This is a genomic window from Vulcanococcus sp. CPBay_Sum15L08_68, assembly GCF_017855895.1.
Taxonomy (GTDB): domain Bacteria; phylum Cyanobacteriota; class Cyanobacteriia; order PCC-6307; family Cyanobiaceae; genus Vulcanococcus.
Genome location: NZ_JAFMFX010000002.1, coordinates 1 through 52,667, shown reverse-complemented (window position 1 = coordinate 52,667; position 52,667 = coordinate 1). Strand labels below are relative to the sequence as shown.

Below are 52,667 nucleotides of genomic sequence, written 5' to 3'. Positions count from 1 at the left end.
CCTCGAGCTCCAGGCTGTGGCCTTCGGCGACGGTGGCAATCGGGCGGGCGGGGTCGATCACCGACACCTGTGAGGAGAACTGCAGGTCACCGGCGGTGACGGTCGCAGGACCATTCACGACCAGGCGGCCGATCTCCAGCTCGCGGCTGCGGCTGTTGACGGCAACGTCCTTGCAGTTGAGAAGGATGTCGAGGACGTCTTCGCGGACGCCAGGAACGGTGGCGTACTCGTGGTTCACGCCAGCGATGCGCACGGCGGTGATGGCGCTGCCCTCCAGGGCACCCATCAGCATGCGGCGCAGGGAATTACCGAGGGTCGTCGCCTGGCCACGCTCAAGGGGGCCAATGACGAAGACGCCGGTTTGGGAACGATCGTCAGCGATCTGGTGTTCAACCCGATCGATCTGGTACTGCAACACGGTCTGAAGCTCAGATAGGTGGATGGACCCCCTCTGGGGCTAGTCGATGCGTCGAATCAGACCCGGCGACGCTTGGAACGGCGGCAACCGTTGTGGGGCAGCGGGGTGACGTCACGGATCAGGGTGATCTCCAGACCGGCAACCTGCAGGGCACGGATGGCGGTTTCACGACCGGAACCAGGACCGCGAACCAGCACCTCGATTTGGCGCATCCCCTGCTCAAGGGCGCGACGGGCTGCTGCTTCTGCGGCGGTCTGGGCGGCGAAGGGGGTGCCTTTACGGGCGCCCTTGAAACCGCTGGCACCAGCGGAGCTCCAGGAGATCACTTCACCAGCGGTGTCAGTGATGGAGACGATGGTGTTGTTGAACGTGCTCTGGATGTGGGCAACGCCGTTAGGGACGTTGCGCTTCGTCTTCTTGGAACCAGATTTCTTGGCGGGCTTGGCCATGGATAAAGCCCTGCGGTCGCAGGGAGGTGATCGGGGGTCTTAGGGGGGCAACCTGGTGACGACGGCACGCAATCGGCCGAACGGCAGGTGCTAGGGGGCCAAAGGGCTAGAGCAAGCCGCGGCTTACTTCTTCTTACCGGCCACGGTCTTGCGGCTACCGCGGCGGGTCCGGGCATTGGTGCGGGTGCGCTGACCGCGAACGGGCAGACCGACGCGGTGACGACGGCCACGGACGCAGCCGATGTCCTGCAGGCGCTTCATGGCCATGCCCTCCTGACGGCGAAGATCGCCTTCGAGGGTGTAGCTCTCGGTTGCACCGCGCAGCTTTTGGACGTCGGAATCATCCAGGTCCTTGACGCGGGTGTCGGGGTTGACACCGGTCTTGGCCAGAATCTTTTGGGCCGTGGTCAGGCCGATTCCGTAGACGTAGGTCAGGGCGATTTCGATCCTCTTGTCGCGAGGAATATCAACGCCGGCGATACGAGCCACTGAAAAAACGTTGGGGGTGAGCAGGGGAAGGACTTGAGCGGTTGCCCTCAGAACAAACCGAGAGACACTCAAGCCAGTTGTTTTGGTCCCTAGGGACCGGGGGCAAGGTCAGCGCAGGATCAACCCTGGCGCTGCTTGTGCTTCGGGTTGGTGCAGATGACCATCACCCGACCGTGCCGGCGAATCACGCGGCACTTGTCGCACATTTTCTTGACCGAGGCACGCACCTTCATGGGAGCGGTCTCTCCAAATTTCCAAACAGCGACCTTACCACAGGGGTCAACCCAACAGGGCTGCGATCCGATCGGCAATGGCGTCGACTGTGCCGGCCGCTTCGACCGGGGCAATCAGCCCACGTTCGCGGTAATAGGCAATCAGGGGCTCGGTTTGCTCGCGGTAGACCTCCAGGCGGTGGCGGATGACCTCCTCGTTGTCGTCGGCCCGGCCGCGGGAGAGCAATCGCTGCACCAGAACACCGTCATCGAGTTCCATCAGAACGACGAGCTCGATCTGCTGGCCCAGCTCCTCGAGCAGGCTGGCCAGGGCATCGGCCTGGGCGACGTTGCGGGGGAAGCCATCCAGCAACCAGCCGCCACTGTGGTTTTGCAGGCGGCTGCGGACGATCGCCAGCACCAGGGCATCGCTCACCAGCTCACCGCGGGCCATCACGGCCTCCGCCTCTTTGCCCAGGTCGCTGCCGGCGGCGACTTCAGCCCGCAGCAGATCACCGGTGGAGAGGTGGAGCAGGCCTTGGCTCTCGGCAAGCTTCTGGGCTTGGGTGCCCTTACCGGCGCCGGGGGGACCGAGGAACAGCAGACGTTGCTTCATGGCAAGGAAGGAAGAGAAGGAGCAAGGAGGGGGGAGTTACTGGCGAACCATGCCTTCGTACCGCTGGGAGATCACGGCGGTTTGCAGTTGCTTGGCGGTCTGAATCGCGACGCCAACCAAGATCAACAGGCTCGTGGCACCCAAGCCTTGGAAGGTCTGCACGCGCGTGGCCGACTCCACGGCCGAGGGCACGATCGCCACAGCCCCGAGGAAGAGGGCGCCCAGCAGGGTCAGACGGTTCTGGATACCCGTCAGGTAAGCCGTGGTCGCTGAGCCAGGGCGAACCCCAGGGATGGCGACACCACCGCGCTTGAGGTTGGAGGCCACGTCCACCGGACGCACCGTGAGGGTGGCGTAGAAGAAGGAGAAGCCAATGATCAGCCCGAAGAAAAGCAGCGCATAGACCCAGGGGGTGCTGCTGTTGGGGCTCAGGAAACTGGCGACCTGAATCAGCGTGGGGTTCTTGCTGAAGTTGGCGATCTGCAGCGGCAGGAAGACCACGGCCGAGGCAAAGATGATCGGCATCACGCCACCGGCATTGAGCTTCAGGGGCAGGTAGCTCTGGCGGGCGGAGATCCCGGCCCCGCCCACCTGGCGCTTGGCGCTGACGATCGGGATGCGGCGGCTGCCCTCCTCGACGCAGACGATGCCAACGATGGTGATCAGGAAGACCGCCACCAGGACGACGATGCCGCCAACGGCCTCACGGCCGCCGGTTTGGGCCAACTCGATGGTCGAGCCCAAGGCCCTGGGGAGGGTGGCCACGATGTTCAGGTAGATGACCAGAGACGCGCCCTGGCCAATGCCCCGCTCGGTGATCACCTCACTGAGCCACATCACCACCATCGAACCGGTCACCAGGGCGATCGCCGTCTGCACCACGAAGACCAGATCCGGTGTGCCGGGAAGGGCGTAGGGCCGGAGGATCAGGGCAAAGACGATGCTTTGGAACAGTCCCCAGCCCAGGGCGACATAGCGGGTGTACTGGGCGATCTTGCGGCGTCCCGCCTCGCCTTCGTTCTTCTGCAGATCCTCCAGCTGCGGCAGGGCGGAGGTCAGCAGCTGAATGATGATCGAGGCGTTGATGAAGGGAAGGATCCCCAGGGCGAAAACGCCCAACGCGGAGATGCCACCACCGGTGAAGATGTCCAGGAAGCCCAGCAGGGAGCCCCCCTGGGCAGCGAAGGCCTGGAAGGCCTGGCGGTCGATCCCGGGAACAGGGATATAGATGCCCAGACGCACCAGGAGCAGCAGCCCCAAGGTGATGAGAACCCTGTCGCGCAGATCCTTGGCTTGGACCAGCTGCGTGAGGATTTCACCGGCACTGGGGTTACGCCCCCGGCTGACGACCATGGCAGGTGCAGACGAACAAGAAAAAACCGCCTAGCGATCGATCCGATCACCAGACGGCATTGACCTTAATGGGCCGTGGACAAGCGGAGATCAGATCTCTTCGCAGGTGCCACCAGCGGCTTCGATCTTCTGGCGGGCCGAGGCGGTGAAAGCGGCCGCCTGGACGGTCAGCTTCACGCTCAGTTCGCCATTACCCAGGACCTTCAGGGGGGCCTTGGGGTTGGTCACCAGACCGTCCTTCACCAGGGTGTCGATGTTGACGGTGCTGCCGGCCTTGAGCTCGGACAGCTTGGCAACGTTGATCACCGTGTAGTTCTTGGGGTTGATCACGGTGAAGTGCTTCAGCTTCGGCACCCGGCGGTACAGAGGCATCTGGCCACCCTCGAAGCCAGGACGGGTCGGACGACCCGAACGGGACTTCTGACCGCGCATGCCGAAACCGCAGCTGGCGCCTTGGCCGGCGGCGATGCCGCGTCCCTTACGCAGCTTGCGGCGACGGGCCCCCTTCTGGGGGGCGAGGGACTGGAGATTGAGCGACGTCATGGCGGTCCTCAGGAGTAGATCTGCTCGAGGGAGATGCCACGCTCCTTGGCGGTCTCCTTGTGGGTACGCAGGCCGGCCAGGGCATCCATGGCGGCGCGGGCGTTGTTCAGGGGGGTCTTGGAGCCTAGGCGCTTGGCGAGCACGTTCTTAATGCCGGCAAGCTCAAGCACCGTACGGATGGAACCACCCGCGATCACACCGGTACCAGGGGCAGCGGGACGGATCAGAACGCTGGCAGCGCCGTCACGGCCGTTGCTCAGGGTGGGGATCGAGGAGTGACGGGTCAGAGGCACCTTGACCAGGTGCTTCTTGCCATCGGCGACGCCCTTGCGGACAGCACCGATCACGTCGCCAGCCTTGCCGACGCCGACGCCGACCTGGCCCTTCTCGTTGCCGACGACAACGATGGCCCGGAAGCTCATCTTCTTACCGCCCTTGACGGTCTTGGAGACGCGGCGGATTTGCACCACGCGCTCCTGCCATTCGGAGTCACGCTCCTGGCCACGACGGCCACGGCGGTCGCCACCGCGACGGTCGCCACGGCCTTCGCCGCGACCACCACGGCGCTGGTCCTGCTGCTGACCTTCGGCCGCTGCGGGCACGTCAGCTGCCGCTGGCACGGCGTTGGACTGGGTGTTGTTGGTTTCGGTCATGGTGAGAGCAGGGATCAGAACTGAAGGCCCGCTTCCCGGGCGGCGTCAGCCAGGGCCTTGACACGGCCGTGGTAGAGGTTGCCGCCACGATCGAAGACCACCGATTGAATGCCCTTGGCGAGGGCACGCTTGGCGACCAGCTGACCGACTGCGACAGAAGCATCGCAGCTGGCGCCGATGGTGACGTTGCTGCGGAGCTCTTTATCGACGGTTGATGCAGAGCAGAGGGTGCTCTGCGCAACGTCGTCGATGACTTGTGCGTAGATGTGGTTGTTGGAGCGGAACACAGCCAGGCGAGGACGCGCGGCGGTGCCGGAGAGATTGCGGCGCAGACGGCGGTGACGCTTTTGTGTCTGCTGCTTGCGGGAAAGGGTGGACATGGAAGTACTGGGTAAAAACGCTTAAGCAGACCTCACTTCTTACCGGTCTTACCGGCCTTGCGGAGGATGCGTTCGCCCGCGTACTTGATGCCCTTGCCCTTGTAAGGCTCGGGGGGACGGATGGCGCGAACTTTGGCCGCTTCGTTGCCCACCAGCTCCTTGTCGGGGCCGGAGACAATCACGGTGGTGTTGCCGTCGACGGCGAAGGTCACGCCCTCGGGGGCGATCATTTCGACCTGGTGGCTGTAACCAGCGCTGACGACGAGCTTCTTGCCCTGAACGGCGGCGCGGTAACCCACACCGACGATCTCGAGCTTGCGGGTGAAGCCCTGGCTGACACCCTCGACCATGTTGGCCACGAGGGTCCGGCACAGACCGTGGCGCTCACGGGAGCGACGGCTGGTGCTGGAGGGGGAGACCACAAGGGTGCTGCCGTCCTGAGCAATGGCCACGCCCTCAGGCAGGGTGCGGCTCAGTTCGCCCTTAGGGCCTTTGACTTTGACGTCAAGGCCGTTGAGGCTGACGGTGACGCCGCCCGGAACGGGAATCGGCGATTTACCAATACGAGACATGAATCAATCCCCCTAATCAGTAGACGTAAGCGAGCACTTCGCCACCGACGCCCTGCTTGCGGGCGTCGCGGTCGCTCATCACACCCTTGGAGGTGGAGATGATGGCCACGCCGAGACCGCCCAGGACTTTGGGGAGCTGACGAGTGTTCTTGTAGACGCGCAGGCCAGGCTTGCTGACTCGCTGCACGGTGCGGATGATCGGCTGGCGATGCTTGCCGCTGTACTTGAGTTCCAGCACCAGGTGCTTCATCACGCCTTCACCTTCTTCGGTGATCTCGGCGATGAAACCTTCCTGTTGCAGCACCTTGGCGATGCTCTGGGCCATGCGCGAGGCAGGCACCTTGGTGGATTGATGACGTTTCTCACTCGCATTGCGAATGCGGGTGAGCATGTCGGAAATCGGGTCGTGATTAGCCATAGGTCGGGTCCGAAGAGGGCTCAGTTGCTGCGGAACGGCATTCCCATCTCGCGGAGGAGGGCCCGGCCCTCTTCGTCGTTACGGGCAGTGGTCACGATGGTGATGTCCATGCCCCGGATGGCATCGATCTTGTCGAAAGAGATCTCGGGAAAAATGATCTGCTCCTTCACCCCGAGGGTGTAGTTGCCACGACCGTCGAAGCTCTTCTCGCTCACACCGCGGAAGTCGCGGATGCGGGGGAGAGCCAGGTTGATGAGACGCTCGAGGAACGCATACATGCGGTCACCGCGGAGGGTGACGGCCACGCCAATCGGCATGCCCTGACGGATTTTGAAGCCAGCGATGGCCTTCTTGGCGCGGGTCACAACCACCTTTTGACCGGTGATGGTGGCCAGCTCCTCGATCGAGGCCTCAAGGGCCTTGGCGTTGGCTGCGGCTTCGCCGAGACCCCGGTTGACGGTGACTTTCACCACCTTGGGGACTTCGTGAATGTTCGAGAGACTGAGATCCTTAAGCAACTTGGGCTGGATCTTCTCCCGATAGTTCTGTTTAAGGGACATGACGGGGAAAGGAGATGCGCTTCTGGGCTTGGTCAGAAGGCGGACAAGGTCGATGTAAGAGAGATCAGTCGAGGATCTCGCCGGTTTTCTTGAGGCGGCGCTTCTTGGTGCCGTCCTTCTCCACCACGATTTCCACGCGGCTGGCCACCTTCTTATCGGTGGAATACAGCATCACGTTGGAAGCGTGCAGGGAGGCCTCTTCGGTCACGATGCGACCGGTTTCGCCTTCCTGGGTGGGCTTCATGTGACGGGTGCGCAGGTTGATGCCCTGCACAACCACGCGGTTCTCATAGGGAAGGGTGCGCAGGACCTCACCGGTCTTGCCCTTGTCCTTACCGCTGATCACCTGGACGGTGTCGCCCTTCTTGATGCGCATTTTGGCGCGCACCTGAACTTTGGCTTTAGGGGTGGCAGTCGCCATCTCAGATCACCTCCGGAGCGAGGGACACGATCTTGGTGAAGTTGCGGTCACGCAGTTCGCGAGCCACAGGACCGAAGACGCGGGTGCCCTTGGGGTTGTTGTCGTTGCCGAGGATCACGGCAGCGTTGTCGTCAAAACGGATTGAGTTGCCGTTGACGCGACGCATGGTGGCTTTGGTGCGAACCACCACAGCCTTGACCACGTCGGACTTTTTCACGCCCATGTTGGGCATGGCGTCCTTGACGGCGGCCACGATCACATCGCCCACGTGGGCGTAGCGACGGTTGGTGCCCAGCACGCGGATGCACTGGATGCGCTTGGCGCCGCTGTTGTCAGCGACGTTGAGGAACGTTTCCTGTTGAATCATCGGGAGGTCTCCTCAGCTGGCGCTGCTGTTGTTCAGCACCTCGGCCACGGACCAACGCTTGGTGCGGCTGAGGGGACGGGTTTCGGTGATGCGGACGCGGTCACCCACCTTGCAGGTGTTGGCCTCATCGTGCGCCTTGTAGCGCTTGGTGCGGCTCACCGTCTTTTGATAGATGGGGTGGGGGAAGCGGTTTTCCACCGCCACCACCACGGTTTTATCCATCTTGTCGCTGACGACGGTGCCGACCCTTTCCTTGGTTGCCATAACGGTTACTTAGGGGATCAGGAAGCGGCGGAGCTCTTGCGCTCCGTTTGCACCGTCAGCAGCTGGGCCAGCTTGATGCGGGCGGCCTTGAAGCGGTGCGGGTTCTCGAGACGGCGGGTGGCCTGCTCGAAACGAAGGGTGAACAGTTCGCGACGGGTGTCGTCGATCTGCGTGGTGATGTCGCCGTCGGAAAGCTTGCGCACCTCGGCGATGTCGGGACGGGCCATGGTCAGGACTCCACGGTGGTGGCGGCCGCGGCGGCAGCCTGGTCAGCTTCCTGATCCGCCAGGGTCAGGAACTTGGTCTTCACGGGCAGCTTGTACTGCGCCAGGCGCATGGCCTCTTTGGCGATCTCGGGGGTGATTTCGGCACCGCCCATCTCGAAGAGAATGCGGCCGGGCTTGATCACAGCCACCCAGAACTCCGGGTTGCCCTTACCGGAACCCATCCGGGTCTCGGCGGGGCGCATGGTCACCGGCTTGTCGGGGAAGATCCGGATCCAGATCTTTCCGCCCCGCTTGACGTAGCGGGTCATGGCACGGCGGCTGGCCTCAATCTGGCGGGAGGTGATCCACCCGCACTCTTGGGCCTGCAGAGCGAACTGACCGAAGGCGATGGTGTTGCCACGGGTGGCGACACCGCGCATGCGGCCGCGCTGCTGCTTACGGAATTTGACGCGTCTTGGACTCAGCATGGTTCAGGCCTCCTGATCACTCTTCGTTCGAACGGTCTTCGAACTGTTGGGGCCGGCGGCTAGCGCGGCGCTTGGGCGCAGCACCCACGGGCACCTTGTCCTGAGTGCCGGGAAGCACTTCCCCTTTGAAGACCCAAACCTTGATGCCCAGCACCCCGTAGGTGGTGGTGGCCACTTTGGTTGCGTAGTCGATGTCGGCGCGGAGGGTGTGCAGGGGCACCCGACCTTCACGGCTCCACTCGGTACGGGCAATTTCTGCACCGTTGAGGCGGCCGCTGACCTGAAGCTTCATGCCCAGGACACCAGCGCGCTGAGCACGCTGGATGGCCATACGCATGACGCGACGGAAGGCAACACGCTTCTCGAGCTGTTGAGCGATGTACTCAGCCAGCAGGAAGGCGTCAGCGTCAACGCGCTCCACTTCCACCACGTTGATCCGCACCTGACGGGCGGAGTCACCAATGGTTTTTTGGATGCCGCTGCGCAGCTCTTCAATGCCGCTGCCCTGGCGGCCGACGAGAACGCCGGGGCGGGCAGTTTTGAGCTCAACCTCAAGCTGATCGGCCTTGCGGGCGATCACAACGTCGCTGATGCCAGCGGCGCCGTACTTCTTGTGGATGAACTTACGGATCTGATCGTCTTCCTTCAGGAGAGACGGATAGGTCTTGCTGGGGGCGTACCAGCGGGACCGGTGTTCCTGGGTGATCCCCAGGCGCAAGCCGGTTGGATGGATCTTGTGTCCCATCGATCGGTGTCCTCGGGGGTCAGGCGGCAGGAGCCACAGCAATGCTGATGTGGCAAGTCTTTTTCTGGATCGCGTAGGCGCGACCCTGGGCACGGGGGCGATAACGCTTCATCACCGGACCCATGTCAGCCGTAGCGACAGAGATCACGAGAGAGGCGGGATCGAGACCCAGGTTGTGCTCGGCGTTGGCCACAGCGCTGCGCAGGACCTTGGTGATCGGTCCGGTGGAGCGGTAGGGCATGAACTCGAGCATGATCAGCGCGTCGCGATAGCTGCGACCGCGGATCTGGTCGAGAACCCGGCGAACCTTGGACACGGAACCGCGGATATAGCGGCCGTGTGCCTGGGCAGTCGTGGATGAGGTGTTTGCCATGTCCTCAGCGGCCTCCTTTCTTGTCCTTGATGTGGCCGCGGAAGTTGCGCGTTGGCGCAAATTCCCCCAGCTTGTGGCCCACCATCTGCTCCGTCACGTAGACGGGCACATGGGCCTTGCCGTTGTGCACGGCAATGGTGTGGCCGATCATCATCGGCAGGATCGTGGAAGCACGTGACCAGGTCTTGATCACGGACTTGTCATCGGCGGCGTTCTGCTTTTCAACCTTCCGCAGAAGGCTGTCGGCAATGAACGGACCTTTTTTGAGTGAACGTCCCATAGCGGTTTAAACGAACAGCAAAGCGGTGAGGTTGATCAGGAATCGCGTCCGCCACGGCTCCGCTTGGAGGTGCGGCGACGTTTCCGGAGCACAAACCGATTGCTGGGTTTGTTCCGCTTGCGGGTCTTGAGGCCGAGGGCCGGCTTACCCCAGGGGGTAACAGGACCAGAACGACCGATCGGAGCGCGGCCCTCGCCACCACCGTGGGGGTGATCGCAGGGGTTCATCACGCTGCCTCGGACCTGGGGGCGACGACCCAGCCAGCGGCGACGGCCGGCCTTGCCCAGGCTGGTGTTCCGAACCTCAGCGTTACCCACTTCGCCGAGGGTGGCGTAGCACTCACGGCGGACCAGGCGCACCTCGGTGGAGGGCAGCTTGAGGGCGACGTAGTCACCTTCCTTGGCCATCACTTGAGCGCTGGCACCAGCGGTACGAACCATCTGGCCACCGCGACCGGCGTAGAGCTCAACGCAGTGAACGCTGGAGCCCAGGGGGATCGCCGAGAGGGGCAGGGCATTGCCGGTCTCGATCGGAGCATCGGGGCCGGAGACCACGGTGGAGCCCACGGTCACGCCAGCCGGAGCCAGGATGTAGCGCTTCTCGCCATCGGCGTAGAAGAGCAAAGCCAGGCGGGCGTTGCGGTGGGGGTCGTAGTGGATCGCTGCCACCTTGGCGACCACACCGTGCTTATTGCGGCGGAAGTCGACCAGGCGATAGAGGCGCTTGTGGCCACCACCGCGATGGCGGCAGGTGATCACACCGCGGTTGTTGCGACCTTTGCGTTGGTGCTTGGCCACCACCAGGCCCCGTTCGCGACCACGACCGGTGACTTCAGCGAAATCGCTGGCGACACGGGTACGGGTGCCGGGGGTGATGGGGCGGTACTTACGGATTCCCATAGTTCTTCAGACCCCTCAGGCTTCAGGGAACAGCTGGATGGCATTGCCATCGGCAAGGCGAACCACAGCCTTCTTCACCTGGGCACGCTTGCCGGCGAATCGGCCCACGCGGCGGGAGCGGCGAGGGGGGTTCATGGTGCTCACACCAACGACTTTGACGTCGAACAGTTGTTCAACGGCAGCCTTGATGTCGGGCTTGGCAGCCCGATGGTCCACCTCAAAGGTGTACTGATTGAGCTCGATGGCGCGGGTGGCCTTCTCAGTAATCAGGGGCCGACGGATCACATCCGCCAGGCGACCTTGAAAGCGTTCAGTCATCGCCGTAGACCTCCTGAATCTTCGCGAGTGCTTCCTCGCTCACCACCAAGGAATTGGCGTGGAGCAGGTCGAACACGTTGAGCTGATCTGCGGCGATCAGCTTCACCTTTTCGAGGTTGCGCACCGAGCGGCGCACCACCTCGCTGGGGGCATCCAGCACCACCAGCACCTTGGAGCCAGCGGCGATGCCGAAGCGGCTCAGGGCAGCGGTGATTTCTTTGGTCTTCGGGGTTTCAAGACCCGAAGCAAAGCCCTTCACCACAGTGATGTCAGCGGCGCGGCTCATCAGCGCAGTGCGCAGAGCCAGGCGACGCTCCTTGCGGTTCATCGCAAGGTTGTAGGTGCGGGGCTTCGGCCCGAACACCACACCACCGCCGGGACGCAGGGGGGTCCGGATCGAACCCTGACGGGCGCGACCGGTGCCCTTCTGCTTGTAGGGCTTGCGGCCACCGCCGGCCACCTCAGCGCGGGTGAGGGTGCTGGCCGTGCCCTGACGGGCATGGGCGAGCTGACGCACCACAGCGCGGTGCACCAGATCGTTAGCGGAGCTTTCCTTAGCGACTTTCAGGTCAAGGCTGGCCTTGCCGGCCTCTTTGCCTTGCCAGTCGCGAACAACACAGTTAGCCATCTCTGTCCTCCTCAGTTCGCGGCTTTGGCGCCCACCCGCTTAGCGGGGAGGATGTTCAGCAGGGCTCCGGGCTTACCGGGAACCGAGCCTTTCACCACGAGCAGGTTGCGCTCAGCATCCACCTTGAGGATGGTGAGGCCGCGGGTGGTGATTTGCTTGCCGCCGTAGCGACCAGCCATGCGCTTGCCGGGGTACACGCGGCCGGGGGTCGTACCCGCACCGGTGGAGCCAGGCTCGCGGTGGTTCTTCGAACCGTGGGTCATGGGACCGCGGCTGAAGCCGTGGCGCTTCTGGTAACCAGCGAAACCACGACCGATGGTGTCGCCGCTCACATCGACCTTCTGGCCCGCCTCAAAGGCGGCCACGGTGACGTCACCACCGAGTTCCAGACCGTCGACGGAGTCAACGCGGTATTCCTTCAGGTGGCGCAGCAGCTCGTCGCCCGACTTAGCCAGGTGGCCCTTAGCGGGCTTGCTGACGAGCTTTTCGCGGATATCACCGAAGCCCAGCTGAACGGCGGTGTAGCCGTCGGTGCTGTCGGTTTTGAGTTGGGTAATGCGGCAAGGACCTGCCTCGATCACGGTGACCGGGATGGCCCTGCCTTCGTCGTCGAAGAACTGGGACATGCCCAGTTTCTTCCCAAGAATGCCGATGGACATAAGGAGGGAGATACGCCAGCTGGACCACCACTCACAGGGAGTGGCGTGACTGAATCGAGTGGCGCAAGAAACCGATGGAGCTGAAATTTCCGGTTAACCCGGAACTGCAGTGGACCAATGCGGCGGAGCTAGCGACTCGAATCAGTGGGGGCTGGGACTTGCTCAGAAGAAGAAGCCAAAGGCGTCTTCAAGGTTGAGCAGTATCCCGGCGACTCAGAAGAGCCACACGGGCCCGGGAAGGCCGCCACCACTGGCGACCTTGTGCATTGCCCTGGAGGCCCGGCTAGCGGACGGGCACAGTTGCAATTGCACAAGCGAACACCATACCCCAGCGCATAACACCCTTCCCCTGCGATCAGCTGCCAGACTTCCGCAAGCGCTGATCCGCCCCCATGCCCCTGCTGCTCACCGGCCGCGGTTTCCGCCAGGAGCTGGAGCGGGCGGGCGCCTTGGCCCTCTACGCACCATTAGAAGGTGGCGCCGAGACCAGGCTGCTGCGCCGGATGCGCGCCGCTGGCTACCGGGCCCAGCTCACCTCAGCACGCGGCCTGGGGGATCCAGAAGCCTTCCTTCTGCAGTCCCACGGCGTGCGTCCTCCCCACCTCGGGCACCAAAGCGTTGGCCGCGGCGCGGCCGTTGGCGAGGTGCAAATGGCCACCCCACAACTGGGACACCTCTTTGAGGGCGACGCCCCTGTGCTGCTTTGGCTGCTGGAGGGGCAGGTCCTCTCCACCGCTGAGCTCGAGTCGCTGATCAACCTGACCCAACGGGAGCCCCGCCTGAAGATCGTCGTGGAGATGGGCGGCGCCCGTGCCCTGCGATGGCAGCCCCTGAGCTCCGTTCTGACCGCAGCCGTTTGACCCCAGAGGCGGCCCTTCAAAACGGCCGCTGGGTCAAATTGATCTGCGGCGCCGGGAATCAAGACCTGGCGGCCATCGAAGACCTCTGCGCGCTCTACACCGCAGCGGGCATCCACTGCATCGACATTGCCGCCGATACGGGCGTTGCGGAGGCCGCCAGGCGCGGCATGGACTGGGCTGTGGCCCGGGGTGCCCAGCGCCCCTGGCTGATGGTCAGCCTCAGCGACGGCGCCGACCCCCACTTCCGCAAGGCCAGCTTTGACCCCAGCCGCTGTCCCAGCGACTGTCCCAGGCCCTGCCAAAAGGTCTGCCCGGCCTTGGCCATTGGCGATCACGGCGGCGTCCAGGCGGAGCGCTGCTACGGCTGTGGGCGCTGCCTGCCCGCCTGCCCCCTGGGCCTGATCGATGAACAGCAGCAGTGGCTCAGCGCCGAAGCGGTCCCCGAACTCCTCCGGAGCATCAACCCGGATGCGGTTGAACTGCACACCCAGGCGGGACGGCAGAGCGCCTTCGAAGCCCGCCTGAGCCAGCTCAAGGCCAGCGGTGTTCCCCTTCAGCGCCTGGCGATCAGCTGCGGACTCGAGCGGGGCGCCGGCAGCCAGGAGACCACACCCCTCAGTAGCCGGGAGCTCGCCAGGGAGCTCTGGCAGCGCTTTGGCGCCCTGCGCCAGGCGGGCTACCGGCCGCTCTGGCAGCTCGATGGTCGTCCCATGAGCGGGGATGTCGGAGTGGGGACCGCCCGCTCCGCCGTGAAATTGCTGGAGGCGATCGCCCCCTGGGCACCGCCAGGCCCGCTGCAACTGGCCGGGGGAACCAACGGCAAAACAATTGAGCTCCTGGGCCCCAGCCACCGGGCAGCCGGTGTTGCCTTTGGCGGGATGGCCCGCAGCCTGCTGCAACCCTGGCTGCAGGAAGCCGATGAGCGCGGGCAGCCCCTGAGGGACATTCCCGAGCTCGAAGCGATCGCCAGCACCAGCGTGATGGCCCTCATCCAACCCTGGCTGGAGCGCTAATCGCTAGAACGCCCCCATGGCTTCAGCACCGATCAGCCCGCAACGCATCACGGACGACCTCGATCGCCTGCTCGAGGTCTTGCCCGAGGCCGTGCGCAGTGCCCTGGGCTCAGCTGAAGCCCGTGAGCAATTGCTTGAGGTCGTCCTCGATCTCGGCCGGATCCCTGAGGCCCGTTACCCGGGACGTGCCGTCCCCCTTGGGGCGAACCCGATTGAGCGCAGCGACCTGGCGGCGGTGGTCGAACAACTCGGAACCTTTGGAGGCGACAACCGAGCGGGCATCGAGCGGACCCTGCACCGCATCAGCGCCATTCGCAACCGCAGCGGCGACGTCGTCGGCCTGACCTGCCGGGTCGGCCGAGCGGTCTTCGGCACCGTGGCCATGGTCCGGGACCTGATGGATTCCGGTCAGTCGCTCCTGCTGATGGGGCGCCCAGGCGTCGGCAAAACAACCGCCCTTCGAGAGATTGCGCGAGTTCTGGCCGATGAGCTGGACAAGCGGGTGGTCGTGATCGACACCAGCAACGAAATTGCAGGCGACGGGGACATCCCTCACCCCGCCATCGGCCGGGCCCGGCGCATGCAAGTCACCCGGCCGGAGCTGCAGCACCAGGTGATGATCGAGGCGGTGGAGAACCACATGCCCGAGGTCATCGTGATCGATGAGATCGGCACGGAGCTGGAGGCCCAGGCGGCGCGCACCATCGCCGAGAGGGGCGTGATGCTGGTGGCCACGGCCCACGGCAACGAGCTCGCCAATCTGGTCAAAAACCCCACCCTCAGCGACCTGGTGGGGGGCATCGAATCCGTCACCCTCGGCGACGAGGAGGCCCGGCGGCGACGGACGCAAAAGACCGTCCTCGAGCGCGCCGCCGAACCCACCTTCCCCATGGCGGTGGAAATGCACAGCCGCGACCGCTGGCTCGTGCATCGCGACGTCGCCCGCACGGTGGACCTCCTGCTACGCGGTCAACTGCCGCGGCCCCAGGTCCGGCAGCTCGATGACCAGGGGCGCTTGCAGCTGAGTGAGCCGCTGGCGCCCAAGGCCAGCCCCCGGCCGTCCCCCGCCGCCGCACCGGTTCGGCGCATCCAGGAACCAGCTGGAGTCTCAGCGCAGCCCAACCTCGCCCTGCGTCCCCTCCCGGATCCGGAAGCGAGCCCGCCAACCGAGACGCCAAGCGCACCCCTGCATCTGTTCAATGCAGGGCTGAGCGAACCCCTGATTGACCAGGCCATCCGCAGCCGGCGTCTCCCCGTGCAATTGGTCGAAGCGGTGGAGGAGGCCGACGTCGTTCTGGCGGCGCGGCAACAACTGGGCCAGCGCCCTGAGCTGCGCCGGCGAGCCCAGGATGCAGGCCTGCCGATCCTTGTGATCAAGGCCGACACCCTGCCCCAGATTCAACGGGGCCTGGAGAGGCTGCTGCAGCGCCGAGAGGATCGCCCAGAGGCCACCAATGCCGCGGCACGCCCCGCAGCCGCCAGCTCCAGAGACGATGCGCTCGAAGCCCTCGAGGAATGCCGCCTGGCCGTCGAGCAGGTCGTCCTGCCCCAGGGGCAGCCGGTGGAGTTACTGCCCCGCACCGAGGCCATCCGGCGGATGCAAGCGGAACTGGCGGCCCGCTACCAACTGACTTCCGCCGAGTTCGGCAGTGGCAGCCAGCTGCGCCTACGGCTCTTCCCCCGCTGAGCCACTCGGCCGAGATGGCCCAGTGAGATTGACGAAGGTCGACCCGTTGTGGGTAACTATCTGAGTGCTGATGACACCGCCAGTTCCTGGGGGTTCGCAAGCAGCGCGTTGGGCCGTCGCCAAGTGGTAAGGCAGCGGGTTTTGGTCCCGCCATTCCTAGGTTCGAATCCTAGCGGCCCAGTTTCACAAGATCCAAGCCACCGCAAGGGCTTTGGAGCGTCATGAGCCTCCAACCACTGCTGGTCTTTGACTTTGATGGCGTCCTGGTCGACGGGATGCGTGAGTACTGGTGGAGCGCCCGCAGGGCCGCCCAGTTCCTGGCGCCCGAGTGCCACCTGCCGGAAGGGGCTCCGGAGGCCTTCGGCGCCCTCAGACCACTGATCCACAAGGGCTGGGAGATGGTCCTCGTGGCCCTGGAGCTCTCCCGCAGCGATCTCGACGTCGGCCACTACGTCAGCGCCTACGAGGAGCACACGCAAACGGCTCTGGCGCACTGGGGCTTTTCAGCGGAGCAGCTCCAAAGCGCCCTGGAGGACCTCCGCAGCGAAGCGATCCAGCAGGACCCCAGCGGCTGGAGGGCATTGCACAGCCCCTATCCAGGCATCCCCGAGCGACTGCGGGCCCTGGAGAGCGAAGGCAGCCCCTGGCTGGTGCTGACCACCAAAGGTGGGAACTTTGCTCGGGAGCTGCTCACGGGCTACGGCCTGCATCCCCAGGCGGTCTACGGCCACGAACAAGGGAGCAAGCCAGAGGTTCTGCTGCGACTCAGGGAGCAGGGCCGCCCCCTCTGGTTTGTCGAGGACCGGCGGGTCACCCTGGAAACCGTGCGCCGCACACCGGGGCTGGAGGCGGTGCGCTGCTTTCTGGTCTCCTGGGGCTACCTGGGCCCCCACGACCGCGAACAACTGCCCGAGGGCATCCAACTGCTGGAGCCCCAGCGCTTTGCCGGGCCCTTGGCGAGCTGGCCCTGAGCCGCTAGGGTACGCCTGTACTACAGGCCAGGGTTCGCTCCGGTGAAACACCTGGCGCCTGGGGTGGCACTTCTTTCACAGAGGTCGCCCAGGATGGCTCCACCGAACTGGCCTACCCGCTGCGCGGCCGCTCCTTCAACCCTTTCGCGATATGCCTGCTGACGACAAGAGCACCAGCGCCAAAAGTCCTGAGCGGGACAAGGCCCTTGGCCTCGTTCTGAACCAAATCGAGCGCAACTTCGGCAAGGGCTCGATCATGCGGCTGGGGGATGCCTCCCGCATGCGGATCGAGACCACCCCCACCGGCGCCCTGACCCTCGACCTCGCCCTCGGCGGTGGCTACCCGAAGGGACGGGTTGTTGAGGTCTATGGCCCGGAGAGCTCTGGTAAGACGACCCTCACCCTGCACGCCATCGCTGAAGTGCAGCGCCGCGGAGGCGTAGCCGCCTTCGTCGACGCCGAGCACGCCCTGGACCCCGTCTATGCCGCGGCCCTGGGCGTCGACATCGAGAACCTGCTGGTCTCCCAGCCGGACACCGGCGAGATGGCCCTGGAGATCGTTGATCAACTGGTGCGCTCCGCAGCCGTCGACATCGTCGTGGTGGACTCAGTGGCAGCGCTGACGCCCCGCTCGGAAATCGAGGGCGAGATGGGGGACCTCGCCGTCGGCAGCCAGGCCCGCCTGATGAGCCAGGCGATGCGCAAAATCACCGGCAACATCGGCAAGTCCGGTTGCACCGTGATCTTCCTGAACCAGCTCCGCCAAAAGATTGGCGTGACCTACGGCAACCCTGAGACCACCACCGGCGGTAACGCCCTGAAGTTCTACGCCTCAGTCCGCCTCGACATCCGCCGCATCCAGACCCTCAAGCGGGGCACCGAAGAATTCGGGATCCGCGCCAAGGTGAAAGTGGCCAAAAACAAAGTGGCCCCGCCCTTCCGGATCGCGGAATTCGACATCCTCTTCGGCCGTGGAATCAGCACCGTGGGCTGCCTGCTCGATCTCGCCGAAGAGCACGGTGTCGTTGTTCGCAAAGGCGCTTGGTACAGCTACGAAGGCGACAACATCGGCCAAGGGCGCGATAACACCATCACCTGGCTCGAGCAGAACAGCACCGAGAAAGAGGCCATTGAAGTGAAGGTGCGTCAAAAACTCAGCGAAACCACCGACTCGCTGAAGCCCGTCGCCACCGCCGCCGCCAAGTTGGCCGCCGCTGGAAGCGCCAGCGCCGACAAGGACCAGGCCCTACCCGCCGCCAGCTAAGGCCTCCAGGCACAACAAAGCCCCCGGGTGAATCACCCGGGGGCTTTTTGCTGGTTGGCTCGGGCCTAAGAAACCGGCGCCGCGGCCACCGAAGGCTGAGCGAGGGCGCGGAGGTTGGCGCTCAGGCGCTCCAGCTCCTGAATGGCCTCAGCACCCTCAAGCTTCACCAGCTCATGGCCGTTGCGGGACTCCACCCAGCTGATGCCGAAATCCGAAACCAAAAAGCGCACCATGTGCTCATCGCCCAAGCTGGCGACGAAGGATGCGCCGTGGCCGTCCTGACCATCGCCGCAGACATAGCAAGTGGCGGCAATTCCCTGACGCTGCAGACCCTCAGCAAGAGCACGCAGGCTCATCACCAAGTCCTCAACAACGGAGCGGTACTGCTCAGCTAGGCGCGCGAACATGACCGCCGCAACTCAAGAATAAATCGATCCTAATCTTTTCTTCAGATTTGCGCGAGCAAGGATGTTCGCCCCCTGACGATTAACCGTCGGCCAGGGTCCACCAGCCCAAGGCGGGGCCGAGGAAGCGCACCGTCAGCCAGAAGAGCACCAGTGCACCAATGCCGATCCAGGCGCCACGGGTGGTGACGGAGACGAACTGCTCACCCTGGCGCTGGGTCAAGGGCAGCCAAGGAGCCAGACGCGGTGAGGTGTCCTTGGCCTTCTCGCTCTTCTTCTCGCGGGGGGGCAGACCCTGTTCCGAGCGACGCTTGGCCTCTCCCATTGCTGCTGTGCTGCGCGGCGCGGTCAGGCTACGGGGACTAGGCCACTTACGGGTTGGGGAGCAGTCGATGCAGGGCCACCCAGGGCTCCAGGGCCTCGAGCACCTGACGGCCCCAACCCCGGCGCCTCAAGCGGCCGTCAAGGACGGCCAGACGACCGCCGTTGCGCCGTAAACCAGCAATCGAGCGCTGCAGTCGGCCCAGGGCTTCAGGCAGCAGCAGCTCCCGGAACCAATCACGACCCTGCAGCCGCAGAGCCGCCACCCGAGCCGCCGTGAGCGGGTCCTCCAGGCTCGAGATGGGCAGGGTGGCCGCGATCAGCTGACAGGGCAACGGCAATCGCTGTTGATGCTCCAGCCACCAACTCCAGCTGCAGCAGAGGACGCCATTGGCCTCAGGGGCAGTGAGCTCATGGCCCACTCGACTGCCGAATTCCGCCGCCAAGGCACTGGTCAGTCCCAGCCTCAACCCCTCGTCATCAAGCACAACCACCGTCAGGCCGGCCTGCCCCAAGACCAAGCGGCGGCACTGATCCAGCAGATGGCTGGGGTAGTGGGGAGCATTCGGCAGGGCCTGCCCCTGGGGAGCAAACAGGGGCAAGGGATCCAGCAGGGGCGGATCCGCGAGGCTCACCTCCACCTGGGGCTCAATCCCGAGTCCTGAAGGGGCCGGTTGCGGCCAGGGGCCAACCACCACCAAGCCACGGCCGCTGAGGAGCCCGGGCATCACGGTGCAGGGATCCAGGGGCTGGCGATGCAGGGTCCACTGCAGCAGGGTTGGATTGACCGAGGCCCAACTGGTCCAGTCCTCGCCCGCGACGGAAAGCCACTGGGGCCAGGGCTCCGGCAGGGGAGACAGGACCCCCAGCAACTGCCGCAAGGGGGCCTCATCATCTGGAGTGATGGGAACCCGCTGATGGGGACCGCAGGGCCGGGCCAACAGCCGGCGACTCAAGCGTTCATGCAGCTGCAGCAGGCTGGGGGCAGCGGCGGGAAGGCTGCGGCGCAACTGCTCCCAGTGCTCCGTTTCAATCACCACCTCCAGGGCCTGCCGCAGCAGCGGCTGCAGCAGCTCCCCCTCCGGGACCACAAGCTGGCGGTCCGCCAGTTGACCGCTGCGCCAGGCCGCCACCAGGGCGTCGTGCTGCAGCAGCCAGAGCGGTGCCGACTCCGGTGCCGTCGTGCCCTCCCAGCAGGGGAGGTTCAAGCCAACGGCCTGGAGCCGGGGCAACTCCACCGTCAACAGACGCTGGCGCAGGGCCGGGCTGACCACCAACGCCACGGGGCTGTTGTTGAGAGCCAAGGGCACCAACAGGCCCAGCAGCCAGCTGGGATCACTGCCGGGGGCCAGACGCACCAAGGTCTGATCCGAGCGCCGCAGGCTGCGGGCCACCAACCGGCTCAAGGTGAGGTGGTGGGGCCAGCGGGTTTCCCCCTCCAGGCGGAGGAGCGCCTTGAGCTGTTGGTGGGCCTTGGCTTCCAACATCGGGGAATCGTAGGAAGCTGGGACGAGACAACTGTTCAGCGATGACAACCCACTGGCGAGAGCGACCCATCGGGATCGTGGGCCTGGGGTTGATCGGCGGATCCCTGGGCCTGGATCTGCAAGCCCAGGGACTCGAGGTCCGAGCCTTGGTCCATCGCCGCAGCACCGCCGAGCGGGCCCAGGAGCGGGGGCTGGCCCAGAGGATCGACACCGATCCGGCGGTGTTGCAGGACTGCGGTTTGGTGATCCTGGCCTTGCCCTTGGATCGCCTGCTGGAACCAGACCCCAGCCTGGTGGCGGCCCTGCCGGCCGACGCCGTGATCACGGATGTGGGATCGGTCAAGCAACCGATCCAGGAGCGCTGGGCATCGCTGCACCGGCGCTTCGTGCCGAGCCATCCGATGGCGGGGACGGCCCAAGCCGGGGTGGAGGCGGGCCTTGCCGGTCTCTTTCAAGGGCGTCCCTGGGTTGCCACCCCCACAGCCGAGACCGATCCAGAGGCGCTGACGGCGGTGCGCGGCCTGGCGGAGAGCATCGGCGCCCACTGGCTGGAGTGCCCCGCCGCGGCCCATGACCAGGCCGTAGCCCTGATCTCCCACATGCCGGTCCTCGTCAGTGCTGCACTGCTGCAGAGCGCCGATCAAGGCGGAACCGCGGCCCCAGCCCTCGTGCGGGCCCTGGCCTCCAGCGGCTTCGCCGACACCAGCCGCATCGGCGGCGGCAATCCCGAACTGGGCACCTTGATGGCGCGCACGAACCGCGCCGCCGTCCTCAGCGCCTTGGAGCAGTACCAACGGCAACTGCAACAGCTGCAGAGCTTGGTGGAGGGAGAGCAGTGGGAGGCCCTGCAGCAGGAGCTGGTGCACTGCCAGGCCCTGCGACCTGAATTCCTCTAGCTGCTGAGCACCAGGGAGCGCCCCTTGCTCTGCAGTAACTGGCGGCAGGCCATCAAGGCCGAGAGGCTCACTCCAGCGGTGCCCTCACCGGGATAAATCGCGTCGCCGCAGAGCCAAAGCCCCGCCAGGGGAGTCCGGCTGGCCAAGCCAAAGGGACCAAAGCGGCTCGGGTGCTGGCCCAGGCCACCGACAAAGCCGAAGGGTCGGCCCGTCCAGCCCGCAAAACCCCGCGGGGTGGCCAGCTCAGCATGGCGGTAGTCCTCCAGCCTCAGACCCAAGAAGGCCTCCAGCGCCGCCTGGATCCCCGCCATCGCCTGCTGTTTTTTGCGCTGGTACTCAGGCTCAGGCAGATCAAACCAAGGCTTGGCCGGGGTGAAGACACTCGCAATCAAGGTCGCCTGCCCCGCCGGGGCCCGTCCATCGCCCTCGGCGCTGAAGGAGAGAAAGACGCTGCCGGGGTCCTGCCAATCCAGCTGGGCATGCAGCCCCAGTCCCTTGGGCAGGCGATCGCGATCCACCGCGGCATAGAGCACCAAGGCACCCGATGGATCCGGGAAGCCGGCGATGCGACGGCCATAGGCCGCTGGCAGGGACTCTCCGAGCAGAGCCGGCAAGGTCTGAGGCGGCAGCGCACAGACCACATCGGCCGCCTCCAGCGCAAAGGGCTTCTGGCCTGGCCCCTCACCGCTCAGCTGCCAACCACTGCCGCCAGGGCGCATCTGGCTCAGCCGATGGCGCAAGCGCAGGCTCCCCCCCCTGGCCTCCAGGACCTGCTCGAGGGCCTGGCAGAGCTGCTGCATCGAGCCGTGGAGGTGCCAAAGCCCAAGCGGCTCCTGGGCCATCGCCAACACCGTGGCCCCGTAGAGGGCCGCCGTCTGGTCGGCGGGCTCCTGGGAATAGAGGCGCAGCTGAAGATCCAAGAAGCGCCGCAGGCGCGCATCCCCCGCGCAGCCGCTGAGCACCAGCAAATCGGCAACCGTGGCGGTCGTGAACAGGCCACTGGCCAAGGTGCCGGCCCCCAGGGCCCCCAGCAGTTGGCGCAGATCCCAAAGCGTGCGCGGCGGAAGCACCGGATCACGGGCGGCGAAGGCCCAATTGCTGCTGTGCAACAGGGCACAGAGGGCCCAAAACCGTTCACTTCCTGGGAACTGGCGCTCGCGCTCCTGGCGCCAACGCTCGGGATCCCGCCAGAGGTGCACCGGTTCCTCAGCGGTGCTGAGCTGCACGCTGCAGCCGGGATTCAAGGGAGTGGCCTCGGGCAGAGGGACACCGAAATGGGCCATCAGCCGCTGATGGATCCCCCCCGGCTCAAACCCCGCCACCTGGGTCGCCCCCACATCAAAGACGTAGGGACCACGGCGAAAGGTTCCAGCGCAGCCACCGGTCTGGCTGTGGGCCTCCAGCAACTCCACCTGCAGGCCTTCTGCGGCCAGCAGTGCGGCTGCGGTCAGGCCGGCAATGCCCCCTCCAACGACTGCAACATCACAGGATTTGCCCATCGCGGCATGCTGGCAGCGCCCCTCCCTCCACCGCGTCGTGGCCATCCCGCAGGCGTTCTCAGACTGGATCGAGGCCACCAGCGGGGCCCGGCTGCTGAAGCGCTCACCGGTGGGTGGAGGCTGCATCCACAGCGCCTGGCGGCTGGCCCTGGCCGATGGGCAGGAGCTCTTCGCCAAAACCAACCGCGCCGAACTGCTGCCGGTGCTCGAGGCTGAAGCCCAGGGGCTGGAGGCCCTGGCCAGGGCCATCGAGCAGGGGCAATCGAGCCTGCGCGTTCCGCGGCCCTGCGGCCTGGGCCTCGCCGGCGGCGAAGCCGTGTTGCTGCTGAACTGGCTGGAGCTCGGCACGCCAACGGACCCAACCCAGGCCTGGGAAGCCCTAGGGGCAGGACTGGCCCAGCTGCACCGGGGCAGCCTCATTGGCCATGACGGACGCTTCGGCTGGGAGCGCGACAACTTCATTGGCTCTGGCCCCCAAGCCAACCGCTGGGGAGAGACCTGGGGCGCGTTTTTTGCCGAGCAGCGCCTCAGGCCCCAGCTCAGCTGGGCGGCCGACTCAGGACACGCGCTTCCTGGAGCCGAGGCCCTGCTCGAGCGGGTACCGCTCTGGCTCGCGGAGCACCCGGCCGAGCCCTCCCTCGTCCACGGCGACCTCTGGAGCGGGAACGCTGCGCTACTTCAGGGCGGCGGCGGCGCCATCTTTGATCCGGCCGTCTACCGCGGGGACCGGGAGGTGGATCTAGCCATGGCCCAGCTCTTCGGCGGTTTCCCCCGCAGCTTCTTCCGCGGCTACGAACGGGAATGGCCCCTGGAAGCGGGCCACCAGCGGCGGGTCGAGCTCTACAACCTGTATCACCTGCTCAACCACGCCAATCTCTTTGGCGGTGGCTACTGGCAGCAAAGTGCCGCCAGCATCACCGCGCTCCTTCGCGAGTGGCAATAAGGAACTGAATCAGCCCAGGTATTCCTTGCGCAGACCCTGGACCTTGTTGATCACGGCGGTGCGCTTGTCGCTGGTGGTGAGGTTTTTCCAGCTCCACTGACCCACGACCACCAGGCCCAGCAGCTCCAGCAGACCAGGAACCACAGGCAGCAGGTTGATGGTGTCCAGCACGCCCTTGATCAGGACCTGGGCGACGATCACGATCACCAGAACGCCCACACCCTTACCGATGCGGCCCATCTGGTTCCAGTCCACCTTGTCCAGGGTCTCGTTGACCTTGGAGAGCACCTCGGTGTAGCGCTCGGTGAAATTCGCGCCGGCCTCTTCTGCAGCTGGAGTTGCCGATTCCTTCAGATCGTTGCTCTCGTCGGTCATCAGGATGGGCTTGGATTAAAAACCTCGACACAAGGTATCCGGGTGACTGCCCAAGCGCCAGACCAGTTGCGCGTTGATGGTCATTGGCTGATCGTTTTGGAGCGAACCCTCAACGCCGCCCTGCCGGAAGAGGGTTGTGCTCTCCTGCTGGGTAAAACCAAGGGCAAAAGCCTGGAGCTGCATCGGGTTTGGCCCTGCTGCAACCGCTGGGAACCGGCCCGGGAACGGGACCACCGCTTCCTGCTCGATCCCCGCGAGCAGCTGCTCGCGCAACGCTGGGCCCGGGAGCATGGGCTCCAGGTGATCGGTTCAGCCCACAGCCATCCCACCAGCGCCGCCATCCCGTCCCAAACCGACCGGGAGCTCTGCTTTGGGCCCACCTTGATGGTGATCGCCTCAGGCCTGGGCAACGAGCGCTGGCGGGCCTGGTGGCTGTCCGGGGATGACGACGCCTGCGAGCCCCGTGAATTGCCTTTGCGACAGGGGCTGGCCGCAGGGGACCAGCGTTTGGGAAAGTAGGGAGCTGGAAAGCGATCGGCACTCCATGCTTCCCCTTGACACCACCGGCATCGAGCTGAGCCCCGATGAGGTGGCCCGTTTTGCGCGCCACCTGATCCTGCCGGAAGTGGGCATGGAGGGTCAAAAGCGGCTCAAAGCCTCTTCTGTCCTCTGCGTGGGCACCGGCGGACTGGGCTCCCCTCTGCTCCTTTATCTGGCTGCGGCTGGCGTCGGCCGCATCGGCATCGTCGACTTCGACGTGGTGGATCACTCCAACCTGCAGCGCCAGGTGATCCACGGCACCAGCTGGGTCGGCAAACCCAAGATCGAATCGGCCAAGGCGCGAATCCTCGAGATCAACCCCCACTGCCAGGTCGATCTCTACGAGACGGCCCTCAGCAGCGAGAACGCCCTCGACATCGTTCGCCCCTACGACATCGTCTGCGACGGGACCGACAACTTCCCCACCCGCTACCTGGTGAACGACGCCTGCGTGCTGCTGGGCAAACCCAACGTCTACGGCTCGATCTTCCGCTTTGAAGGCCAGGCCACGGTGTTCAACCTGGATGCCGAAAGCCCCAACTACCGCGACCTCTTCCCTGAGCCCCCGCCGCCGGGCATGGTTCCCTCCTGCGCCGAGGGCGGCGTGGTGGGCGTTCTGCCCGGAATCATCGGCGTGATCCAGGCCACCGAGGCGGTGAAGATCATCACCGGCATCGGCACCACCCTCAGCGGGCGGCTGCTGCTGTTTGATGCCCTGGGCATGAAGTTCCGGGAGCTCAAGCTGCGCCCCAACCCGGAGCGCCCGGTGATCGACAAGCTGATCGACTACCAGGAGTTCTGCGGGGTCGGCGGCACCGCACCCGGCCAAGAGGAAGCCGGCTCCGTCGAAAGCATCAGCGTCAGCGAACTGAAGACCCTGCTGGATGGGGACACCTCCGGCATGGTGCTGATCGACGTGCGCAACCCGCCCGAAGCGGAGATTGCGGTCATCCCAGGAGCCGAGCTGATTCCCCTCGACCACATCGAGAACGGAACCGCCGTGGAGCGGATCAAGCAGCTGGCCGACGGCAAGCAGCTCTACGTCCACTGCAAGCTCGGGGGCCGCAGCGCCAAGGCCCTGATTGCCCTGAAGCGCCACGGCGTTGAAGGCATCAACGTGGCCGGCGGCATCGATGCCTGGAGCCAAGAGGTGGACAGCTCAGTCCCCCGCTACTGATTGCAAGACCTCAGCCCGGGGACTCCCCGGGCTTTTTTCATGGTCAGCGCTCAGTAATCCACGCCGCGCTTGAGGTCCACCCCACGTTCGGCGTAGTGCTTGTGGCAGACCATCTCGGAGTGGACGCTGGCCAAATCGAAGTAGGCCGGGGGGTGCTTGCAGCGTCCGGTCAGGATCACTTCAGTCTCAGCCGGCTTGCGCAGCAGGGTTTGCACGATCGGCTCCACCGGAATCAACTCCAGATCAACGGTGGGGTTGATCTCATCGAGGATCACCGTCTTGTAGAGACCACTGGAGATCGCCGCACGGGCGATCTCCCAAGCGCGCTCGGCCTCGACGTAATCAATCGGCTGCTGCTGACCGCGCCAGACGATGGCGTCCCGGCCCGAGCGCAGGTGATCCACCAGATGGGGGTAGCTCTCCCGTAGGGCCGCAATCGCCGCGTCCTCGGTGTAGCCGTTGCCCCCCTTGAGCCACTGCAGGATCAACACCCTGTGGCTTTTGTCCTGGGAGATGCCGCGGCCAATGGCCTGCAGGGCCTTGCCCAGGGCACTGGTGGACTTGCCCTTGCCCTCGCCGGTGTAGACCTCAACCCCCTCGAGGCCCGCCAAGACCGGCTCACCGGTTTGCTCCTCGAAGGCCGGGGTATCGGGGCGCCGGTGGGCGCGCATCTCCGAGTGGAGGTCTGCAATCTGCACCAAGGAGCGAGGAGCGCCCCGACCGGTGACGATCACCTCCATGCCGGCGGGCTTGGCCGAGAGGGTGCGCACCACCTCCTCGGCATCCAACAAGCCGAGATCCAGCACGGGGTTGAGCTCATCGAGCACCACCACCGAATAGAGCTCGCTGGCGATGGCCCCCTTGGCGATGGTCCAACCCCGCTGGGCCTCTTGCACGTCCACGCGGGTGACCTCATCGGCGCCAAAAAATTCGCCGCGGCCGGTGCGGACCTGGTCGATCAGATGGGGGAAACCCTGCTGCAGCGCTTCGATCGCCGCGTCTTCGTCGTAGGAGCGACCGGGCCCCTTCAGAAAACGCAGCAACAGCACCCGGGTCTGCTTCTGCTCGCAGATGCCCAAGCCAATGGTCCGCAGGACGACCCCGAGGGCCGCCTGACTTTTGCCTTTGCCTTCGCCGTCGTAGACGTGAACCTGGCCGCGACTGCGCTCGCTGCCATCGGCGGCGGTTCGGATCCCAATGCCGCGTCCGGTGCTGCGACTAGTGCTGGCAGAGGTTGCCTGCGGAGCCATCGACGAGCCTCTTACCGTTGGATCCTAACGAGAGTGTTTTGAAGCCAGGGCACCCCATCGTTGAACAACTGGAGCCTCCCTTGGTGGAGGCCCTCGGGGCCCTGCGGCAGCGCATTGCGTCGCTTCCGGCGGCCATCGTCGCCTACTCCGGCGGAGTCGACAGTGCCTTGGTGGCCGCCATCGCAGCTGAACAGCTGGGCGATCGCGCCCTGGCGGTCACCGGCATCTCACCGGCCTTGGCGCCCCACCTCCGAGCAGAAGCGCAGCAGCAGGCGGTCTGGATGGGCATCCAGCAGCAGGAACTGCCCACGGCCGAGCTGAACGATCCGGCCTACAGCAGCAACCCAGAGAACCGCTGCTACGCCTGCAAGCGGGAACTCCACAGCGTGATCGCTGAACTGGTCGGCCAACTCGACGAGCAATGGCGCGGTGCCAGCGTTCTCGATGGCGTGAACCGCGATGACCTCGGCGACCATCGCCCCGGCATCGAGGCGGCGCGGGAGCGGGGGGTCTCATCGCCCCTGGCGGAACTGCAGATCGACAAAGCCGGGGTGCGTGCCCTCTCGCGGGCCCTGGGATTCCCCTGGTGGGACAAGCCCGCTCAACCCTGCCTGGCCTCACGTTTTCCCTACGGCGAAGGCATCAACGCTGAGCGACTGCAGCGGGTCGGCGCCGCCGAAGCCTGGCTGCGGCAGAGGGGATTTCAGGAACTGCGGGTGCGCAGCCAGGGGGAAACGGCCCGCATCGAGGTGCCCCCCTCAGCCCTGCAACGCCTGGTGGAGGAGCCCACCCGCACTGCCGTTGTGGAGGCCCTGCTGGGCCTGGGCTTCAGCGCCGTCAGCCTGGATCTTGAGGGCTTGGTGAGCGGAAAGCTCAACCGGGCCCTCAAGCGCTGAGCAACTCCTCAATCAGATCTGCCTTGCGCAGGCGGCTCACTCCGGAGAGCCCCCGGGCACGGGCCAGCTGCTGCAGTTGCACCACCGTCTGGCCCTCCAATTGGGTGCGCGGGGAGGGACGGTGGTCAAGCTTCGGTGGCGCGGGGGGAGCGGCGAGCGCCTGATCGGCGGCGGCGGGGACCCGGGAGGCCAGGGTCAACAGCGCCAAGCTGCCGCCGGTGATCAGCGCCGCCTCGATGGCAAAGGTGATCTCCTGCATGGGGGGAGAGATCCAGATTGGCGGCATTACAGCCAATCCTTCCAAGACACGCCACTGGTGCACGGGCACAAAAAAGCCCCCCGCTGGCGGGAGGCTCGGTGTTCGATCGCAATCAGGCTGCGATCAGGTCGGGTTCACGCTCGGCGTCGGCCACAGCCTCAGGGGTCTCGCGGCGGAAGCTCTTGAGCTTGTAGTTACCTGCGTTGAGCTCTTCGCTCAGAACGATGCAGGCCCGCTCGGGCATGGTGTGGTCACCGCAGGTGAACACGTCCACAGCGGCGTAGCCCGACTCGGGCCACGTGTGGATGGAGATATGGGATTCGGCCAGAAGGGCCAGCCCCGTCACACCCTGGGGTTGGAAGTGGTGGGTGATCAGATTGAGCAGGGTCGCGCCAGCACGCTTCGCAGCGGTGGTGAGGGCGTTCCTGATGAAAGCTTCGTCGTCGAGCTTGTCAGCGTCGCAGTTGTACAGCTCGAGGATGCAGTGTTTACCCACCATGTCGGTGGCACTGGGTGCTTGGGGGCTAGCGGAGAAGGTCTCAGCTCCAGTCCATCCCGGGTTGGGGTGGAGACAGGCTGCTTGGCTCATCAACGTGAGGCAAAGAGTTCAAGACTTTACTGGCCAGGGAGCACCATTCCTGCCTCAACGGTGACCACCTGAGAACCCTGATGCCAACCGCCGTTAAAGGCCCCCAGGTGGGTCGCGCTCACCAGGCACTGATGCCCCTGGCCCACGGCCTCCAGCAACAGCTCTTGCCGCCCGGGGTCGAGCTCCGCCAAGACGTCATCCAGCAGCAGCAGTGGTGGCTCGCCCCAGAGTTGATGCACCAGCTCGAGTTCCGCCAGCTTCAAGGCCAGGACCAGGGTGCGCTGCTGTCCCGCTGATCCATAGCGGCGGGCCGGCTGGCCGCCCAGCTCCATCGCCACCTCATCGCGGTGGGGGCCGACGCTGCACTGGCCCAGTCGCAACTCCTGGGGGCGCTGCAGCAGCAACTGCTCCGCCAGGGCATCCCGCCAGGGGGCTTCCGCCTCCTCACCCTCGAGCTGACTGCCGGGGCAGTAGCGCAGACCCAAGAGTTCACGGCCATCGCTGAGGCGGTGCTGCCAAGCCTGGGCCAGGGGTTCCAGCCGCCGCAGCGCCCGCAGCCGCCGGCGGTGCAGCCGGGTTCCGATCAAGGCCATCTGCTGGTCAAAGGCATCCAGCAGGCCCTCAAGCTGGGCCTGGGGGAATCCCCGCCGCAACAGCTGGGAGCGCTGCCGCAGCAGGCGGCCGTAGCGACTGAGCAACTCGGCATAGACCGGCTCGAGCTGCAGCACCACCCGATCCAGCCACTGCCGGCGCAGGGCAGGCTCACCGCGCACGAGCTCCAGGTCCAGGGCGCTGAAACCGACGCAGCGCAGGGGACCAATCAACTCGTGCTGACGCTCCAGCACCTTGCCGTTCCGGCGGGCCTGCCGCCCCCCCTGCCGGCGCAATTCCAACTCCAGGCGATCGCCGCCGTCACAGTCGGCGGCGATCAACCCCTGCCGCTCCCCCTGCTGAATCAAATCCCGGTCGCTGCTGCAGCGGTGGGAGCGAAGACTGCCGAGCAGCTCGACTGCCTCCAGCAGGTTGGATTTGCCCTCCCCATTGCGGCCAATCACCAGCAATCGCGGGGCCTCGAGGGTGAGGCTCAGCGCTCCGTAATTACGGAACTGACGCAGCTCCAGGCGGTGCAGCCGAATGGGTCTCTGGGGCCGTCTGACCAGTAAGGTAAGGCGGTGACGGTGGTCTGCTGCCTGCACACGACCCATCTGAGCAACAGATCTTGCTCAGGCCGCATGGGCATGTAGCTCAGTTGGATAGAGCATCAGATTCCGGTTCTGAGGGTCGGGGGTTCGAGTCCCTCCATGCTCGTGATCAGGTCCTAGACCCGTCACCGACATCACCCCGCTGCGGCGGGGTTTTTTTGTGGCCTAGAGGCGCAGACCCATGGCCCGAATACCGCCGGGGTCCACGACAAATCCGTTTTGCTTGAGCGCCTCGAGGGCCACGCTGGGGGCCGCCACCGAAATGCTGCATCCGGGCAATTCGCGCCGTAGCCGCGCCATGGCGGCATGGACGATCACCCGAAGCACCTGGGCCTGCTCAGGGTCTTGTGGATCCGCTGAGAGATCCCAAAGATTGGCATTGAGGGCCAGGTCGCTGGTTGCTCGCACAAAACCGACCAAGACACCAGTGGCATTGCGCACGCTGAACTGCCAGGCGCTGCGGGAGAGGGCCTGCTCGAGCCGCTCCTCCAGCCGCTGGGGATCCCCGCACTGCACGAGCAGTCGGTTGAGTTCTGCCCCACTGGGGGACTGCTGACCCTCAAGGCTGTAGCCCAGGGGCAACGCCGGCGGCTGGGGCTGCGAGCGGAAGGGGATCAGAAGCGAATCAAGCAAGGCCGCCGCGCCTCAACCGGTATTGCGCATGCCCGCGGCAATGCCATTGATCGTCAGCAACGCGCCGCGCAGCAGCTCACTGCGGCTGTAGGTCCGGCCGTCGTCGCGGGCCGCCTCTTCGCTCATGGGCGGCTGGCGGTTCTGATCCCGCAGCCGCCGCAACAGGGCCACCTGCAGGAATCCCAGCGGGATGATCGTGCGGTTGCGCAGCTCAACCGAGAGCTGCAGGGCCGGATCCCCATCGAGCAGACGCTCATGGCCGGTGATGGCCAGGACGAGATCCCGGGTGAGCACAAACTCGCGGGCAATCACCGCGAAGATCTCCTCAAAGGCCTCGCGGGACTCCGGGCGTCCCAGGGACTGGACGTAGTGGTGGGCCAGATCCAGGTCGACCTTGGAGAGGGTCATCTCCACCTTCGAGATCAGCATCCGGAAGAAGGGCCAGCGCTGATAGAGCTGCTGGAACAACTCCATCTGACCGGGGTCCCCGCTGAGTTCCTCCTGCAGGGCCGTGCCCACGCCGAACCAGCTGGGCAGCAGGAAGCGGCTTTGGGTCCAACCAAACACCCAGGGGATGGCGCGCAGGCTGGAGAGATCCTTGGCACCGCTCTTGCGCCGGGCAGGACGGCTGGAGATCTGCAATTTGCTGATCTCTTCGATCGGGGTGCACTGCTGGAAGAAGCCGACCAGATCAGGGTTGTCGTGGACGAGGGAGCGGTAGTGGCTGCGGGAGCGCGCCGCCAGCCGAACCATCAGCTCATTCCAGTCCGGCGTGTCATCCACGTGGCTGGTGACCAGGCTGTTCTGAATCACCGCGGTGGTGACCGTCTCCAGGTTGTAGAGCGCCAGCTCCGGCAAGGAGTACTTGGAGGCCAAGACCTCCCCTTGCTCGGTGATCTTGATGCGGCCATTCAGGGTGCCGCTGGGTTGCGCCAGGATCGCCTGGTAGGCCGGACCACCGCCCCGTCCCACGGAGCCGCCGCGGCCGTGGAAGAGGCGCAGGCAGACGTCATGGCGTCTTGCCAACTGCTGCAGAGCGATTTGGGCCTGGTGGATCTCCCAGTTACTGGAGAGGAAGCCGGAGTCTTTGTTGCTGTCGGAGTAGCCGAGCATCAGCTCCTGCAGCGGCCGCCCGTTGGGGCTGGAGCTCGCGATCAGCTGGCGATAAAAGTCCTCGCTAAACAGCCGCTCCATCACGCCAGGAGCAGCCTTGAGATCCTCCACCGTTTCAAACAGGGGGATCACCAAGAGGTCGGAGCGCTGGGCGGTCGGATCCACCAGGCCGGCCTCCTTGGCCAGCAACAACACCTCGAGCAGATCCGACACCGTGTGACTCATCGAGATCACGTAGGTGCGGCAGATGCGGGAGCCGAACTCCTGCTGCAGCCGTTTGACGACGCGCAGAACATCAAAGGTTTCAGCCGTCAGGGGGCTCCACTTGACGGCCGCAGGGATGAGCGGACGGCGGGTCTGCAGCTCAGACATCAACCAGCTGATCCGCTGCTCCTCGTCCATCTCCCCATAGGGAGTGGGCATCTGCAGGTAGCGGGTCAGCTCATCGAGGGCATCGCTGTGGCGGGTGCTCTCCTGGCGGATATCGAGGCTGGCCAGGCAGAACGCGAAGGTGTGGACCTGGGCGATCAGGTTGTCCAGGGGCTCACAGCTCAAGCCGCTGCCCTGCAGGCTTTCGTTGATCAGCTCCAGATCGGTGCGGAACTCATCGACCGTTCCGTAGTGCAGCTCCGGTGCGGGGGGAGCGGGCATGGCGCCCTGATTGCCAAAGTCGGGCTGGGCCGGCCGCGGTTCGTGGGGAGCATCCCAGCCGGCAGCCGCCTGCTGCTGGTTGCGGGCCAAGGTCAGCCGCAGCCGCTCAATGACGTAGCTGATTTTGAGGCGATAGGGCTCCAGCCGGTAGCGGGCCGCCCGCTCTTCGTAGACCTCCGGGAAGCGCAGGCGGTCCATCTCGAGGGACTCGAGCAGGGGAGCGCTGACCTGGCTCCACTGCATCGAAATACTCAGCTGATCGCGGAGGTCCTCCACCGCAGCCAAGTAGCGATCGAGCATCAGCTGACGCTGATAAGACGCCGTCCGCCAGGTGATGTCCGGGGTGACCGAGGGGTTGCCGTCGCGGTCGGATCCAACCCAAGAGCCAAAGGTGCAGAAGGCGTCGCTCGGGGGCAGAACATCGGGGTAGTTCGCACCCAGGGCCGTGCGAATCCGCTGGCGCAGCTGGGGCATCGCCTCAAACAGCACCTGCTGGAAGTAGTGCAGGGCGTAATCGACCTCATCGAGGACGGAGGGCTTGAACTGGTGCAGCTCGTCGGTGCGCCACCAGAGGCGGATTTCCTCCTCCAACTGCTGACGCAGGTTGTCCCGTTCCTCGGGATGCAGCAGCTGACTCTTCTGGAGCTGTTGGATCAGGGAGGCCACCCGGCGCTGCTTGTGGCGCACGGTGTGACGAACGATCTCCGTGGGGTGGGCGGTGAACACCAGCCGGATATCGAGCTCCTGCAGCAGCTGCTCGATCTGGGCCGGAGGAACGCCAAGGCCCCGCAGCCGGGTGAAGAGCTCTCGGAAGGTCGCGGGCGAGCTCTGGCTCGCCAGGGGCGGAACAAAGGGATCGCTCAGCTCTTCAGCGTGGTGGGGCCGAAGGCTGGCGAGATAGCTGTCCTCCTCGATGTGCTGCTCAAGGATGTTGACCAGCTGGAAATAGAGGGAAAAGGAGCGAGCGGCAGCAATGGCTTCAGCCAGATCCATGTCGCGGATCAGCTGCACGATCTCCTCGGTCGCCGCCTCGGATGCCTGATCGGGAGCGCCGCCGTCGATGCGGTTGCTCAACGCTTTCATCCGCAGCAACCGTTCCGCCTGGGGGGCAGGACATTCACTGCGCAGCACCGTCTGCCAGAGGTCCTCCACCAGCTCCAACCGATCGCCAAGGAGTCGGGTGACCCGAGGCTCAGCCGCAGGAGCAGAGGCTTCAGTTGCGGCGAGGGTGGGCCCCATAGAGGCGGTTTCGGCAGGGGTGCGCTGCATGATCATCCCAAAGTGCCTGCCTCGTTGATGGTGCTTTGCGCACCAAGACGGGTTTCCAACTGCTCGAGATCCGCTGCGGCCGAGGCAATCAGCTCTGCCACGGACACGCCCTGGGCATGGGCCTCCAGCCATTGCATCGCCTGGTTGCCCTGGCTCAACACCTGCTGAAGAGGCAGCAGCAGCTCAGCCAGACCCAGCTCCCCGGCCAGGGACTGCAGACCGGCGAGCTCAGCGGCAATCCATGCGCGGGCCGTGATCGGCGCACCATCACGCCAGTGGCGGAGTTCAGCGTCCAGGCTGCTGCGCGCCGCCGCCTGATCATTGGCATCGGCAAGGGCTGCCAGGGCTTGGGGATCCAAGTCACTGGCCTGCAGCGGGTCGCAGGCCGCAGGATCTCGGAGGAGTTGGTGAATGCGCAGCTCCACAAACGCCGTCAGGGCCAACAGCAACTGGGGATCCGCCACCAGGTCACAGATGCGAATCTCCAGGCGATTGAGGTCGTAGGGGCGCCGCTCACCGTTGGGGCGTACGGAGGTCCAGAGATGGCGCACGTTTTGCATCGTGCCCAACTGCAGCTGCTCCTCCACCCAGTCGATGTAGTGCCCGTGGTTCAAGAACAGGGGCACCTGCTCGGGGGTTAGCGGGAACTGGAGCCAACGCTGGGAATGGGCGCCCGTGACCTGCCCATCGACGAAGGGCGAGCAGGCACTCAAGGCCAACAGCAAGGCCGCCTCACAACGCACCAGGCGGCAGGCCGCAAACAGCTGATCCGGATCGGTGAGCCCCAGGTTGATGTGGACACTGGCGGTCACGACCCGGGTGCCGTAGGTGGCCTCGATGTAGGCGTGATAAGGGTTCTTCGGGTCTGAGCGCTCAAAACGCTGGCTATCCCCGGTGCTCAAGGTGCTGCCAGGCAGCAGGGTCAGTCCCCGTTGGGCCAGCCAAGGGCGCAGCCGCCGCCGGGGCTCCAGCAGCAGGGCCAGCTGGGTGGCGTAGCTGGCCGCAGGGGGGGTGATGTATTCGAGATTGCGGCAATCGGGCTCGGTGACAAACCCCTCGAGGGCCGCCGCGACTTCAGCCGAACATCCCACCACCGTCCCGTCGGGACGGCCGGTGTAGAGCTCGACCTCAAAACCCTTGAGCAACAGAGGGCTGCTCATGCCAGGCAAGCCAGAGCCTTCAGCATGCCCCGGGCTTTGTTGAGGGTCTCTTGGAATTCCGAAGCAGGCACCGAATCAGCCACTAAGCCAGCACCGGCCTGGACCTGAACCCGCCAGCGACCGTCCCCATCGGGCAGGACGACCATGGTTCGAATCGTGATCGCCGTGTTCAGCGCTCCGCTGAGATCCATGGCGCCATAGACCCCGGAGTAGGGACCCCGGGCATCGGGTTCCAAGGCATGGATCAACTGCATCGCCCGGATCTTCGGCGCACCGCTGACGGTGCCAGCCGGGAAGGAGGCCATCAACAGATCCCAGACATCCCGCTCTGGATCGAGCAATCCCTCCACCTCACTGACGATGTGCATCACGTGGGAGTAGCGCTCAATCACCATCAACTCGCTGACGCTGACGCTGCCCGGCACACAGACCCGGCCCAGGTCATTGCGGCCGAGGTCCACGAGCATCACGTGCTCCGCGCGCTCCTTGGGATCGGCCAAGAGATCCTTCTCGAGCGCCAGGTCCTCCGCTTCACTCCGTCCCCGGGGGCGGGTGCCCGCAATGGGCCGCAGGGAGGCCTTCACCCGGCCACTGCCATCGGCCATGGGCTCGGCCTTCACCATCACCTCAGGGCTGGAGCCAATCAGGTACCAGCCTCCAAAGTTGAAGAAGGCCATGTAGGGAGACGGATTCACCATCCGCAGGCTGCGGTAGAGCTCAAACGGCTCCCGCTCAACCGGCGTTTCCAGGCGCTGACTGATCACCAGCTGGAACACATCCCCAGCGGCGATGTGCTCTTTGGCCGTCAGAACAGCCGCTTCAAACTCATCGCGACTGCGGTTGCTGCTGGTGGGCAGATCCACCGCATCGGCATCCCGCCAATCCAGGGGTGTCACCCCGGAGGGCAGGGGCTGGTGCATGCGCTGCTCCAGCGCGTCCAACCGCGCGACCGCGGCGTCGTAGGCAGCGGTCGCGTCGGGTTCGTCGTGGAGATTGACGTAGGCCACGGCCGTGAGCTGACGCTTGACCTGATCGAAGGCCAGCAGGCTGTCAGCGAGCATCCAGCAGCCATCGGGCGGCCCCTCCGGATCGGTGGGGTGAATCGGAACGCTGGGCTCAATCCAACGAATCAGTTCGTAGCCCCAAAAACCAAACAGTTGACCCAGGGGAGGCAAACCCGGAACCGCCGGGGCGTCGTAGGCCGCCAGGGTGTCCCGCAACAGATCAAAGGGGTTCCCGCTGAGGGCGCTGCTGCGTCCATCGCGCCAGCGCTGTTCCGCCGACTCACCGCGCACACTGAGGGTCCAGAGCGGATCGCTGACCACAAAGCTCCAGCGGCCGATCCGCTCACCGCCTTCGACGGACTCCAGCAAGACGCCGTGGTCACTGCCGGCACCCACCTTCAGCCAGGTGGTCAGGGGCGTCTCCAGGTCCGCCGGCCAGGTGCGCCAGATCGGGATGTAATTGCTGCCCGCCTTGGCCTGGGCCAGAACTGTCGCGCGGTCAGGGGAGGGCATCACTACGACGACGGGCAGGCAAAAAAAACGGGGCGCTTAGCCCCGCCTTTATAGAGGTTGAAGCACCGCCCGTTGCTCGAAGCAGTGCAGGTCCTGAATCAGGAATCGAAGGTGTTCTTGCCGGTGAACTTGATGCTGGCGGGGTTGCCGTTCTGGCCAATGCGGCGGGCGTTGTGGCCCACCATCTGACGACCCTCGTTCACCTTCTCGGGGAACACACCATCTTTGGGGTGCAGGAACTCGGTGTCACCGCCGGGGAAGATCCGGTAGATCTTGTAGTCCTCGATCCGGGGCTTGAACTTGGTGCGCAGCTGGGTGCCGAGGGCCAGGCACTGCTCCTTGCGGGCGAAATACATGAGGTTCTCGCCCTCATTCATGTGAGCCGCACCGCCGGTGGGGAGCTCAAAGACTTGCTCTTTGGCGCTGGTCCAAGTGATGGCGTACTTCTCTTCGGTCTCAGCGGCGTTGAGCAGACCGCCGGTGCTGCCGATGTACTTCGGGAGTTGACCGCTCAATGTCATGGCTGTTCCGGAGGGGGTGTCGGCAGACCGCAGACCGTTTCAAGCGGAAGCTAGCACCGTGTTTTGGGGTGAACTGGGGGTGCCGCTGCTCTCTTCACACCCGTCAACATTGGTGCCGGTTTTAGGCCACCGGGAAAAAGACCGTGAGGTCATTTCCAGAGCGCTCCGCGAGCCGTCCCCCCAGGCTGTGGAACAGGCGCTGGGTGGCCTGACGGCTCAGCTGCAGGCTGCCGGTGCCGGGGTTCCAACTCAAGACTGGGCCGACCCGCTCTTGCAGGTCCTGCTCACCCTCACCCGTGGGCAAGGCCGCAGCACTGAGGCGCAACTTCAACCGGGCCCCCGCGGGCTGAAGGCTCAGTTGCACCACCGCTCCGGCGGGCAAGCCGCGACTGAAGCGATCCATCAGTCCGCCCAAGACGGTTTCCAGCCGCGCTGGGTCGGAGAGGACGAACGGCAGCTCCGGCGTGAGCAACAGCTCCAGGTTCAACCCACGGCGCTCCAGCTGCTGCTGCCAGCCGGCCTCAAGCTGACCCAAGAGCTGGGCGAGATCGGTGCGGGCCAGGGCCTGGGCCGGCTCATCGAGCACCGGCTGACGCTGCAACTCAGCCGCCAGAAAAATCAAACCGAAGCGATCAATCTGCTCGCTGCATTCCCCATCGATTTGATGCAGGCGTTTGCGCACCAACTCCGTGAGATCGCCGCGCCGCAGCAGCGAACGAATCAAGGTGCGAATCGTGGCCAACGGCGTGCGCACCTCATGGGTGAGGGCCTCGAGCAGGGCCAACTCACTGCTGGGGCTGGAGCTGCTGTCTGAGCCACTGCTGCGGTGCACCAAGGGCTGCAGGGTCAGGCTGGGGGCCATCGCCGCCAGCCGCTCAGCCAGGCGGGGCCAAAACAGCTGCGCCAGCTGCTCGTCGTTGTGCAGTCCACCCAGGGCCTGGATGGACTGGCGCAGGGCCTGACCCTGCTGGGGATCGCTCTGCTGCAGGCGTTCATCGAACAGCGACAGCGCGGCAGAGAGGGTGGGCGGGTCAAACCGAACCACCAGTTGGCGCTCCTGGGCCGGGCCCACCAGGGCCATCGCCATCTGCAACTTCGGCGTAATCAGCACCAGCAGTGGATCCGTTCCATCGGCCTCCTCCAGGGCCAACCGCTGAAATCCACCACTGACCGACGGGCTGGCCGCCGCGGCCGGCAGCAAGGGGGCGTTGCTCTGCAGCAGGTCCTTGAGTTCAGAAGGCGCCCAGACCCAGCCCTGGAACTGCTGCAACAGGGAGGGTTCGTAGAGGGCGGGCAGGGGGGAGGCCAGCCAGACCCCGGGCTGAGCCCCCAGGGGCAGCAAAAAATCCTCCTGGAGGGTGGCCAGGGCGGCCCACCACTGCCGGCGCACGCTGTCCTCATCGCAGCGACCGGCGGGCATCTGCTGGGCCAGTTGACGCCGGAGCGCCTCAAAACTGCAGCCCAGGACTCCCATCAGCGGCGTTTGGCCGGTTGCTTAATGCCCCGGGCCACCGAGGCGCATAACCCCAGGCCGATGAAGTTCACCAACATCGCGGAGCGGCCGTAACTCAACCAGGGCAAGGGGATCCCGGTGATCGGCCCCAGACCGATGGTCATGTTGATGTTCACGACCACCTGGAACATCACCATCGCCCCCACGCCAATCACCACTAGGGACTCCACATCCGTGCGGGCCTGACCGGCGATCTTGAGCAGCCGCCAGATCCAGGCGACAAAGCCCAGAACCACCAACGCCGAACCCAGAAATCCCGTTTCTTCGCCCAGGGCGCTGAAGATGAAATCGGTGTGCTGCTCTGGGATGAAGCGCAGCAGGGTCAGATGGCCCTGGAGCAGACCGGTGCCGAACCAGCCGCCCGAGCCAATGCCCACGGTGCTCTGCAGCAGGTGGTAGCCGCCGCCCAAGGGATCCTTGTTGGGATCCAGGAAGAGGGTCAGGCGATCCCGCTGGTGGGGCTGCAGAAAGTTGTTCCACAACCAGGGGGTCCCCACAGCGAACAACCCCTGAATGGCCACTACGGCCATCGGTGCCAGGCGTTTCCAAGGCAGCGAACGGGCGGCCACAACAGCCATGGCCGGAATCCAGAGCACCAACAGCCACGGGACGACCCCGGCGAGCACCGAGGTGACCACCGGCGAGATCAGGAGCACAACCCAGGCCCCCGGCATCCCGGACCAGAACATCATCACCAGCAGCACCGCGCCAAACACCAAGGAGGTGCCCAGGTCGGGCTGGATCAAGACCAGCAGCCAAGGGACGCTGATGGTCGCCACCGGCCGCACCAGGTCCACGGGCCGCTCAACGGGATGGCGCGACAGGACCTGCGCCAATAAAAGAATGGCCGCGATCTTGGCGAACTCAGAGGGCTGGACATTGAAGCCAGCGATGTTGATCCAGCTCTGGGCCCCCAAGGCGCTCACCCCGATCAGGCGCACCGCGATCAAGCTGGCGACCATGGCGCCATAGATCGGCCAGGTCCAGCGAGAGATGCGCTCCACTGGGACCTTGGCCAGCAGCAGGGCAATGACCAAACCCACAGCCGCCGTCACCCAGTGCTGGTACCAATCGGCGTAACCGGCCTGGCGCTGGGTGCTGGCGATCAGGAAGCCGGCGACGAAAATCATCGCCAGGGGGATCCACCACAGGATCTTGTCGACGCCGGCGAACCAGCGGCGCCGGCGTCCATCCCGTTTGAACAGCAGGCCCCCGCGGCGGCGATCCCAGAAGCCCGAGAGCGTCATCAGCGCGTGGCCACCGGGAGGCGGCCCGCCAGCGCGGCAAAGGCGGAGGCCGTCGCCGACTCCGGTGCACTGACGGTCACAGGCCGGCCGCCGTCACCGCCTTGAACCACCGCCAATTCCATCGGCAACTGGGCCAAGAGCGGCACACCGCTCTCATCGGCCAGGCACTGGCCGCCACCGGAGCCAAAGAGCTCGTAGCGCTTCTCGGGGGCATCCGGCGGGATGAAGGCCGTCATGTTCTCCACCACACCCAAAACCGGAACCCCCAGCTGCTGGAACATCGCCAAGCCACGGCGAGCGTCCTGCAGAGAGACCATTTGGGGTGTCGTGACAATGATCACGCCAGCCATCGGCACGGCCTGGGCCAGGCTGAGCTGGGCGTCACCCGTCCCCGGAGGCAGGTCAACCACGAGCACATCCCGCTCACCCCACTCGACTTGGTAGAGGAACTGGCGAATGATGCCGTTGAGCATCGGGCCGCGCCAGATCACGGGCTGATGGGCATCAATCAGCAGGCCCATCGAGACCATCGCGATGCCGCAACTCTCAATGGGGGTTAAGACCTGGTCGTTGCCGCTGCCCCGCACCTGCGGGGTTTGATCGGCCACGCCCAGCATCGTCGGGGCATTCGGGCCATAGATGTCGGCATCGAGCAGACCGACCTTGAGTCCGCGCTGGGCCAAGGCACAGGCCAGGTTCACCGCCACGGTGCTTTTGCCCACGCCCCCTTTGCCACTGCTGACGGCGATCACCTGCTTGACGCCAGGAATGGCCTGGCGCTCAGGACCACCGCCTCCATGACCAGCCGCGCCGATGGGAGCGCCCCCCTGGGAGGGGGCCTGCGGGGTCGCCTGGGTCAACTCGATTTGAACGTCATCAATCCCGCCGAGCTGGAGCAGGGCACCACGGGCATCGGCGGCGATCCGGTCCCGCTGGGAGCTGGCGTATCCGGGCAACGCCAGCTGGAACACGACGCGGTTGTTCTGGACCCGAACCTCTTGGATCCACTGCAGATCCAGAAGGCTGCGGCCGGTGCCGGCATCTTTCAGGGGCTCGAGGGCGGCGAGGGCCTCTTTCAGGGCCTGGTCTGCGCTGGCCATCGGGCGATTACACGGTGCTCCGGATCCTAAAAGCGTTGGCCCAGAGAGGCATCCCCAAGGCCAGGGCCCGGCGGGATCACGAACCCTCTCGAAAACTTGTGCAGCGGTGGGTCGGACTGAAAAGGTGGTCCGATTCCCCCTGCCCCACGGCGCGAGCATCGATGTTGAAGGGTCTGCTGTCCCGTGCCAAGGCCAAGCTGGCGAGTGAGACCTCGGCAACCTCCGGCGCCGTCGCCCTCGAGGCTCCCCCCGCCAACTCCCGCGAGCGGGCGCGCGCCCTGGTGATGGGGCTGCAGGATTCCATCTGCGCTGGCCTGGAGCAGTTCGACGGCGGCGGGCGCTTTGAAGAGGAAAGCTGGATTCGCCCCGAGGGCGGTGGTGGCCGCTCCCGCGTGATCAAAGGCGGCCGGGTGTTTGAACAGGGCGGTGTGAACTTCTCCGAGGTGGAGGGCACCGAGCTCCCCCCCTCGATCCTCAATCAACGGCCCGAAGCCAAGGGCCACCGCTGGTATGCCACCGGCACCTCGATGGTGCTGCACCCCCGCAACCCCTTCATCCCCACCGTTCACCTCAACTACCGCTACTTCGAGGCCGGTCCCGTCTGGTGGTTTGGCGGCGGTGCTGACCTGACCCCCTACTACCCCTTCCTGGAGGACGCCAAGCACTTCCACCAAACCCTGAAGAACGCCTGCGACAGCGTCAATCCGGCCTACTACCAGGTGTTCAAACCCTGGTGCGACGAGTACTTCTATTTGAAGCACCGCGATGAGACCCGGGGTGTGGGCGGGATCTTTTACGACTACCAGGATCCACGCGGGGTGCTCTACAAGGGCCAAGCCCCCGAGGGGCCCGCTGCCGCCGCTGGGCAAGGGGTCGGCCCCATCCAGCAGAGCTGGGAGCAGCTCTTCAACCTGGCCAGCGCCTGCGGCAACGCCTTCCTTCCGAGCTATCTGCCGATCGCTGAGAAGCGGCAGCACACCCCCTACGGCGAGCGGGAACGTCAGTTCCAGCTCTATCGCCGCGGCCGCTACGTGGAATTCAACCTGGTGTTTGACCGGGGCACGATCTTTGGCCTGCAAACCAACGGCCGCACCGAGTCGATCCTGATGTCCCTGCCCCCCTTGGTGCGCTGGGAGTACGGCTACAAAGCCGAGGAAGGCAGCCGCGAGGCCCTGCTGACCGATCTGTTCACCAAGCCCCAGAACTGGCTGGGTGATGACTCACTGGTTGGTCGCTGCCAGCCCCACGGCGCCGTGAGCTGAGACCGGGGGTGGAGCCGCCACCAAGCGGTGGCGGCCCAAGCCGGCCTCCAAGGCAGCCACAACCCGTTCACTGATCACCGCCAAGGCCTGATCACGGCTGCGGGGATTGCGCAGGGCAGGCTCCAGGGGAGCCTCGAGCTTGCCGATCTCCAGCAGGGTGATGCCCCGTTTCGGACCACCCAATCCACCTCGAAAGCGCAGGGGATAGCCGCCAAAGGCGACCGCGAGGCTCTCATCCAGGGAGCTCAAGGGGCGATGCAGGGCCGGGATGACCCCCGAGCCGATGCCATCGGGGCCATAGGCATCGAAATGGATCTCCATCGCGTAGCCGCCGGCCTCCGCATGGGCCTTGCCCACGCTCCAATTCGTGCGCGGATCATCGCCATCGACGATCGTGCGCGCCGGAGGGTCATAGAAGCGGATGTTCAACCCCCGCTGACGGCCCAGCTGGACGACACGGCGTGCGACCTCCAGATTCCAATAGAGCTCGTCGCGGATGCCCTGCTGCATGGGCTTGGCACCACGGATATCGACCGAGTAGCCGGAGGTTCCGGATCCCGGAATGGCCTGGGAGTCAGCGTGGCCAGCCATGACCAGGATCGGGGTGGTGCTGGCGACTTGCCGGACCCCAATCCAGTCCCGTCCCAAGCGCCCGCGCGGGCCGGTCAAGGCATCGGCGGCACCGGGAGCTGGGGCCGGAGCCTGAGCGTCAGCGGCCAGGGCCAAGCTGGCGGCAGCCAGGCTGGCCAACAGCAACGTGCGGCGCCGGGGAAACCTCATCGGCCCATCCTGGCTCAGATCGGCGAATGCAACAGATCGCCCACACCAAAGAGCCCCAACTGGGGCCCCATCTCCTGCTCCAGGGCGATCAACTCATCGCGATGGGCCCGCATCTGCAGCGCACTGCCGGTGGCCTCGTCGTGGCTGATCAGGCGCAATTCCACGGTTTCAGCCCGCGCCGCGCGGCGGCGATAGACCACCCCAGCCAAGGGACCCAGCAGGGTCAAGAGCAGGGGCCACCAGGCCAGGGCGGGCAACAGCTGACAGAGCACCAGGCCCAGACAGGCCGCACCGACCCCTCCCAGCACAGAGAGCAACAGCGCCAAGGCGCCACTGGCCTCCACCTGACCGGAGAACTTCAGCAAACGGCGCTCCGGGTTGGCCTCCTCGGCCACCCAGCCGCGCCCCTTCAGCCACTCCGCCAGGGCCGGAAGCACCTCGAGCGGAGGCTTCGAGGAGCGGATTTCAACAACGGTCGTGCGGTCCTTACTGGCGGCCCGCAGAAAGAACACCAGACCGACAACCAGCAGCAGGGTGAGGGGCAGGGTGGAGCCCAGGGCCTGGGGCATGGCTGCTGGCGTGAAGATTTCGCTCATTCTCCTCGAGCCAGTGGCGCCATGGCGGCATCAACTGCTCAGCGTCGCCGCGCCGGGTCTCGAGAAGATGCAACATCCGCCGCGGCCGCCCGCGGCTAGGGCAGCGCTGGGCGTAACTGGCGATCGTGCCGTCCTGGTCCAAAAAGCCCAAGGCCTGCTGCAACACGGTCTCCGACAGTCGCAACTTGGGATGGGAGGCCGAGAGGTCCTGCATCAGGGCCGTCGGGTAGGTGTCGGCCTCGAGCAGCCGCTCCAAAATCCAGCAGACGGCCAACTCCAAACTCAAGTGCTGGACAGGCGGACGCTCAAAAAAGGCCCGAATGGACTCCAGACCAGGCCGTGGGGGCAAGGGACGAGAACGCATTGAAGGAGAGGGGCCACGCGCTGACCAACTGCTAGCGCGATCTCACTTTGATACGCAAAAGCGACAGATGATCTTGAGATTTGCCGTCGGTCCGCGACGATGGATCGCAGTTGAACCATCCCCCCTTGAGCAGCGCCGCCTCCGCCGTCTCCGCCCCTGCCGCGGGATCGAGCCCTGCTCGCTTTGCCGTCCTGGATCACGATCTGAACCCTGAGTGGCGCGCCCTACTCGGGGCCTCCAGCGCACTCGCGGTGGACACCGAAGCCATGGGCCTGATCCACGGCCGCGATCGCCTCTGCCTGGTGCAAATCAGCGACGACCACGACAACGTCTGCTGCATTCGCATCCACCGCGGCCAAACCGAGGCACCCCTGCTCAAAGAGCTGATGGAAGCAGCCGGCATCGAGAAGGTCTTTCACTTCGCCCGCTTCGACGTCGCCGCCCTCGCTGAAGGCCTGGACATCCACGTCAGCCCCATCTTTTGCACCAAGATCGGCAGCCGCCTGGCCCGGACCTACACCAACCGCCACGGCCTCAAGGACCTGGTCAACGAGCTCTGCCACGTCGAACTCGACAAAGGGGCCCAGAGCAGTGACTGGGGACGGGTTGAGGAACTGAGCGAGTCCCAGCTGGCCTATGCCGCCAATGACGTGCGCTATCTCCTAGCCGCCCGGGCCCGCTTGATCGAGATGCTCGTGCGCGAAGAGCGGCTGGATCTGGCCCAGCGCTGCTTTGCCTGCATCCCCGTGATCTCGGATCTGGATCGCGGCCGCTTCGGCGCGATCTTTGAGCACCGCTCTTAAGGAAGGGGCTCAGTCATCCCCGAGGTACATCTCCTCCTCCTTCACCGCCTCGAGCAGCACATCCAGGAGCTGGCGGGATTCCTGGCCCACGCCCTGGGCCTCCAGCAGGAGGCGCTGGGCGATCAGCAGACGCCCCTCGTTGTCGCGCACTCCCTCCTTGGCCGCCACCAGATCCACCTTGCGGCGGGCCGAAGCCAGGCTGATGCTCAAGGCACTGGCGAGCTGTCCGCAGGCTTTTGCGTAGTCCTTGTCCTGGGGAGCTGCCATAGGGGCGAAGCAACGCGGCGGTTGATCAAGCCCCCATCATCCCGTTGCGCCGTCCGCGCTCCCCAATAGGCGCTCCTCGATCGCCCGCGAGAGGGCAACGCTGCCGCCCGCCATCCCCATCCGCTGGGTCCCGATGGCCCCCAGCTGCCGGGCGAGACCCGGGTCACCCAGGAGCAACTCGGCCCGCTCCGCCAGGACGGCAGAAGAGCGGCAGACCGCCACGGCACCGCCGAGCAAACGGCTCTGGCGCTCCGCAAACCCCCGCTTGAACTGGGGCCCGGGGCCAGGCAACGACAGCGCCGGAATCCCGAGTCCCACCAGCTGCTCGGTGGCCGTTCCCGCAGAGGCCAGGCCCAATTCCGCCCAACAGGCCCAGCGCGAAAAACAACCGGGGCCAATCAACAACAAGCGGCGGCCGCAGGCCCAGGCCGCGGCTGCCCCCAGCTCCGCCAGGGCCTCTGGAGGCTCGATGGGCTCGTAGCCCAGGTCCAGCAGCAGCGGTTCCCATTCATGGGGAGCCGGGCGTGAGCCGGTCGGCGCCAACACCAGCAGGGGAGCCCCGCTGGGCACCAAGGCGAGGGACTCCAGCAGGCGCTTGAGGTTGCCCGCCGCCTCGGGCATGCGACTGCCGCCCAGCAGCAAGACACGCCGCCAATCCCGCAGGGCCAGCGGCAGGGTCCCCAGATCCAGGCCGTCCATCATTGGATTGCCCGGGGCAATGGCCGCCACCCCATGGCGCCGCAGCCCCCGCGCCGTCAGGCGATCCCGCATCGCCGCCAGACGGCAGCGGGGGCCTGCCATCAGGGCCCATTCCCAGGGGTCCCACTCACTGCCCTTGAGGCGGTGATACAGGGCCGCGATCCCCGGCGCGCCGGCCCAGGTGTAGTCGCTCTTGGGGGTGCCGATGAAGCCATAGGGCCCGCCGCCAGACCAGGCCAGCAGCAGGGGCAGCAGATCCCCCACCGCCAAAACGGGATCACCCGCCTTGCCCCAACGGCGCACAAAGCGCCACTGCCGCAGGGTCAAGCCCAGAACCCCAGCGCCAAGATCCGCCAGGAGCCCCCTCAGGCTCTGATTGCTGAAGCCACCGCTGGGCAGTTGACGGCGCGGCCCCACCCGGCGCAGCAGCCCCTGCTCCTCAGCCCCCCGGTAGGCGGCACCCTCTCCGACCATCGGCAGCACCGCCACCTCGATCTCGGGGCGCCTCTGCTTCAAGGCCTGGATGACCCGCAGGGCGATCAGGTCTTCCCCATGGCCGTTGCTCAGGACCAGCAGGCGGCCAGGCATCCCGTGACTGATACGATCCGTCCCTGGGAGTTTGCTCCCAAGCGGCGGCATGGCCAAGTGGTAAGGCAGAGGATTGCAAATCCTTTACCCCCAGTTCGAATCTGGGTGCCGCCTTTGAATCGCCCTCGCGGGTCAGGGCAGATCGGCTTCCGCTGACCAGCGTTCGCCGAATTGCGTCTGCGCATCGCAACGGGCCTGGGGGCCATCGATGTCACAGGTGCCAGCCACCGGGAAGGTTTTCGGGAAGCCCACCACCAGACCGCGGGGGTTGAACTGGGCGAGGCGCAACAAGCGCACGCGCAGCAGCACGGAGCCATCGAGCTTGCAGACACCATCGCTGCAGCGCAGGGGCTGCCCAGAGCTCGCCCGCTCCCCCACAAAACTCACCTCCTGGAGCAGGTCCTGCTGGGGCACAGGCGCCATCCAACTGAAGCGCAGCACCGATGGGTTGCGCTGATCCAGGCGCACGCTGCTGCAGGGCCCTGGAGCCTGGCCAAACAGGGTCAATTCACAACGCCTGGGCTCCACCTGCCAACGTCCAAAACCCTGTTGCTTCTCTTCAGCCGCCAGCACGGGAGCAGCGGCGCCGAGGCAGAGGGCCACCAGCAGCAGACGCGCCACGCTCAATAGCCGGAATCCGCCACGCACATCCCGATACAGACCAAGCCATTGCTGGCCGTGCGGCCGCAGTGACCGCAGAGCACCGGATCCTGCTCCTGGCGCGCGGGCGCGGACTCCTCAGCCTGGGGCGGCGGATCGCTGGTCTGGGCAGCCGGGCTGGGCAGAGAATTCAGCACAGTGCAAGTCCGCGATGGCTCGATCATGACAAGTGAGGCGGACCAACCGGGCATCGGCGTTGGCACCTGGGCCTGGGGCAACCAGTTCCTCTGGGGCTATGACCCGCAGCGGGACGACGCTCGGCTGGAGCAAACCTTTCAGCGTTGCCTGGCACTGGGCTTTCGCTTCTTCGACACGGCGGACTCCTACGGGACCGGCCGACTGAATGGCCGCAGCGAGATGCTGCTGGGGCAATTCGCCATGCGCGCCACCCCCGACGAGCGCCAGCAGCTCTGCATTGCCACCAAGTTGGCCCCCTTCCCCTGGCGCCTGGGCCGGCGGGGCTACGACCGGGCCTTTGCCGCCTCCCAGCGGCGCCTGCAGGGACAAATGAAACGGGTGCAGCTGCACTGGAGCACCGCCCGCTACGCCCCCTGGCAGGAACCGGCGCTGATCGATGGCCTGGCGGACCTGGTGGAGAGCGGAGCGGTCCCCAGCCTGGGGCTCTCGAACGTGGGGCCCAAGCGGCTGCGAACCATCCACCGGACACTCCAAGAGCGAGGAATTCCCATCAGCAGCCTGCAGGTGCAGTTCTCGCTGCTGGCCCCACAACCCCTTGCAGACGGGGGGATCGTGGACACCTGCCAGGAGCTGGGAATTGAGCTCATTGCCTACAGCCCCCTGGCCCTCGGCCTGTTGGGCCGCAGCGCTGGGGACCCCAGACCGCTGCCCCAAGGAACGCGCGGCAGCCTCTTCCGCCGCCTCGAGAGCTCCCTGGCCCCCTTGCGCCAAACCATGGAGGAGATCGCCAACGGCAGGCCGGGGGGCTTAGGGGCTGTGGCCTTGAACTGGTGCAGAGCCCATGGGGCCATGCCGATCCCCGGGCTCAGAAGCAGCGATCAAGTTGAGCAAGCCGCGGCGGCCCGGAGCTGGAGCTTGAGCAGCGATGAACGGCGCAGCCTCGATGCCCTCGCGGCCGCGCGCATGCCTGCCAATCCCTTTCAGAGCGCCTGAGGCCTAGTCACCACCCATTTCAGGGGAGGGATCGGGGGTGAGCACAACGGTCATCTGCTCACGCTCCGGTGCCTGGGGGGTTTCGATCCGACGGACCATCGGCACGACACGAGCCCGGGGGGGCTCAGGCGCGACCGGCTCAGGCGGCGTGACCTCCTCAGGCTCAGACGCACCCTCGTCACAGGCGGAGAGCGCCTCCTGCAGCAGCGAATCAAAGGTGGCACCAGGCAGACGGTGCCGGGCGATCTCCAGGAAGGCGCGGGCCAAGGATTCGCCAGCCGCAGCCTTCAGGGCCGGGTTGGTCCGGCGCTGCTCCTGCTCCTCCTCAACGGCACGGATGAAGCGATCCGTGACATCCCGCTTGGTGGCCGCACGAATGCGCGTCTCCTGCTCCTGGGGGTTGAGGCTGAGCTGTTGATCGAGTTCCTCAAGGCGCCGGCAGAGGCTCTCCATCACCTCCTTGGCTTCTTTGCCCACATGGGCGAGCTGGCCATCGGAGAGGCGAGGGAGGTCAGCAACAAAGACCTTGCCGTGGTCCCTCAGGGTCAAGAAGGTGGGCCGGACATTGCTGCGACCGGAGTAGGGCTCGCGGCGCAGGGGACGATTGGGGGCAACCGGTCCAGCGGAGCTGCGGCGGCGGGTGATTCGCCCGGAGTTACCTACAAATGCAGCAGAAGATTGCGCGTTGAAAGACATCTCAAACAACCCTATAAACAACAGAACCTTGAACAGAAAGAAATCTGAACAACGGCCAATAGAACTGAATTACGGAACAACCACAAAACAGCTTGCGCGGAACCTAGGCAACAACTCAGGAGAAGGTGCCTTGTTCGTGCATGACTGAAGCAATTTGGCAGGTCCAGGCCGCCGGTTCAATACGGCAAACCCGCCAAGGGCTCTGCCCCAGCCTCGCCGGCCTCAACACTGCCGAGCAGCCAGGCGCGGTGCCCCGCCTCCTGGCAGACCGCGATCGCCCGCTCCACCTGAGCCTCAGGCAGCACAAGCGCCAGCCCCACCCCCAAGTTGAAGGTGTTCCAAAGATCCCGCTCTGGGACCTCGCCCTTCTCCTGCAGCCAGCGGAAGAGCGCGGGGCGCTCCCAGCTCCCCGGGTCAATGCGGCCATGGACACCGGCAGGCAGGGTCCGCGGGAGGTTCTCCGGAAGCCCGCCCCCCGTGATGTGTGCCATGCCGTGGAGCGCCAACCCGTCCTGGAGGAGCCGCTGCACAAGTGCCGGGTAGAGCACGGTCGGCTCCAGCAGGGCATCGAGAACCGGCAGGCCAGCCCCCTCCAGCGGGGTGGAAGCGGTCACTCCATGGGCCTCGAGGATGCGGCGCACCAGGCTGAAGCCGTTGCTGTGCACACCGCTGCTGGCCACAGCAACGATGCGATCACCGGCCTGGACGCGGCTGCCATCAATCAGGTCATCCTCATCGACCACAGCCACACAAAAACCGGCGAGGTCGTAGCGACCAGGGCCGTAAAAGCCAGGCATCTCTGCGGTCTCACCCCCCAACAGGGCACAGCCGCTCTGGCGACAGCCATCGGCAATGCCCTCCACCACTTCCGCCATCGCTTCAGGCGTGAGCTTTCCGGTGGCGATGTAGTCCAGGAAAAACAGGGGCTGGGCGCCGCTGGTCACCACATCGTTGACGCACATGGCGACCAGATCGATGCCGACGCCGTGGTGACGGCCGTGGGCCTGGGCCAACTCCAACTTGGTGCCGACGCCGTCGGTCCCGGAGACCAACAGGGGCTTTTTGATCCCTTCAGGAATTCGGCAGAGCCCGCCAAACCCGCCCAGGCCGCCGACCACCTCAGGTCGGCGGGTGGACTCAACACTCGAGCGGATGCGCTCCACAAAGGCGCGCCCAGCCACCACATCAACGCCAGCGGTGCGGTAGTCCATGCCCTAGACGGCCGATCACTTCTCTGATCCTGCCCCGTCAGCCACCCCCAAGACCCAAAAACAAGTGGACAATTCCAAAATTGCACCACATTTCAATCAGTCGCACTGATGAAAGCCATGACTCCTGCTGATTAAAGAGTCGCAGCGCGTTGTCGCTCAACCCAGGCGGGAAGAGTGTTTCCCAGTGAGATTGCCAATCCTGATGAATACGACCACGCCGAAATATCAGGGAACGTTGATGCAAGTCCGACTAACTTTTGCCAGACCTTCTCAGTTCCAAGGAACACCTCAGCGCATCAGCTACAGAAACCTCGCGTTTTTGACGCTGATTCCAACGAGTTGCAATCCAACCAGTCGCCGCTTCGCGACTAGGTGTTCCGGTTGTTATGCGTCGTCTTTCTCTCCTCGGCGGATTCGCACTCCTGCTCTCGGGCAGCAGCAACGCCAATCCGGTCTTGGCCACCAAGAGCCCTGCGATCCCTGAGATCCCAGCGGCCAAGTCGGTTGCCCTGCGGAACGTCGAGACCCCAGGAGCTGAGTCCGAAACCCTGAAGAAGCCCGCCGCGCCGGCTCTTCCGATCGCGGTTCGCTCCGTCAGCACCGGTGAGGCCAGTTGGTACGGCCCCGGTTTCTACGGCAATCGCACCGCCAACGGCGAACTCTTCCGCCCCGGCACCTTGACCGCGGCGCACCGGACCCTGCCCTTCGGCACCAAGGTCCGCGTGACCAACCTCTGGAACGGCCGCAGCGCCATCGTTCGCATCAACGACCGAGGCCCCTTCCATGGCCGCCGGGTCATCGATCTCGCCCACGGTGCCGCCAGTCAGCTGGGTCTGATCTCCAGCGGTATCGCCCAGGTGAAGCTTGAGGTGCTGCAAGCTCAGTAGGGATTCAACCCTTCGCTGTGCAGCTGCTGCGAACCCGCGCCGAACTCGAGGCCTGGCGCCGGGCCTGCGCTGATCGCAGCTTGCACTGCGTCCCCACGATGGGGGCCTTGCATGGGGGCCACGCCAGCCTGATCCGCCGGGCCAAGCAGCCAACCCCAGTGGATTGCAACCCACTGGTGCTGACCAGCGTGTTCGTGAACCCGCTGCAGTTCGGCCCCAACGAGGACTTCGCCCGCTACCCGCGCTGCCTAGAAGCTGATCTGCAGATCGCCCAGCAAGCCGGAGCCGACGCCCTTTTCGCACCAAGCGTGGAAGAGGTCTATCCCCAGGGGGAGTGTGAACTCACCCGCGTACAACCGCGGCCTTCGCTGCAAGCGGGACTCTGCGGCCGACACCGAGCCGGACATTTCGATGGGGTGGCCACGGTCGTCGTACGCCTGCTGGCCCTGATCCGCCCCCAGGTTCTGCTGCTGGGCGAGAAGGACTGGCAGCAACTGCAGATCCTCAAGAGCGTCGTCCAGGATTTGGGCTTGCCGGTTCAGGTCTGGGGTTGCCCCACCTTGCGCGAGGCCGATGGCTTGGCCATGAGCTCCCGCAATCGCTACCTCTCCAGCGACGAGCGCCAGCGCGCCTCCGCCCTGCCCCAGGCGCTGCAGAGAGCCGCCCAGCGCTGCCTCGGGCAGCCGGAGCTCGAGCTCGCGCCAGTGCAAGCGGAGGTCCAACGGGCCCTGGAGGAGGCCGGCATGGTGGTGGACTATGTGGAGGCGCTGAAGCCCCAGAGCCTCCAGGCCCAACCCCGTCTGGGGGGACTGACCCTGCTGGCGGCAGCTGCCCACTGCGGCCCCAGCCGACTGATTGACCACGTCTTTCTCATGAGCCGAGCCCCAATCGTTGCCATCGATGGCCCTGCCGGCGCCGGCAAAAGCACCGTGACCCGAGCCTTTGCCGAACGGCTGGGGCTGATCTATCTGGACACCGGGGCGATGTATCGCGCCGTGACCTGGTTGGTGCGGGACCGCGCTGTCGACCCCAGCAAGGCTGAGGAGGTCGCTCCTCTCCTGGCCGATCTCGATCTGCAGCTCAGCAGCACCTCCAGTGGTCAACGGGTGAGCGTCAATGGCGTGGATGTCACCGATGCGATCCGCTCCCCGGAGGTGACGGCCCAGGTCTCTGTCGTTGCAGCCCACGGCTGCGTGCGCGAGGCCCTGACCCAGCAGCAACAGGCGATGGGCGCGCGCGGCGGCCTGGTGGCGGAAGGCCGCGACATCGGCACGGCCGTATTCCCAGATGCCGAACTCAAGGTCTTTCTGACCGCCACCGTGAGCGAGCGGGCCCGGCGCCGGGCCCTCGATCTGGAAGAGCGTGGTTTTGAGGTGCCGGAACGGGCGGATCTGGAAGCGCAGATTGCCGAGCGCGATCACCTGGACTCCACCCGGGCCGTGGCCCCCCTGACCCAAGCGGAGGATGCCCTTGAGCTGATCACCGATGGCCTGGCCATCGACGCGGTGATTCAGCGGCTCGTGGATCTGTTCCGCGAGCGCGTTCCCCACGACGCCTGGCCGGACCCCAACTAGTCCCGCGTCAGGGTCTCCAGCAAGCCTGAACAGGCGTCCTCGAGCAGATCGAGGACGTGCTCAAAGCCCTGCTCACCGCCGTAATAGGGATCAGGGACTTCCTGATCGCCAAAGCGGCGGCAATGGCTGGTCATCGGTTCCACCAGGGCCAAACCGGGGCGGGAGCCCAGCTCCGCCGCGAGGGCGCGAACGGCCTGCAGGTTGTCGTCATCCATCGTCAGGATGCGATCAAAACTGCTGAAGTCGGCCAACTCGATCTGGCGGGCGCGGCTGGGGAGGTGAATGCCGCGGCGCTCGGCGGCGGCGCGCATACGCCGGTCCGCTGGGTGACCGACGTGCCAGCCGCCGGTGCCGGCACTGTCGACCACGAAGCGGTCCTCCAGACCCGCTTGGGCGATCAGGTGCAAAAAGACCCCCTCGGCGGCAGGCGAGCGGCAGATGTTGCCGAGGCAGACAAAGAGCAATCGTTGTTCAGCCATGG

66 protein-coding genes and 3 tRNA genes (1 of these 69 running past the window's edge) are annotated in these 52,667 nt (G+C 65.6%); 18 read left to right on the top strand and 51 right to left on the bottom strand.

Annotation, left to right across the window (positions count from 1 at the left end; translation table 11 throughout):
- The 24 genes from QZ189_RS00825 to rplC all read right to left on the bottom strand — a co-directional run.
- Positions 1-418, bottom strand: the beginning of a protein-coding gene (locus QZ189_RS00825; RefSeq protein ID WP_247479625.1) for a DNA-directed RNA polymerase subunit alpha. Its footprint begins 521 nt before the window's first position; only the first 418 of its 939 coding nucleotides appear in the window; it begins with the start codon at positions 416-418; its stop codon lies beyond the left edge, outside the window.
- Positions 419-474: 56 nt separating this feature from the next.
- Complete coding sequence (rpsK, locus tag QZ189_RS00820) at positions 475-867, bottom strand: 30S ribosomal protein S11 (protein ID WP_010314991.1); 393 nt, start codon at positions 865-867, stop codon at positions 475-477.
- Between the two features lie 123 nt (positions 868-990).
- Entirely contained in the window at positions 991-1,356 is a 366-nt protein-coding gene (gene rpsM / locus QZ189_RS00815) for a 30S ribosomal protein S13 (protein ID WP_010314989.1), read from the bottom strand.
- Positions 1,357-1,475: 119 nt separating this feature from the next.
- Positions 1,476-1,589 carry a 50S ribosomal protein L36 gene (gene rpmJ / locus QZ189_RS00810; protein WP_006173336.1) on the bottom strand — a complete coding sequence of 38 codons (114 nt, stop codon included), beginning with the start codon at positions 1,587-1,589 and terminating at the stop codon, positions 1,476-1,478.
- A gap of 46 nt (positions 1,590-1,635) precedes the next feature.
- Positions 1,636-2,184: an adenylate kinase gene (locus QZ189_RS00805; protein ID WP_296416107.1), complete on the bottom strand. Its 549-nt coding sequence runs from the start codon at positions 2,182-2,184 to the stop codon at positions 1,636-1,638.
- 36 nt (positions 2,185-2,220) lie between these two features.
- A complete protein-coding gene (secY, locus tag QZ189_RS00800; RefSeq protein WP_010314968.1) occupies positions 2,221-3,537 on the bottom strand; it encodes a preprotein translocase subunit SecY in 1,317 nt (438 codons plus the stop codon).
- 90 nt (positions 3,538-3,627) lie between these two features.
- The gene (gene rplO / locus QZ189_RS00795; RefSeq protein ID WP_010314964.1) at positions 3,628-4,080 is read right to left on the bottom strand and encodes a 50S ribosomal protein L15; all 453 of its coding nucleotides are present in this window, start codon (positions 4,078-4,080) and stop codon (positions 3,628-3,630) included.
- An 8-nt stretch (positions 4,081-4,088) separates the two neighbouring features.
- Entirely contained in the window at positions 4,089-4,733 is a 645-nt protein-coding gene (gene rpsE / locus QZ189_RS00790; RefSeq protein ID WP_010314962.1) for a 30S ribosomal protein S5, read from the bottom strand.
- Between the two features lie 14 nt (positions 4,734-4,747).
- Positions 4,748-5,113 carry a 50S ribosomal protein L18 gene (gene rplR / locus QZ189_RS00785; RefSeq protein WP_296420545.1) on the bottom strand — a complete coding sequence of 122 codons (366 nt, stop codon included), beginning with the start codon at positions 5,111-5,113 and terminating at the stop codon, positions 4,748-4,750.
- 32 nt (positions 5,114-5,145) lie between these two features.
- Positions 5,146-5,685: a 50S ribosomal protein L6 gene (gene rplF, locus QZ189_RS00780; protein WP_010314956.1), complete on the bottom strand. Its 540-nt coding sequence runs from the start codon at positions 5,683-5,685 to the stop codon at positions 5,146-5,148.
- A gap of 16 nt (positions 5,686-5,701) precedes the next feature.
- Positions 5,702-6,103, bottom strand: a complete 402-nt coding sequence (gene rpsH / locus QZ189_RS00775; protein ID WP_010314954.1) for a 30S ribosomal protein S8 — start codon at positions 6,101-6,103, stop codon at positions 5,702-5,704.
- 20 nt (positions 6,104-6,123) lie between these two features.
- The gene (rplE, locus tag QZ189_RS00770; protein ID WP_010314952.1) at positions 6,124-6,663 is read right to left on the bottom strand and encodes a 50S ribosomal protein L5; all 540 of its coding nucleotides are present in this window, start codon (positions 6,661-6,663) and stop codon (positions 6,124-6,126) included.
- Between the two features lie 64 nt (positions 6,664-6,727).
- Positions 6,728-7,084: a 50S ribosomal protein L24 gene (gene rplX, locus QZ189_RS00765; RefSeq protein WP_010314950.1), complete on the bottom strand. Its 357-nt coding sequence runs from the start codon at positions 7,082-7,084 to the stop codon at positions 6,728-6,730.
- A 1-nt stretch (position 7,085) separates the two neighbouring features.
- Positions 7,086-7,451 (bottom strand): 50S ribosomal protein L14, encoded by a 366-nt coding sequence (gene rplN / locus QZ189_RS00760; protein WP_296420543.1) that lies wholly within the window; start codon positions 7,449-7,451, stop codon positions 7,086-7,088.
- Positions 7,452-7,463: 12 nt separating this feature from the next.
- Positions 7,464-7,715 (bottom strand): 30S ribosomal protein S17, encoded by a 252-nt coding sequence (rpsQ, locus tag QZ189_RS00755; RefSeq protein WP_185186182.1) that lies wholly within the window; start codon positions 7,713-7,715, stop codon positions 7,464-7,466.
- Between the two features lie 17 nt (positions 7,716-7,732).
- Complete coding sequence (gene rpmC, locus QZ189_RS00750; RefSeq protein ID WP_010314946.1) at positions 7,733-7,942, bottom strand: 50S ribosomal protein L29; 210 nt, start codon at positions 7,940-7,942, stop codon at positions 7,733-7,735.
- A gap of 2 nt (positions 7,943-7,944) precedes the next feature.
- The gene (rplP, locus tag QZ189_RS00745) at positions 7,945-8,409 is read right to left on the bottom strand and encodes a 50S ribosomal protein L16 (protein ID WP_029626118.1); all 465 of its coding nucleotides are present in this window, start codon (positions 8,407-8,409) and stop codon (positions 7,945-7,947) included.
- 16 nt (positions 8,410-8,425) lie between these two features.
- Positions 8,426-9,154, bottom strand: coding sequence for a 30S ribosomal protein S3 (gene rpsC, locus QZ189_RS00740; protein WP_010314943.1), 729 nt, complete (start codon positions 9,152-9,154; stop codon positions 8,426-8,428).
- Positions 9,155-9,173: 19 nt separating this feature from the next.
- Positions 9,174-9,527 carry a 50S ribosomal protein L22 gene (gene rplV / locus QZ189_RS00735; protein WP_029626117.1) on the bottom strand — a complete coding sequence of 118 codons (354 nt, stop codon included), beginning with the start codon at positions 9,525-9,527 and terminating at the stop codon, positions 9,174-9,176.
- A 4-nt stretch (positions 9,528-9,531) separates the two neighbouring features.
- Complete coding sequence (rpsS, locus tag QZ189_RS00730) at positions 9,532-9,807, bottom strand: 30S ribosomal protein S19 (protein ID WP_010311665.1); 276 nt, start codon at positions 9,805-9,807, stop codon at positions 9,532-9,534.
- A gap of 35 nt (positions 9,808-9,842) precedes the next feature.
- Positions 9,843-10,706: a 50S ribosomal protein L2 gene (rplB, locus tag QZ189_RS00725; RefSeq protein ID WP_010314938.1), complete on the bottom strand. Its 864-nt coding sequence runs from the start codon at positions 10,704-10,706 to the stop codon at positions 9,843-9,845.
- A 15-nt stretch (positions 10,707-10,721) separates the two neighbouring features.
- Positions 10,722-11,024 (bottom strand): 50S ribosomal protein L23, encoded by a 303-nt coding sequence (locus QZ189_RS00720; RefSeq protein ID WP_010314935.1) that lies wholly within the window; start codon positions 11,022-11,024, stop codon positions 10,722-10,724.
- Complete coding sequence (gene rplD, locus QZ189_RS00715; protein ID WP_010314934.1) at positions 11,017-11,652, bottom strand: 50S ribosomal protein L4; 636 nt, start codon at positions 11,650-11,652, stop codon at positions 11,017-11,019. The genes QZ189_RS00720 and rplD overlap by 8 nt, the downstream gene beginning before the upstream one ends.
- A gap of 11 nt (positions 11,653-11,663) precedes the next feature.
- Entirely contained in the window at positions 11,664-12,311 is a 648-nt protein-coding gene (gene rplC, locus QZ189_RS00710) for a 50S ribosomal protein L3 (RefSeq protein WP_010314932.1), read from the bottom strand.
- A 392-nt stretch (positions 12,312-12,703) separates the two neighbouring features.
- Between rplC and QZ189_RS00705 the strand changes: the two genes are divergently transcribed.
- The 6 genes from QZ189_RS00705 to recA all read left to right on the top strand — a co-directional run bounded on the left by QZ189_RS00705 (position 12,704) and on the right by recA (position 18,106).
- Positions 12,704-13,171 carry an NAD(P)H-quinone oxidoreductase subunit N gene (locus QZ189_RS00705; protein WP_296420540.1) on the top strand — a complete coding sequence of 156 codons (468 nt, stop codon included), beginning with the start codon at positions 12,704-12,706 and terminating at the stop codon, positions 13,169-13,171.
- Positions 13,132-14,184: an LdpA C-terminal domain-containing domain gene (locus QZ189_RS00700; RefSeq protein ID WP_296420538.1), complete on the top strand. Its 1,053-nt coding sequence runs from the start codon at positions 13,132-13,134 to the stop codon at positions 14,182-14,184. The genes QZ189_RS00705 and QZ189_RS00700 overlap by 40 nt, the downstream gene beginning before the upstream one ends.
- A 16-nt stretch (positions 14,185-14,200) precedes the next feature.
- On the top strand, positions 14,201-15,871 hold the full coding sequence (locus QZ189_RS00695) for an AAA family ATPase (RefSeq protein WP_296416104.1): 1,671 nt from the start codon (positions 14,201-14,203) through the stop codon (positions 15,869-15,871).
- 109 nt (positions 15,872-15,980) lie between these two features.
- Positions 15,981-16,052: transfer RNA gene (locus tag QZ189_RS00690), tRNA-Gln, on the top strand.
- A gap of 40 nt (positions 16,053-16,092) precedes the next feature.
- Positions 16,093-16,842 (top strand): HAD family hydrolase, encoded by a 750-nt coding sequence (locus tag QZ189_RS00685; RefSeq protein ID WP_296420535.1) that lies wholly within the window; start codon positions 16,093-16,095, stop codon positions 16,840-16,842.
- Between the two features lie 151 nt (positions 16,843-16,993).
- On the top strand, positions 16,994-18,106 hold the full coding sequence (recA, locus tag QZ189_RS00680; protein ID WP_247479634.1) for a recombinase RecA: 1,113 nt from the start codon (positions 16,994-16,996) through the stop codon (positions 18,104-18,106).
- 65 nt (positions 18,107-18,171) lie between these two features.
- Here the strand turns inward: recA and QZ189_RS00675 are convergent, their stop codons facing one another.
- The 3 genes from QZ189_RS00675 to QZ189_RS00665 all read right to left on the bottom strand — a co-directional run bounded on the left by QZ189_RS00675 (position 18,172) and on the right by QZ189_RS00665 (position 20,318).
- Entirely contained in the window at positions 18,172-18,513 is a 342-nt protein-coding gene (locus tag QZ189_RS00675) for a DUF1815 family protein (protein WP_010314909.1), read from the bottom strand.
- A 79-nt stretch (positions 18,514-18,592) separates the two neighbouring features.
- On the bottom strand, positions 18,593-18,835 hold the full coding sequence (locus QZ189_RS00670) for a DUF2839 domain-containing protein (RefSeq protein ID WP_296416102.1): 243 nt from the start codon (positions 18,833-18,835) through the stop codon (positions 18,593-18,595).
- 46 nt (positions 18,836-18,881) lie between these two features.
- On the bottom strand, positions 18,882-20,318 hold the full coding sequence (locus QZ189_RS00665; protein WP_010314899.1) for a helicase: 1,437 nt from the start codon (positions 20,316-20,318) through the stop codon (positions 18,882-18,884).
- 41 nt (positions 20,319-20,359) lie between these two features.
- Between QZ189_RS00665 and QZ189_RS00660 the strand changes: the two genes are divergently transcribed.
- On the top strand, positions 20,360-21,214 hold the full coding sequence (locus QZ189_RS00660; protein WP_296416100.1) for a prephenate/arogenate dehydrogenase: 855 nt from the start codon (positions 20,360-20,362) through the stop codon (positions 21,212-21,214).
- Here QZ189_RS00660 and crtD read toward each other — a convergent pair.
- A complete protein-coding gene (gene crtD / locus QZ189_RS00655) occupies positions 21,211-22,713 on the bottom strand; it encodes a C-3',4' desaturase CrtD (protein WP_296416099.1) in 1,503 nt (500 codons plus the stop codon). The genes QZ189_RS00660 and crtD overlap by 4 nt on opposite strands.
- Between crtD and QZ189_RS00650 the strand changes: the two genes are divergently transcribed.
- A complete protein-coding gene (locus QZ189_RS00650; protein ID WP_296420533.1) occupies positions 22,706-23,656 on the top strand; it encodes a fructosamine kinase family protein in 951 nt (316 codons plus the stop codon). The two genes, crtD and QZ189_RS00650, sit on opposite strands and share 8 nt — an antisense overlap.
- Positions 23,657-23,665: 9 nt before the next feature.
- On the opposite strand, the gene QZ189_RS00645 is transcribed toward QZ189_RS00650, so the two are convergent.
- Positions 23,666-24,031, bottom strand: coding sequence for a CAAD domain-containing protein (locus QZ189_RS00645; RefSeq protein ID WP_296420531.1), 366 nt, complete (start codon positions 24,029-24,031; stop codon positions 23,666-23,668).
- A gap of 66 nt (positions 24,032-24,097) precedes the next feature.
- Here QZ189_RS00645 and QZ189_RS00640 point away from each other — a divergent pair, with 66 nt between their 5' ends.
- Both QZ189_RS00640 and moeB read left to right on the top strand, forming a co-directional pair.
- Positions 24,098-24,550 (top strand): M67 family metallopeptidase, encoded by a 453-nt coding sequence (locus QZ189_RS00640; protein WP_296420529.1) that lies wholly within the window; start codon positions 24,098-24,100, stop codon positions 24,548-24,550.
- 25 nt (positions 24,551-24,575) lie between these two features.
- On the top strand, positions 24,576-25,748 hold the full coding sequence (gene moeB, locus QZ189_RS00635; protein ID WP_010314875.1) for a molybdopterin-synthase adenylyltransferase MoeB: 1,173 nt from the start codon (positions 24,576-24,578) through the stop codon (positions 25,746-25,748).
- 50 nt (positions 25,749-25,798) lie between these two features.
- Here moeB and QZ189_RS00630 read toward each other — a convergent pair whose 3' ends face one another.
- A complete protein-coding gene (locus tag QZ189_RS00630) occupies positions 25,799-26,998 on the bottom strand; it encodes a cob(I)yrinic acid a,c-diamide adenosyltransferase (protein WP_010314872.1) in 1,200 nt (399 codons plus the stop codon).
- Positions 26,999-27,078: 80 nt separating this feature from the next.
- Between QZ189_RS00630 and larE the strand changes: the two genes are divergently transcribed.
- Positions 27,079-27,894 (top strand): ATP-dependent sacrificial sulfur transferase LarE, encoded by an 816-nt coding sequence (gene larE, locus QZ189_RS00625; RefSeq protein WP_296420550.1) that lies wholly within the window; start codon positions 27,079-27,081, stop codon positions 27,892-27,894.
- Here larE and QZ189_RS00620 read toward each other — a convergent pair.
- The 3 genes from QZ189_RS00620 to recF form a co-directional block, all read right to left on the bottom strand.
- Positions 27,884-28,153, bottom strand: a complete 270-nt coding sequence (locus tag QZ189_RS00620; RefSeq protein ID WP_010314868.1) for a Rho termination factor N-terminal domain-containing protein — start codon at positions 28,151-28,153, stop codon at positions 27,884-27,886. The genes larE and QZ189_RS00620 overlap by 11 nt on opposite strands.
- A 112-nt stretch (positions 28,154-28,265) precedes the next feature.
- Positions 28,266-28,742: an adenosylmethionine decarboxylase gene (speD, locus tag QZ189_RS00615; RefSeq protein WP_010314867.1), complete on the bottom strand. Its 477-nt coding sequence runs from the start codon at positions 28,740-28,742 to the stop codon at positions 28,266-28,268.
- Between the two features lie 26 nt (positions 28,743-28,768).
- Positions 28,769-29,947 (bottom strand): DNA replication/repair protein RecF, encoded by a 1,179-nt coding sequence (gene recF / locus QZ189_RS00610; RefSeq protein ID WP_010314865.1) that lies wholly within the window; start codon positions 29,945-29,947, stop codon positions 28,769-28,771.
- Between the two features lie 29 nt (positions 29,948-29,976).
- On the opposite strand from recF, the gene QZ189_RS00605 reads away from it, so the two are divergent.
- Positions 29,977-30,050 (top strand) — tRNA-Arg (locus tag QZ189_RS00605).
- A 59-nt stretch (positions 30,051-30,109) separates the two neighbouring features.
- Here the strand turns inward: QZ189_RS00605 and QZ189_RS00600 are convergent.
- The 8 genes from QZ189_RS00600 to QZ189_RS00565 all read right to left on the bottom strand — a co-directional run bounded on the left by QZ189_RS00600 (position 30,110) and on the right by QZ189_RS00565 (position 40,668).
- Positions 30,110-30,577, bottom strand: a complete 468-nt coding sequence (locus QZ189_RS00600; protein WP_010314864.1) for a hypothetical protein — start codon at positions 30,575-30,577, stop codon at positions 30,110-30,112.
- 12 nt (positions 30,578-30,589) lie between these two features.
- Entirely contained in the window at positions 30,590-33,580 is a 2,991-nt protein-coding gene (ppc, locus tag QZ189_RS00595) for a phosphoenolpyruvate carboxylase (protein ID WP_296416120.1), read from the bottom strand.
- 32 nt (positions 33,581-33,612) lie between these two features.
- Entirely contained in the window at positions 33,613-34,770 is a 1,158-nt protein-coding gene (gene gshA, locus QZ189_RS00590; protein WP_296420526.1) for a glutamate--cysteine ligase, read from the bottom strand.
- Complete coding sequence (locus QZ189_RS00585; RefSeq protein WP_296416095.1) at positions 34,767-36,287, bottom strand: chorismate-binding protein; 1,521 nt, start codon at positions 36,285-36,287, stop codon at positions 34,767-34,769. The genes gshA and QZ189_RS00585 overlap by 4 nt, the downstream gene beginning before the upstream one ends.
- A 98-nt stretch (positions 36,288-36,385) precedes the next feature.
- Positions 36,386-36,808, bottom strand: coding sequence for a photosystem I reaction center subunit II PsaD (locus tag QZ189_RS00580; protein WP_185186211.1), 423 nt, complete (start codon positions 36,806-36,808; stop codon positions 36,386-36,388).
- Positions 36,809-36,929: 121 nt separating this feature from the next.
- On the bottom strand, positions 36,930-38,282 hold the full coding sequence (locus QZ189_RS00575) for a sensor histidine kinase (RefSeq protein ID WP_296420523.1): 1,353 nt from the start codon (positions 38,280-38,282) through the stop codon (positions 36,930-36,932).
- Positions 38,282-39,568 carry a rod shape-determining protein RodA gene (gene rodA, locus QZ189_RS00570; protein WP_247479663.1) on the bottom strand — a complete coding sequence of 429 codons (1,287 nt, stop codon included), beginning with the start codon at positions 39,566-39,568 and terminating at the stop codon, positions 38,282-38,284. Before rodA ends, QZ189_RS00575 begins: the two co-directional genes overlap by 1 nt.
- Positions 39,568-40,668, bottom strand: coding sequence for an Mrp/NBP35 family ATP-binding protein (locus tag QZ189_RS00565; protein ID WP_010314857.1), 1,101 nt, complete (start codon positions 40,666-40,668; stop codon positions 39,568-39,570). The genes rodA and QZ189_RS00565 overlap by 1 nt, the downstream gene beginning before the upstream one ends.
- Positions 40,669-40,829: 161 nt before the next feature.
- Between QZ189_RS00565 and hemF the strand changes: the two genes are divergently transcribed.
- Positions 40,830-41,930, top strand: coding sequence for an oxygen-dependent coproporphyrinogen oxidase (gene hemF, locus QZ189_RS00560; RefSeq protein ID WP_363155083.1), 1,101 nt, complete (start codon positions 40,830-40,832; stop codon positions 41,928-41,930).
- Here the strand turns inward: hemF and QZ189_RS00555 are convergent.
- From QZ189_RS00555 to QZ189_RS00545, 3 genes are read right to left on the bottom strand one after another with little or no spacing between them, the layout of a single operon-like run.
- Positions 41,889-42,710: a dehydrogenase gene (locus QZ189_RS00555; RefSeq protein ID WP_296416092.1), complete on the bottom strand. Its 822-nt coding sequence runs from the start codon at positions 42,708-42,710 to the stop codon at positions 41,889-41,891. The two genes, hemF and QZ189_RS00555, sit on opposite strands and share 42 nt — an antisense overlap.
- A 14-nt stretch (positions 42,711-42,724) precedes the next feature.
- Entirely contained in the window at positions 42,725-43,279 is a 555-nt protein-coding gene (locus tag QZ189_RS00550; protein WP_010314849.1) for a cofactor assembly of complex C subunit B, read from the bottom strand.
- Complete coding sequence (locus QZ189_RS00545; protein WP_363155080.1) at positions 43,197-43,655, bottom strand: Pex protein; 459 nt, start codon at positions 43,653-43,655, stop codon at positions 43,197-43,199. The genes QZ189_RS00550 and QZ189_RS00545 overlap by 83 nt, the downstream gene beginning before the upstream one ends.
- Positions 43,656-43,795: 140 nt before the next feature.
- On the opposite strand from QZ189_RS00545, the gene QZ189_RS00540 reads away from it, so the two are divergent.
- Positions 43,796-44,473: a ribonuclease D gene (locus QZ189_RS00540; protein ID WP_247479674.1), complete on the top strand. Its 678-nt coding sequence runs from the start codon at positions 43,796-43,798 to the stop codon at positions 44,471-44,473.
- Between the two features lie 9 nt (positions 44,474-44,482).
- Here QZ189_RS00540 and QZ189_RS00535 read toward each other — a convergent pair whose 3' ends face one another.
- Complete coding sequence (locus QZ189_RS00535; RefSeq protein WP_010314843.1) at positions 44,483-44,740, bottom strand: hypothetical protein; 258 nt, start codon at positions 44,738-44,740, stop codon at positions 44,483-44,485.
- A 36-nt stretch (positions 44,741-44,776) separates the two neighbouring features.
- A complete protein-coding gene (locus QZ189_RS00530; protein WP_296420520.1) occupies positions 44,777-46,027 on the bottom strand; it encodes a lipid-A-disaccharide synthase-related protein in 1,251 nt (416 codons plus the stop codon).
- Between the two features lie 43 nt (positions 46,028-46,070).
- Between QZ189_RS00530 and QZ189_RS00525 the strand changes: the two genes are divergently transcribed.
- Positions 46,071-46,141 (top strand) — tRNA-Cys (locus QZ189_RS00525).
- A gap of 18 nt (positions 46,142-46,159) precedes the next feature.
- On the opposite strand, the gene QZ189_RS00520 is transcribed toward QZ189_RS00525, so the two are convergent.
- Both QZ189_RS00520 and QZ189_RS00515 read right to left on the bottom strand, forming a co-directional pair.
- Positions 46,160-46,648, bottom strand: coding sequence for a hypothetical protein (locus QZ189_RS00520; RefSeq protein WP_296417999.1), 489 nt, complete (start codon positions 46,646-46,648; stop codon positions 46,160-46,162).
- A gap of 2 nt (positions 46,649-46,650) precedes the next feature.
- Positions 46,651-46,824, bottom strand: a complete 174-nt coding sequence (locus QZ189_RS00515) for a hypothetical protein (protein WP_247479684.1) — start codon at positions 46,822-46,824, stop codon at positions 46,651-46,653.
- Positions 46,825-46,849: 25 nt separating this feature from the next.
- Here QZ189_RS00515 and QZ189_RS00510 point away from each other — a divergent pair, with 25 nt between their 5' ends.
- A complete protein-coding gene (locus QZ189_RS00510) occupies positions 46,850-47,818 on the top strand; it encodes an aldo/keto reductase (protein WP_296417997.1) in 969 nt (322 codons plus the stop codon).
- Between the two features lie 3 nt (positions 47,819-47,821).
- On the opposite strand, the gene QZ189_RS00505 is transcribed toward QZ189_RS00510, so the two are convergent.
- Both QZ189_RS00505 and purM read right to left on the bottom strand, forming a co-directional pair.
- Positions 47,822-48,514 (bottom strand): 2-hydroxyacyl-CoA dehydratase, encoded by a 693-nt coding sequence (locus tag QZ189_RS00505; protein WP_050778426.1) that lies wholly within the window; start codon positions 48,512-48,514, stop codon positions 47,822-47,824.
- A gap of 176 nt (positions 48,515-48,690) precedes the next feature.
- Positions 48,691-49,725 carry a phosphoribosylformylglycinamidine cyclo-ligase gene (gene purM, locus QZ189_RS00500; protein ID WP_010314803.1) on the bottom strand — a complete coding sequence of 345 codons (1,035 nt, stop codon included), beginning with the start codon at positions 49,723-49,725 and terminating at the stop codon, positions 48,691-48,693.
- 386 nt (positions 49,726-50,111) lie between these two features.
- Here purM and QZ189_RS00495 point away from each other — a divergent pair, with 386 nt between their 5' ends.
- Positions 50,112-50,612 (top strand): septal ring lytic transglycosylase RlpA family protein, encoded by a 501-nt coding sequence (locus tag QZ189_RS00495; RefSeq protein WP_296416088.1) that lies wholly within the window; start codon positions 50,112-50,114, stop codon positions 50,610-50,612.
- 17 nt (positions 50,613-50,629) lie between these two features.
- On the top strand, positions 50,630-52,186 hold the full coding sequence (locus QZ189_RS00490) for a bifunctional pantoate--beta-alanine ligase/(d)CMP kinase (protein WP_296420518.1): 1,557 nt from the start codon (positions 50,630-50,632) through the stop codon (positions 52,184-52,186).
- On the opposite strand, the gene QZ189_RS00485 is transcribed toward QZ189_RS00490, so the two are convergent.
- Positions 52,183-52,665, bottom strand: coding sequence for a low molecular weight protein-tyrosine-phosphatase (locus QZ189_RS00485; protein WP_010314797.1), 483 nt, complete (start codon positions 52,663-52,665; stop codon positions 52,183-52,185). The genes QZ189_RS00490 and QZ189_RS00485 overlap by 4 nt on opposite strands.
- Between the last annotated feature and the right edge of the window lie 2 nt (positions 52,666-52,667).

Bases quoted from the DNA above. Each gene is read 5' to 3' on its own strand.
- QZ189_RS00670 (WP_296416102.1), bottom strand. From the start codon at position 18,835: ATGGGAGAGGCCAAGCGTCGCTCGGAACAGGGTCTGCCCCCCCGCGAG.
- ppc (WP_296416120.1), bottom strand. From the start codon at position 33,580: ATGGGGCCCACCCTCGCCGCAACTGAAGCCTCTGCTCCTGCGGCTGAG.
- rplR (WP_296420545.1), bottom strand. From the start codon at position 5,113: ATGTCCACCCTTTCCCGCAAGCAGCAGACACAAAAGCGTCACCGCCGT.
- QZ189_RS00530 (WP_296420520.1), bottom strand. From the start codon at position 46,027: ATGCCTGGCCGCCTGCTGGTCCTGAGCAACGGCCATGGGGAAGACCTG.
- QZ189_RS00645 (WP_296420531.1), bottom strand. From the start codon at position 24,031: ATGACCGACGAGAGCAACGATCTGAAGGAATCGGCAACTCCAGCTGCA.
- rplB (WP_010314938.1), bottom strand. From the start codon at position 10,706: ATGGGAATCCGTAAGTACCGCCCCATCACCCCCGGCACCCGTACCCGT.
- rpsQ (WP_185186182.1), bottom strand. From the start codon at position 7,715: ATGGCAACCAAGGAAAGGGTCGGCACCGTCGTCAGCGACAAGATGGAT.
- QZ189_RS00665 (WP_010314899.1), bottom strand. From the start codon at position 20,318: ATGTTGGAAGCCAAGGCCCACCAACAGCTCAAGGCGCTCCTCCGCCTG.
- QZ189_RS00575 (WP_296420523.1), bottom strand. From the start codon at position 38,282: ATGGGAGTCCTGGGCTGCAGTTTTGAGGCGCTCCGGCGTCAACTGGCC.
- QZ189_RS00505 (WP_050778426.1), bottom strand. From the start codon at position 48,514: ATGTCTTTCAACGCGCAATCTTCTGCTGCATTTGTAGGTAACTCCGGG.
- QZ189_RS00660 (WP_296416100.1), top strand. From the start codon at position 20,360: ATGACAACCCACTGGCGAGAGCGACCCATCGGGATCGTGGGCCTGGGG.
- rodA (WP_247479663.1), bottom strand. From the start codon at position 39,568: ATGACGCTCTCGGGCTTCTGGGATCGCCGCCGCGGGGGCCTGCTGTTC.
- QZ189_RS00585 (WP_296416095.1), bottom strand. From the start codon at position 36,287: ATGCCCTCCCCTGACCGCGCGACAGTTCTGGCCCAGGCCAAGGCGGGC.
- rplF (WP_010314956.1), bottom strand. From the start codon at position 5,685: ATGTCTCGTATTGGTAAATCGCCGATTCCCGTTCCGGGCGGCGTCACC.
- rpsE (WP_010314962.1), bottom strand. From the start codon at position 4,733: ATGACCGAAACCAACAACACCCAGTCCAACGCCGTGCCAGCGGCAGCT.
- recA (WP_247479634.1), top strand. From the start codon at position 16,994: ATGCCTGCTGACGACAAGAGCACCAGCGCCAAAAGTCCTGAGCGGGAC.
- QZ189_RS00535 (WP_010314843.1), bottom strand. From the start codon at position 44,740: ATGGCAGCTCCCCAGGACAAGGACTACGCAAAAGCCTGCGGACAGCTC.
- QZ189_RS00695 (WP_296416104.1), top strand. From the start codon at position 14,201: ATGGCTTCAGCACCGATCAGCCCGCAACGCATCACGGACGACCTCGAT.
- rpsS (WP_010311665.1), bottom strand. From the start codon at position 9,807: ATGGGACGTTCACTCAAAAAAGGTCCGTTCATTGCCGACAGCCTTCTG.
- QZ189_RS00805 (WP_296416107.1), bottom strand. From the start codon at position 2,184: ATGAAGCAACGTCTGCTGTTCCTCGGTCCCCCCGGCGCCGGTAAGGGC.
- QZ189_RS00485 (WP_010314797.1), bottom strand. From the start codon at position 52,665: ATGGCTGAACAACGATTGCTCTTTGTCTGCCTCGGCAACATCTGCCGC.
- rpmC (WP_010314946.1), bottom strand. From the start codon at position 7,942: ATGGCCCGTCCCGACATCGCCGAGGTGCGCAAGCTTTCCGACGGCGAC.
- QZ189_RS00620 (WP_010314868.1), bottom strand. From the start codon at position 28,153: ATGCAGGAGATCACCTTTGCCATCGAGGCGGCGCTGATCACCGGCGGC.
- rplN (WP_296420543.1), bottom strand. From the start codon at position 7,451: ATGATTCAACAGGAAACGTTCCTCAACGTCGCTGACAACAGCGGCGCC.
- QZ189_RS00550 (WP_010314849.1), bottom strand. From the start codon at position 43,279: ATGCCCCAGGCCCTGGGCTCCACCCTGCCCCTCACCCTGCTGCTGGTT.
- rpsK (WP_010314991.1), bottom strand. From the start codon at position 867: ATGGCCAAGCCCGCCAAGAAATCTGGTTCCAAGAAGACGAAGCGCAAC.
- rpsH (WP_010314954.1), bottom strand. From the start codon at position 6,103: ATGGCTAATCACGACCCGATTTCCGACATGCTCACCCGCATTCGCAAT.
- speD (WP_010314867.1), bottom strand. From the start codon at position 28,742: ATGAGCCAAGCAGCCTGTCTCCACCCCAACCCGGGATGGACTGGAGCT.
- rplV (WP_029626117.1), bottom strand. From the start codon at position 9,527: ATGGCAAACACCTCATCCACGACTGCCCAGGCACACGGCCGCTATATC.
- moeB (WP_010314875.1), top strand. From the start codon at position 24,576: ATGCTTCCCCTTGACACCACCGGCATCGAGCTGAGCCCCGATGAGGTG.
- QZ189_RS00630 (WP_010314872.1), bottom strand. From the start codon at position 26,998: ATGGCTCCGCAGGCAACCTCTGCCAGCACTAGTCGCAGCACCGGACGC.
- QZ189_RS00700 (WP_296420538.1), top strand. From the start codon at position 13,132: ATGGCAGCCCCTGAGCTCCGTTCTGACCGCAGCCGTTTGACCCCAGAG.
- rpsC (WP_010314943.1), bottom strand. From the start codon at position 9,154: ATGGGACACAAGATCCATCCAACCGGCTTGCGCCTGGGGATCACCCAG.
- rplO (WP_010314964.1), bottom strand. From the start codon at position 4,080: ATGACGTCGCTCAATCTCCAGTCCCTCGCCCCCCAGAAGGGGGCCCGT.
- hemF (WP_363155083.1), top strand. From the start codon at position 40,830: ATGTTGAAGGGTCTGCTGTCCCGTGCCAAGGCCAAGCTGGCGAGTGAG.
- QZ189_RS00510 (WP_296417997.1), top strand. From the start codon at position 46,850: ATGACAAGTGAGGCGGACCAACCGGGCATCGGCGTTGGCACCTGGGCC.
- purM (WP_010314803.1), bottom strand. From the start codon at position 49,725: ATGGACTACCGCACCGCTGGCGTTGATGTGGTGGCTGGGCGCGCCTTT.
- secY (WP_010314968.1), bottom strand. From the start codon at position 3,537: ATGGTCGTCAGCCGGGGGCGTAACCCCAGTGCCGGTGAAATCCTCACG.
- rplP (WP_029626118.1), bottom strand. From the start codon at position 8,409: ATGCTGAGTCCAAGACGCGTCAAATTCCGTAAGCAGCAGCGCGGCCGC.
- QZ189_RS00720 (WP_010314935.1), bottom strand. From the start codon at position 11,024: ATGACTGAACGCTTTCAAGGTCGCCTGGCGGATGTGATCCGTCGGCCC.
- QZ189_RS00495 (WP_296416088.1), top strand. From the start codon at position 50,112: ATGCGTCGTCTTTCTCTCCTCGGCGGATTCGCACTCCTGCTCTCGGGC.
- QZ189_RS00565 (WP_010314857.1), bottom strand. From the start codon at position 40,668: ATGGCCAGCGCAGACCAGGCCCTGAAAGAGGCCCTCGCCGCCCTCGAG.
- QZ189_RS00685 (WP_296420535.1), top strand. From the start codon at position 16,093: ATGAGCCTCCAACCACTGCTGGTCTTTGACTTTGATGGCGTCCTGGTC.
- QZ189_RS00675 (WP_010314909.1), bottom strand. From the start codon at position 18,513: ATGTTCGCGCGCCTAGCTGAGCAGTACCGCTCCGTTGTTGAGGACTTG.
- rplC (WP_010314932.1), bottom strand. From the start codon at position 12,311: ATGTCCATCGGCATTCTTGGGAAGAAACTGGGCATGTCCCAGTTCTTC.
- recF (WP_010314865.1), bottom strand. From the start codon at position 29,947: ATGGGTCGTGTGCAGGCAGCAGACCACCGTCACCGCCTTACCTTACTG.
- rplE (WP_010314952.1), bottom strand. From the start codon at position 6,663: ATGTCCCTTAAACAGAACTATCGGGAGAAGATCCAGCCCAAGTTGCTT.
- rpmJ (WP_006173336.1), bottom strand. From the start codon at position 1,589: ATGAAGGTGCGTGCCTCGGTCAAGAAAATGTGCGACAAGTGCCGCGTG.
- gshA (WP_296420526.1), bottom strand. From the start codon at position 34,770: ATGAGCAGCCCTCTGTTGCTCAAGGGTTTTGAGGTCGAGCTCTACACC.
- crtD (WP_296416099.1), bottom strand. From the start codon at position 22,713: ATGGGCAAATCCTGTGATGTTGCAGTCGTTGGAGGGGGCATTGCCGGC.
- rplX (WP_010314950.1), bottom strand. From the start codon at position 7,084: ATGGCGACTGCCACCCCTAAAGCCAAAGTTCAGGTGCGCGCCAAAATG.
- QZ189_RS00580 (WP_185186211.1), bottom strand. From the start codon at position 36,808: ATGACATTGAGCGGTCAACTCCCGAAGTACATCGGCAGCACCGGCGGT.
- rplD (WP_010314934.1), bottom strand. From the start codon at position 11,652: ATGGCTAACTGTGTTGTTCGCGACTGGCAAGGCAAAGAGGCCGGCAAG.
- QZ189_RS00705 (WP_296420540.1), top strand. From the start codon at position 12,704: ATGCCCCTGCTGCTCACCGGCCGCGGTTTCCGCCAGGAGCTGGAGCGG.
- QZ189_RS00555 (WP_296416092.1), bottom strand. From the start codon at position 42,710: ATGAGGTTTCCCCGGCGCCGCACGTTGCTGTTGGCCAGCCTGGCTGCC.